A 56,189-nucleotide genomic window follows, 5' to 3' on the forward strand; every position below is an offset into this window, starting at 1 on the left:
GTCCGGTGACACGCCACCTCGCGCGGCGAGTCGTCGAGACCTGAGCAAGCCTGCCCGGTGATTCGTCACCTCGCGCGCTGTCGTTGGACGGAGCCTGCGCAATCCCGTGCGGTGAGACACCGCTCGCGTGGCGCAGGAGTCGAGTCATCCTTCTGGGTGGTTCGTCGCCTCACCCGATGTTCGGTGGGACAGCGCGCTCCATGACACGGGCGCGCTCGCGTCATGCCTCGCGGTCGCGGGTGGCTCGACATGCAACCGTGACACCACCAGGGCTGTCGACGTGCTCGTTTTCGGCACGCGCATGCGGTTCCCCTCCACGGCGCAACTGTTTCCGCGCGCGACGCGAATCCGACGGGTCCGCCCCTTTGATTCGTTGCCCGCACTCTTGCGTGGCGTATCCCCTCGAGGTCTCCCGATGCCTTTGTTCCTCCGCTCGTCCTGGGTGCTCTCCGTCACATGGGGTCTGCTTCTCTGCGCATCCCCAGGCTGCCGCGACAAGTCAGACCCCCCACCCGATGCCGGCTCGCCCGTGGATTCGGGCACCCCCGACGCCGGGTCGCCACCCTGGGATGGCACGTACACCGTGCTCGAGGAGCTCGGCGACGGCACGGGAGACCCGGGGGCGCTCGCGCCCTGCGACGTCGTCCCCCAGGTGGGTGAGAGCCCCGCCGGTGGATGCCTGGACCCGTCCGTCTTCGACCTGTCCGCCTGCGACACCTCGACGCTCGCGAACGTCCCGGCGGACGGCATCTTCCACACGCGACTGCGACGGGAGACCGCGCAGCCGGACGGCGGCCTGGTGGGCTCGTACTACACCGTGACGATGGACCTGGTCGGCGACGGCGGCCCCAGCAAGTTCTACTACGCGCCCGTCACCCATGAAGTGCGCGAGGCGAACCGTCTGCTCCTCGGCATCCACACCGTGGGCCGCGACGGAGGCAGCACCACCACCGTGCTGGCCGGCTGCGAGGCGCCGGACCACCGCTCCTTCACGGGCTGCTTCGCCCGGTGCACCAACGGCCGGGTGACCCAGCGGGCCACCGCGCACGCCGACCGCATGCTGTGGCGTGAGGGCGAGGAGGAGTCCTCCGGTGGCCTCTCGCTCGTGTCGGAGACGTACGTCGCGCAGGGCACCCCGCTGGACATCTACGTCGCGAAGAACCACGCCTACGTCGTCTCCGCCAACGCGTATCTGCGCCCCGGCAAGCCCGGCGGCATCACCGTCTTCGACGTGACGGACCGGAGCCACCCGGTGCTGAAGAAGGTCATCAGCCTGCCGGACGACCAGCTCTGGAACAGCGTGTGGGTGAAGGGGGACGCGCTGTACGTCGCGAGCCAGGACACCGGCATCGTGGTCTTCGACATCTCCGACCCCGCGGACCCGAAGCTCGTGCGCCGCGTGCCCTCCAACGCGCCCTACGCCGTGCACACCGTGCTGGTGGACGGAGACCGGCTCTACGGCATGGGCCTGTGGCCCTCCAGCAACACGCTGGTGTTCGACGTGTCCACGCCGCTCGAGCCCGTGCTGCTCCAGCGGCTCGCGTTCCCCCTGGCCGGGGCCTACGACGGCGCCCATGACGCCTTCGCCTATCAGGGCCGGCTCTACATCAGCCACTTCGAGGGCGGCCTCAAGGTGGTCGACGTCGCGAACCCGGACGCCATGCCGCTGCTCGGGACGTACACGTACCCGAACACCACCGCGCACCACAACGCGGTGGGCACCTTCGCCGGCCGCACCCTCGTCTTCGAGGGCGGAGAGAACCACGGCGCGCACCTGCGCGTGCTGGACGCGACCGACCCGGCGAACATCGTGAAGATTGGCGAGTTCCGGCTGCGCCCCACCACGTCCATCCACAACATGCTCCTGGTGGGCTCACGCCTGTATGTCGCGTGGTACCAGGAGGGCGTGCGGGTGCTGGACGTGTCCAACCCCACGCAGCCCCGGCAGATCGCCTACTACAACACGCACCGCGAGACGGACCCGGAGCGGACCGATGACGTCTTCGAGGGCGCCATCGGCATCCGCATTCCGGGGGACGGCTACGTGTACGTCGTCGACACGTCACGCGGCCTGCTCATCATGAACGAGCTGGCGGGCCCCTAACTACAGACGCCCAGGGGTTGTGAGCCCTCCACGCCGAGCAGCGGTATCTTGTGGGTGATGCCCGCCCACTGCGCGATGGTGATCCACCAGGTCTTCTTGAAGAAGAGCACGCGCACCTTCGCGTAGGCCTTGAGGGTGCCGGACAGCGCGTTGAGGTCCAGGTCCGTGCGCAGCTTCCAGTCGAGCGAGCACACGGGCCAGAACACCTCGCCGGAGGCAGGGAGCGTGGCGTTGATGAGCGCCAGGGTCCCCTCCACGCCGATGGCCACGACGATGACGTCCACCGACGCGGACGCGGTGACGTTGGACCAGCCCCCCGGCGTCGCCGACAGCCGCGCCACCGTGGGGCCCACCAGCCCGTGCACCGTCAGCTTCACGCCGCCGGACAGCGAGCCCTTCACCGTGACGGGCACCGGTCCAATCATGAACGTCTTCGACGCGGAGAAGAACGTGCGGCTCCAGTTGATGGGCGGCGGCGCGTACGTGGCGTACAGCGGCGTGGACCACACCTCCTGACCCACCACGTACAAGGCCGCGGTGCCGCTGTTGTCGCCCCCGTTCTGCCCCACCACCTGCGCGCGGCCGCGCACCAGGTCGTGCTCCGAGGAGAACACCTGGGCGAACAGCTTGCCCTCGGCCACGGCCACGACCTTCTTGTCCGCGTTGACCGTCGCCGTCTCCGCCGTCAGCACGGCGTTGAGGTGATAGCCCGCGCCGAACAGGCTGTTGCCGAAGCGCTCCGTGCGCACGTAGGACTTGTTGAACGTCTGCGACGGATTGGTCCACGGCATGATCTCCGTGGGCGGCGGCACCATCGGCGTGAAGGCCTCCGGAATCGTGGCCTGCTGGATGTCGATGTTGTGCGTGAAGTCCGTGGCGTCGTACTGGAGCTGGCCTCCCGTGCGGTTCGCCTCGTCCTGGAGGATGGCGTACTCCTGCGTGACGCTGTAGCTCGCGGCCGGCGAGAAGGGCGCCACCTGCGACTCCCAGGGCACCTTGTCATTCAACGTGTAGCCCGGCGCATACGTGACGAAGGGGTACTTCGAGGGCTGGACGACGTACGGCGTGGAGTCGACGTAGCTCTGCGCCGCGACGAGCCCTGGAACGACGACCAGCATCAGCGCGAGCGCGCGCGATACCGCCCTGTTCATGGGGACCTCCCGAGGGGTGGATGGAGAGGTCTATTTACTCCGAGTGAAGTCGGGGATGTGATTGAAAGCGGCGGCCTCACCCCGGAGTGAGGCGTTGTGTCTGCCTTCTCACGCTCGTCAGGGTTGAGGTGTGATGAGGGGGTACCCATTCACCGTGGAACGTTCGGACTCGCTCGCCCTCGGTGGGCGGGCGATGCACGGACGGGGCTGCTCGGCTACGGCGTAGCGCATGCCATGGGGAGTTGGCACGTCGTAGTGTCGATGGGCAACGACGGGACGTTGGCGCAGTCCCGCACCGGCGTGCCGACGTAGCATCCCGTGCAGCACCTGTAGGCGGTGCTGTACCCGTTGTATCCCGCAGGCACCGGAATCTGTGTCCCGTCGCAGTAGGACCAGTGCGCGACGTTGCATGTGTTGCAGCGCGCGTAGACGGTGTCTGTCAGGCGGCATTGGGTCAAGACTGGGTCAGTCACGCCTCGGCCGATCCATGCAAGAAAGTCCTCGCACCCTCCCATGCTCGCCTCAACCATCTTCCATCCGCACGACAGCTTCTGGTCTCGTGCCGCGCATCGGGCGCAGTCAGCAGCCGGGTCTCCTCCCCCAAACCCAGCGGTGGTGCACCGGCTGCAGAAACGGGCGCACGACCACACCTGGTCCGTCCCGTTGTCTCCTTCTTCGTGGTGCAGGCCCGTGCTCCAGTGCAGCAACTCATGGAAGAGCGTCCGTTCGAGCCCCTGTCCGGCGACGACGTAGGGCGCGAGGTTCATCCGATAGGGGCCAGAGCGCAGCTCATCCAGTCTCGAGGGCGGTCCAGGGTCGGTTGCGGCGCGAATGCCAGGGCACTGTCCTCCACACCCGATGAAAGTCTTGATGTCGGAGGCCAGCGCGGACTGCATCATTGTCCCGAGAGTGCTGTTGGTCGCCCCCAGGCATTTGGTTGAATCCGGTATCTGCTTGAGTGCCTCGATGAGCTTCGCCGTCTGCTCGCTGGTGCAGGCCCCGGGCGAAGTCCCGGTGACGATGTTGACGGCGGGCATCGAGGCCACCGACGTCGTCGACGTCATGTCCGCCGGGAAACCGGCCATGCTGTCGCAACGCGTGCCAGCGCTCCAGTGGGTTTCCCGCTCCTCTTCGGGGTGCGGCTGAATGGCTGGAGCCTCTCTGTCGGACTCCACCCGCCAGCCGCGCCCGCCTCCATCCAGCGACACCAGTCGTTCTCGGATGATTCTGATGTCTTGACGGGAGCCTAGCTGGGTCCGGCGCTGGTCGAACTCTCCGTCTCCATTCGTGTCCTCGAGCCACAGTTGCACCATCACGCCGCCGTCGAACGAGAGGTCATACAAGGAGTCGGTTCGAGAGTCCTCGTCGTAGTCGCCCCAGTGAGTGGTGAGGTCTCCCTCGCGTCGTATGGTGAGTACCGGACGGGTGCTTTCACCGTTGTAGTATTCGACGAATCGCGCACCCCCATCCTCCACCCGGGAGACGATGCGATTCGTCGTCCCGTCGCGATTGGGAATGGTGATGCTGCCTCCGAGTCGCTCCACTTCGCTGATGGCTTGAAGCTCCTTCGCCGCGGGTGACTCGTCCACCACGACGACGTGGTGTCCACGAGACGGTGTGCCTCCGTCCGGCCGTGCCTCGGGTCGGCTCCGCTCGGCGCCGTCCTGACAGCTCGCCAGTCCGAATGCCGCCATGGCCGCGACAGCTCCAGCCGTGATTCGCATGCCCCGAGCTCCTCGCGCCGTTGCCGGGTCTGGATACCGCGGCGAGGCAGGGTGTCCTCTTGCCCTCGGGGGCAGCGTCGTCTTCTCGGCAGATGTGTTCGCTGCCTCCACCGAGCGGGTGAACGCTCACCCCAAGGTGTCAGGGCTGGGGCGTCGTCGGGGTTTCCACGTAGGTGTTGGCCATGCGTCGCAAATCAGGGTTCTTCTCGTGCTGGCTCGCCCAGCGCAGCAGGGCCAGGGCGCCCGGGGTGGCGTGGCGGTGCTGGCCGAGCAGCTGGAGGATGTCGGAGCGCACGCCATCGGAGGGGTCCTCGCGCAGGGCCTGCCCCAGCACGGGGAGCAGCAGCGGCTCGAGCGGGCGGAAGCCGCAGGCGAAGACGGCGGCGCGGCGCACCTCGGAGGCGGTGTCGTTCACCAGCCGCTCCACGAGCAGCCGGTCCGCCTCCGGGCCGGGGATGTTGCGCAGCGCGACGAGCGCGGCCTCGCGCACCCGGGAGGCGTCGGAGCGCAGGGCCTCGGTGAGCGTGTCGAGCGCGCCCGGCGAGCGGGTGTTCCCCAGCGAGCGCAGGAGCAGGGCGCGCTGCTCGGCGTCGCGCGCGGCGCGGTAGTCGTTCTTCAGCTCCTGCACGAGCGCCTCCGCGTCGCGGCCCGCGGTGTCGCTCATCTGGAGCGCCGCGTTGCCCAGGGCCAGCGTGGCGGTGCCGCGCAGCTTGGGGTCATCGGTGCGCGACAGCTGCCGCAGCGTGTCCACGCCCTCGCGGATGGGGTTGTCCGCCATGCCCAGCGCGGAGACGGCGTCCATGCGCACGTCCGACGTGAGCGCGGTGTCCCCCGTGGCCTGGACGAGCGCGCGCAAGGACTCCGGCGTGCTCGCCGCGGAGAGCGCGCCCAGCATGGAGCTGGCGGCCAGCGGGGACAGGCCCTGGGTGCGCAGCAGCGCGGGGATTCGCGCGGCCTCCTCGGGGCGCAGCAGCAGGAGCGCGCGCAGCTGCTCCAGGGCGCGCGTGCGCGCGTCGTCGCGGGCCTTCTCGTCGGACGGCAGCGAGAGCAGGTCCGCGAGGATGTCCTCCAGGCGGCGCTTGCCCAGCACCTGCCGGTGGTGCGCGAGCGGGTCCGCCGCCTGGCCCTGGAAGCTCGCCAGCGCGGCGGCGCGCAGGCGTCCGGAGCGCGCGGCGAAGGCGCCCACGAGCGTCGGCTCCTGGCGGCGCTCCAGCAGCCGCAGCGTCAGCTCCATCGCGTTCGTCACCGTGGGCATCCCCTGGCCGGACTCCACCGTGAGCTGCTCGCGCGATTGGAGCGACTGGAGCCCCCCGTCCTCGCCCAGCTCGAAGGTGGCGCCCCCGCTGACGCTCATGCGCGGCGACGTCCCGAGCGGCTGCAGCCCCTGGGGCGTGGCCACGGCGGTGTACTCGCGCTTGCGCTTGTCGAAGCGGCGCTCGCCCTGGCGCTGGTACTCCGCCGAGTACTGGCCGGAGGTGTCCTGCTCCTCGGTCCGCCACGTCGGCGTGGGCGCGCCCTCCCGCACGAACTGGGACGTGGCCACCACCGAGCGGAGCAGCCCCATCGCCAGCTCGTCCACGCCCTGCTCGAAGTGGGTGAGCGTCACCGCGCCGCGCGCGTCCCGCGTCACGAAGAAGGGCTGCGACAGCGCCGCCTCCATCGCCTGCCGCGTCTCGGGCGACAGCGCCCCCTGTCCCTCCACGTCGAGCGTGAAGGCGGTGGGCCGCAGCTGGAGGCGCACGATGACCTCCGCGCCCTCCGCCGAGACCAGGCCCTCGTCCCACTCGCCCTTCAGGGTGATGCGCATGCCGGGCGGCGCGCCGCCCTGGGACGCGGGCTGTCCGGTGAAGGACATCGTCAGCCCCAACGTCAGCGCGTGACGGTGCAGCGTGCCCGGCGCCCAGCTCCGGGAGCCTCGTGGCGCGAGCGGCTCCGAGGGCGCCGCGCCGGGGCTCGGGAGGGTATGCGTCTTCGCGCGGACGTGGGCGACGGTGGGGTCGGAAGACGTCGTGTCGGTGGCATTCTTCCACCACACGCCACCCAGTCCCGCCAGGAGCAGGACGGCTGCCAACGCGACGACGTTCAGCCGCTTGCGGCGCATGAGTCCCCCGGGACGATTCCTTGACTTGGGTACGGCACCCAAACCACGCTTGTGATTGCTGGGTCGGGAACGGCCAGGTCCCGAGGATATAGCGAAACCCGTCGGTGGGGGGCTGACCCGATGAAGCCACATCGCTATCGTCAGCTCGCACTCCCCGTGTGCGAGCTTGAAGCGCCCTCGAGGTCGAGGTGGAGCGGGTGGTGGGGAGTCGTCGCCGTGTTGGGATTGATGGCCTGTGGTTCCCGGGAGCAGGCGCCGCCGCCCCTGGTGCTGGGCGCGAGCGTCCAGGCGATGCGGGGCTGTCCCGCGGCCCGCTCGGCGTCGGTCCAGGACTCCTGCATGGCGGGCTGTCACCTGGGCTGCGGTGACGGGGTCTGCCAGGACGAGACCGAGGCCACCTGTCCCGTCGACTGTTTCTGCGGAGACGGTGTCTGTACCGCGGAGGATGTGAACAGCTGCCCCGTGGACTGTGGCTGCCCCGGCTCCTGCGCGGGGGCATGTCATACGGCGACGCTCGTCTCGGCCCGGCACGCCTGCCCGCGTGAAGCGGTCCCCGGACGTCTGCTGCCGGGTGACCCGTTCGCGATTCCCGACCTCCGGCCCTAGGAGCCGACATGTTCCGGTACTTCTCTCTCGGGTGGGCCTGCTGCGCGCTGCTGGCGTGCTCGTCCTCGACCATCTCGCCCCGGGGCTTCCCGGACGTTCAGTGGCTGGGCTTCACCGAGGCGCGGGTGACGCACGCCGCGGGAGGCACCCAGGCGCGCGGGCTGCACACGGCCGACGTCGACGGGGACGGCGTGAAGGACCTGGTCCTGGTCGCCTCGCAGACCGAGCAGGTCTGCATCCTCGACGGAGCGGGGAAGGGCGCCTTCGCCGCGCCCCGCTGTCTGTCGGCGGGCACCACGCCCATGGACGTGGCGGTCAGCGACGTGAACGCGGACCGTCGCCCGGACCTGCTCATCGTCGGCCACTTCGCCAATGCGTTGACGGTGCGGCTGGGCGCGCAGGACGGCACCTTCCGCGAGGGCGTGCCCCACTCGCTGGGCAATCACTCGCAGCAGGTGCGCGTGGCGGACCTGGACGGTGACGGGCTGGTGGACGCGATGACGAAGAACGCGGGCTCGGGGGGGTACTTCAACATCACCTTCCTGAAGGGGAAGGGAGACGGCACGTTCGGCGCGGCGGTGCCCCACTCCGTCACGGGGCTGCCGAGAGACCTGGTGCTCGCGGACGTGAACGCGGATGGTCGGCCCGACGTGCTGGTGCTCAACACCAACAGCTTCACGGTGGACGTGCTGCTCGCGACGGAGCGCGGCGAGCTGTCCGCGGCGGCGCCCGTGCGCTTCGCCGGCTCCGCGGACGATGAGCCCTTCCGCCTCGTGTCCCTGGACGTGAACGGGGACGGCCTGCTGGACCTGGTCATCTCGCACAGCGTCTCGGACTCCGGCTACCTCTCCGTGCACCTGGGGGACGGAAGGGGCGGCTTCACCGAGGTGTCCTCCCTCCCCGCCGACGCGCCGGGCGAGCTGGTGGTCGCGGACTTCAACCAGGACGGCCGGGAGGACGTCGCCTTCGCGGGGCTCGAGGGGGGCGTCTACCTGCTGCTCGGCGAGGAGGCCGGGGGGCTGGGTGCGCCCACGCGCGTGGCCGCGGGCACGACGCCTTCCTCCCTGGTCGCGGAGGACCTGGACCAGGACGGCTTCCCGGACCTGGCCTGGACGACGCGCGACTCGGTGGAGGTGCTCCTGGGCTCCACCGTCCGTGTCCCGCGCCGTTGAGGCTCGCGCAGTGAATCCCTCGAGGAGGTTGGCATGAAGCAGCTCTGGGTCGTCATCTGTCTCGTCACCGCGGGCTTCGCCAGCCCCGCCTGGGCGCAGCTCAGTGGCCGATGCGGCGGGGACGACAACCTCACGCCGCAGCAGGTCGCCGGACGCAACGCCTGGGCGCGCAAGTGCAACTACATCTCCGCGGCGAAGGAGGCGATCCTCAACGCGGACAACGAGTATCAGGTCTTCGCCAACGGCTGTTTCCAGTACCCCTGCTCCACGAACAACTGTCAGTACTTCGTGCCCGTGTCGGCGAGCGCGCCGTGCGTGTCCGGGCTCATCAACCTCGGCTCGTGCGTGGCCCACCGTGAGCCTCAGGCTCCGCGCGAGGGGCTGCTCGCCTATCTGGAGACGCTCGAGGCGCCATGGCCGCCCGCGTGGCTCCGGTTCGCCGCCGCTCGCGACGCCTCGCGGGACGCGGCGGGCCCGACATGAGCGCGGCGAGGTTCGCGGTGGTGGCGCTGTGGCTCGCGGCCTGTGGCCCCGTCGCGCCGGTGGAGTCGGAGCTGGGCGAGGCGTCCCAGGCGCTGCCCTACTGCCCCTGTCCGATGGTGCCGCTCCAGGAGACCTCGGACGTCGACCCGATGTTGCCCCAGTGCAACCTGCTCTATTGCGAGGTCTGCGGGGACGGCTACTGCGCGGCCTCCGAGAGCCCGTGGAGCTGCCCCTACGACTGCGGCCCCGCGAGCGTGTGCGGAGACGGCGCCTGCAACGGCGGTGAGTCCGAGGTCAACTGCCCGTCGGACTGCTACTGCGGCGACGGCCAGTGCAAGGGCGAGACGGTGTACACCTGTCCCGTCGACTGCGGCTGTCCCAACCCCTGCGGTGACGGTGTCTGCGGCGCGGGAGAGTCCACCGCCACGTGCCCCGCGGACTGCGGCACGGCGTGTGGTGACGGCACGTGCAACGGCACGGAGAGCGTGTACACCTGCCTGGACGACTGCGGCTACTGCGGCGACAGCTACTGCGCCAGCACGGAGAGCTGGGGCTCGTGCCTGGATGACTGCGGCTTCTGCGGCGACGGACTCTGCTCTTCCAGGGAGTCGCCCTACACGTGCAGCCAGGACTGTGGCTTCGCCGGCTCCTGCCTGCTGCCCGAGTACCCCTGCAACATCCCCTGACGTGTCAGGGAGGCGGGGCTCCGGCCGTGCTGACCGGAGCCCCGTGACGACGGACGGTGTGGGGACTACAGCCCGCCGACGTCGACCTCGTCCCTCAAGGACAGCCGGTAGTCATCCTGCGCCCACTCGTTCTGGAAGCGCACGGAGCCGGTGAGGAAGCCCTCCGCGTTCATCACGTTCTCCAACTTCACCTGGCTCTCCGGCCGGACGTTCCACACCTGGCCCTTGAAGCTGAAGACGGTGACGCGCGTCAGGTGCAGCGGCTTGCCGTCGGCGCCCATCAGCGTGTCGCCGGCCTGCAGCGTGCGCGCCTTCACCATCGTCCCGTCGCCGAGCACCATCGGGTGCTCCGCGGTGACCTCCAGCCGGCGGCCTTCCTGGGTCTCCAGGGCGAAGATGTCCTCCTGCGTGTCACCCGCCACGTAGCTGCGGATGGTCTGCTCGCCGTAGCGCAGGAGCCCCGGCTCGGAGGTGGGGCTCAGCGCCGTGACGGTGGTGACGCCGGACGCGTACGCCTCCGGAATCGGCAGCATGCGGCCGTCGAAGGCCACCTTCTGCGTGGGCGTGGTGCAGCCCGCCACGCAGGTGCCCAGCTTGTTCAGGCCGGTGATGCACGCGGAGGCCTCGTCCGCGGGCACGTGGAAGGTGCACGTGGAGCCCGCGGGCACCGCCGGGTACGCGAAGCAGCCGTTGGTGAAGACCTGGTACTCGTTCTCCGTGTTCAGGTACGCCTCGCGCGAGGCGGTGATGAGGCCACACTTGCGCGCCCAGGCGTTGCGGCCCCGGGCGAGGTCGATGGTGACGAGCTGGTCGTCCTGGAAGCAGCGCGTGGACAGCTGCGCCAGGGCCGTGCTCGACAGACAGATTGAGAAGACTGCGGCTGCGATGAAGACGTTCTTCATGGGTTCTCCTTCAGGTGGTGGGGTGGGACTTCCGCTCGGTGCCGCGTGTCAGGGCACGCCCGCGGCGCTCCAGGCGTCGCGCACCGAGTTCACGACCGAGGCGTCGTACCGGTCCGTCGCGGCCTGCACGGTGTAGGCCTTGGCCTGGGACATGGTCGTCGTCGACGTGAAGTAGGTCGTCGCGGCGAAGTAGAAGGTCTGCGCCGCGCGGTTCATGCCGACGCCGCCCACGTTGACGGCCGACTTGCCGCGCGGGTGCGTGCCGCCCGTGACGAGCAGCTTGAAGACCAGGTTGGGGATGCCCGAGTTCCAGTGCACGCCACCGTTGTCGGCGGTGCCCGTGTAGCGCTCGGGGTAGTAGTCACGCGACGAGTTGTCGCGCGTGGGGTTGTCCATGTAGCGCAGCGCGTCCCCGGAGATGTTCGGCGTCCAGATGTCCTCGCCAATCTTCCAGACGTCCGCGTCCAGCGCCCCGCCGCGCGCCCAGCTCTCGCAGATGGCCGCCGCGATGTCCGACAGGCTCTCGTTCAGCGCGCCGGACTCGTTGCGGTACACGAGCCCCGACTCGTACTGCGTCACCGCGTGGGTGATTTCGTGCGACACCACGTCCAGGTCCAACCCGAGCTGGCCCGAGTTCACGTTGTCGCCATCCCCGAACACAATCTGGATGCCGTCCCAGTACGCGTTCACGTACGCGGAGCCGTAGTGGACGGTGCTGGTGATGGTGGCGCCCCGGTCGTCGAACGAGTCGCGACCGAAGATGGTCTCGTAGCAGGCGTACGTGGTGCCGATGTGGTCGTAGTTCCGGTCGATGTGGGCGTCGCCCGTGGCCCCGCCACCCTCCTGGCGCCGCAGGGTGCCGGGCGTGGTCCACTGGTTGTTGGCCGAGTGCACGCGCCGGTTGAGCCCCCCGTGGATGAGCGGGTGCACGTCCAGCACGCGGCCCGACGACGCGTCCACGTAGACGCGGTCCTTCGCGGGCGCGTCCTCGCGGGTGCCCACGCGCAGCACTTCATAGGCGGCCGACAGCGGACCCTCGGCGCCCAGGAAGTAGACGAAGCGCGGCTCGCCCTCGACCTTCAGCGTGTCCAGGCCCTCCAGCGCCGCGTCGGTGACGGCGTGCAGCGGCAGCCGCGCGAGCGTCGACGGCTCCCCCGCGCCCCGCGCCGAGCCGTTGGCCGCGTACACGAGGCCCTTGTCGTCCACGTGCACCACCAGCTCGCCGCCCTTCACGGGGACGCCGTGGCGGATCTGGTCGTAGCGCACGTGGGTGTAGCCCAGCTCGTCCGTGCGGCTGTTGCGCACCGTGAGCTCCTCGGCGCGCAGGCCGAACACCGGGGCCAGGGTGCGCAGCACGGGCGCGAGCGCGTCCGCCGCCTTCAGCGAGACGAGCGAGCGGTCCACGGTGCCGAGCGAGCCGCGGATGAAGCTCGGGGTGCCGTCCCGGCCCGCGTCGACGACCTCCACGCGGCCCAGCGCCGCCAGCGCGGCCTGTCGAGTCTCCGGGGTGTTGTCCCGGGTCGGGTCCACGGGGGCCTCGCCGCAAGCGGCGCCCCACATGGCACAGCACGCCCCAATCAATCCCAGTTTCCAAGTCCGAGTCACGACGCGCTCCTTGTCTTGCGGGTAGGTGCTGCTCTGCATGGCTCCAGCGCGTGCGGGCCTCCCACGCCTGCGCTCGCGCGGCAGGGGCGGAAAGGGACGGACGTGTCGTGTCGTCGTCGGAGGCCGACGGCGCTGGCACTGCGGGACCCATGGGGATGGGTCCAGTCCGATGGCGGACTAGAGGTGCGCGGTCATCCGCTGGACCTCGGCGGGGCTGGCCCCCGACTCCGCGAGCCCGGCCATGAGCGCCTCCCTCAGGAGGCTCTTGAGCCGGGGATTGTCGAGCCGTGTGTACGTGTCCACGGCGAGCTGCCGGTCCACCTGCGCCAGGCGGAAGAGCAAATCGTACTTCTCACCCACCAGCCCCTTCTTCACCGAATCTGACAGGCCGCTGTCGATGGGCGACAGCGCCAGCGACGTCATCGCGTCGCGGGCGGCGGGCTCGTTCGGCGCCAGCTCGAAGAGCAGGTCAATCATCGCCATGCGCTCGAGCACCGGCTCCGGCTTGTCCTCCATGAACCGCGCGTCGGCGGGGAGCTGCTGCAGGGCGGTGGGGTCCGCCAGCTCGCTGCGCAGGCCGTCGATGCGGGAGGCCCCGTCGCGCGCGAGCTCCTCCACGAAGACCTCCTTGCGGAAGAACGCGTTGAAGCGCCCGGCCCGGTACTGACGCGCGGACTGGCGCGCGGCCTCGCGCCGTGTCTTCTGCTCCGCGTCGTCCGTGGGCGCAGCCGCCTCCGGGCTCGTGGCCCGGGCCGTGGGCGCGGTGGGGCGCGGCGACAGCGTGCGCGTGGCCTGGGGCGCGGTATGCGACGCGGGAGCGCGGGGCTCGGTCGGCGCGGGCTCGTGCGCGGAGGGCGAGCGCGGATGGACGAGCGCATACAGGCCCGTGCCCCCGAGCACGACGAGCGCGAGGCCCGGTCCCATCCATCGCCAGCGTCGGGGAGCTGGGGGCCGGGGATTGTCGGCGGGAAGTCCGTTCATGGCTCCACTCCTTGAAGGAATCAGAACAGCCAGCGCGGGGGGGCCGGCTCGGCGTCGAGTCCGAGGAAGCGGCGGTTCACCACGCGGTTCTCGGGGTCCACCGTCACCTGCACCACCGGCTCCGGGAAGGGCACCGTCACGCTCAGCGTGTCCGACTGCGGCGACAGCCCGTAGTTCAGCGTCACCCGCCTGCGCTCGGTGGCGCCCTCGACGAGGACGTCCACGGAGACGGGGTAGCGCGTGCCGGATACGGAGCGCTGGACGGCGGTGAGGGTCAGCTCGCCTTCCTCCAGCGCATGGCTCACCTCGAAGAAGGGCCAGTCCGGGTCTCCGCCGCCGTACACCCACGCGTCGAAGTACGGCCCCAGGTCCTCGCCGGACGCCTGCTCCAGCGCGGCGCGCAGGTCCGCGACGCTCCGGTCCCCGGGGACGGACAGGAAGTTCTTGATGGCCTGCAGGACGATGTTCTCGCCCAGCAGCGGCTCCAGCTGGAGGAACAGGAGCATGGGCCCGGTGCCGTAGACGTCCGACGCGAAGGAGAGGAAGACGGGGGCCGGGTCGTCCTCGGGCTGCGGGTAGTACGCGGCGGTGCGCGCCAGCCGGTCCCAGTACGCGCGCGTCTGCTCGGCCTCGCCCGCGGGGCGGCCCAGGCGCTCGTAGCGGTACGTGAGGTACTCGGCGATGGCCTCCTTCCACACGAAGTCGAACGGGCTCGACAGCGTGGTGCGGTTGCCCGCCCACTGGTGCACCACCTCGTGCATCAGCGTGTGCATCGTCATGTTCGCGTAGTCGCGCCGGAGGTCCGGCAGGTCCTCGCGCAGGATGAGGTTGGCGGGGTGCTCCACGCCCAGCCACTCGGTGGGCGCGCCCGCCACGCGCAGCTCGGTGCCGTACGGCAGCGGGCCCAGCTCGCCGATGACCCAGTTGAGGTACGCCTTGACGTCCGCGGCCACCAGCGACGAGGCGAGCTTGCCGCCGGCCACCTCGTGGAAGACGACCTTGAACTTGCTGGACTGCTCGGTGAACGTGCTCGAGCGCCACGCGGGATTGGAGGCCACCGCGAAGGACGAGTACGTGGGAGCCTGGGTGAGCCCGGTCAGCGTGCACTTCGTGGTGGTGCTGTCGGGGCGCGTCAGCTGTCCCGGGCACAGCACCCGCTCGCCCGTCGCGTGCTTCACGGTGAAGACGTACTGCGTGAGCTGGTCCGTGCGGTCGTCGCATGGGCCGAAGCGGTCGCACGACTCCACCCAGCTCAAGAGATACGAGAAGGTGTTGCCGGCCCTGTCCGTGCGGCGCGAGAAGCCCACCTGGGTGAAGTCGTACGTCTCCAGGGGCACCGTGTAGCGCGCCTCCAGCTTCACCTGGCCCGCGAACTGGCCGCGGCCGCAGACGCGGATGCCCTGCTCGGTGGACTCCGAGCGGGTCGGCTCGGCGTCGTTCCAGCGCAGTCCCGTGAGCCCCTGGGGCGCGTTCACCACGAAGCAGTCACCGCCCGGCGGCGCGACGTCCAGGTACAGCGTGGACTTCGCCTCGCCCGTCTGCGTGGCGAAGTCGTACTCGTAGCGGGTCACCCGCGCGGAGAAGTCACCCTCGGGCCACAGGGGCACGAACGGGTGTGACTGCGCGTCGAGCGCGTCGAGGGCGCCCTCCGGCTCCACCGTGGGGCCACAGCCGAGCGCTCCGAGCGCCCACAGCCCCCAGACCACCCGTGTGAGAACACCTGCCAGCGGCTGCGCGGACCATCCTGGGATGCTTCGCATGGCGTCCTTGTCGTGAGGTGACGAGCACGATGAAGCGCGAGAGCCCCGACCCGAGCCCCCCTGGGGGGCCCTCGCGCAGGTCCAGACAGGGTGTGCGCGGGACTACAGGCCGTCGACGCTGGCCTCGTCACGCACCGACAGCCGGTAGTGGTCGTCCGCCCACTCGTTCTGGAAGCGCACCGAGCCCGTCAGCAGGCCCTCCACGTCCAGCACGTTCTCGATCTTCTCCTTGCTGAGCGGCTGCACGTTCCAGGTGGTCCCCTCGTAGCGGAAGACGGAGACGTCCTGGAGCTCCACCTTCTCGCCGCGCACGCCGAGCAGCACGTCGCCCGCCTGGAGCGTCTTGGCCTTCACCATCTCACCGGTGGCGAGCACCATGGGGTGCTCGGACGTCACCTCGACGCGGCGGCCGTCCACCGTCTGCAGCGCGAACACGTCCTCCACCGTCTCGCCGGCGACGAAGGCGCGGATGGCCTGCTCGCCCGTGGTGGGCGCCACCAGCGAAGCGTCCTTCGTGAGCGCCGTCACCGTGCGCACGCCGGACGCATACGCATCCGCGATGGGCCAGTACTCACCACCGAAGGACACCTTCTCCCTGGCCGTGTAGCAGCCCGTCACGCACGTGCCCAGCTTCACCAGTCCGGCGATGCACGGCGCGTTCTCGTCCGCGGGGATGAAGAAGGAGCACGTGGCCGTCGGGCCCGTGGCGGCGAAGGAGTAACAGCCGCTCGCGTACACCTGGTACTCGCCCTCCGCGTTCAGGAAGTCCCGCTTGGCCTGGGTGATGTAGCCGCACCGGAAGGACCAGTTGTTGCGACCCTGCGACAGCGTGTACGTGGTGAGCTGGTCGTCGGTGAAGCAGCGCGTGGACAGCTGCGCCGACGCCGTCGTGGAAAGCACCGCGCACGCGAGGACAACCAGATACGACAGTCGCTTCATGGCTCGCTCCTGGAGGCTGGGGCTGCTGGGTTTCGCTGCCCCGGGATATATCGAGGGTTCACTCGCAGTAAAGTGGATTCCCGCCGAACATGGGATTCCTGGCGACGAATGTTGGCTGTTATTGATTTGCAGTGTCTGCTGATAATTCCATCCGCGCGTCGCGGTGCGGGGTGGAGTGTTCGCGGCTGAAAGCCCTGAATCCACGGGGGCTTGTGTGGACTCCTGGTCGGATACGGGCGGGGCCTGCGGACGTGCGGGCGTCTCAGGGATTGCCGCAGGTATGCCTTGCGCGGGTCAGGTGCGGGTGGGGCCCGGTGGGGGGCTCCATGACTGCCATTGGGTTGCACTGGCAGTGTGGATTGCGTGTGGCGGTGGGGCGGAGTGTCATCCTCTGACGCGAAGTGGCTGGACGGGGGCGGACGGACGCGCGAGTCCTTATGACGAGGCTCCACCCTGGCGAAGGCGACCTCGGGCGCCTTGGAGGAAGGCATGCGCGTACACCCGGTCCGGCTGGTGCTGGCATGGGTCCTGGTCTGGGGGACGGTGGCCTGGGGCGCCGCTCCGGGCACGGGGCCCGGGGACTGCGAGGGCAACACGCGCTTCCTGGTGGGCGCGGGCCTGGGGGACATCACCGGCCCCGCCGCGGAGGTGGGGATGATGGGCTACGGGCAGCTCTCGCAGCAGACCGCGGGGCTGCACCAGCGGCTGCGCTCGCGGGCCTTCGTCATCGTCTCGCCGTGCAACGGGCGACGGGTGGCCATCGTCAGCGCGGACCTGGGGATGATGTTCCAGGCGGTGAAGACGCAGGTGGTGGAGCGGCTGCGCGCCCGCTTCGGCGCCGTGTATTCGAATGACAACGTGCTGCTCGGCGCCACGCACACGCACTCGGGGCCGGGCGGCTTCTCGCACCACACCTTGTACAACCTGACGACGTTCGGCTTCGTGCCGCAGAACTTCGAGGCCATCGTCTCCGGCATCGTCACGTCGATTGCCCGGGCCCACTCGCGGCTGGGCGAGGGGACGCTGCGGCTGGAAGCGGGGGAGCTCGTGGGGGCCAGCCGCAACCGCTCACCGGAGGCCTACCGGCTCAACCCGCCCGCCGAGCGCGCCCGGTACGCCCACGACGTGGACACGCGGATGACGCTGCTGCGGCTGACGCGCGCGCAAGGCGGCGACGTGGGGCTCATCAACTGGTTCGCCGTGCACGCGACGTCCATGGGCAACGACAACCACCTCATCAGCGGGGACAACAAGGGACTGGCCTCGTACTGGTTCGAGAAGGCGCATGACAAGGGGGACACGTTCGTCGCGGCCTTCGCGCAGGCGAACGCGGGGGACGTCACGCCCAACATCCTGGGCGGCACGAATGGCGGTGGGGCCGACGACTTCGAGGACACGGAGCTGTCCGCGCGCAAGCAGCACGACTTCGCCGCGCGGCTGTGGGCCCGGGCCACGACGCCGCTCGTGGGGGGCGTGGACTTCCGGCACACCTTCGTGAAGATGGACGCGGTGGACGTGGCGCCCGAGTACGCGGATGGGAGGCCGCGCCGCACGTGTCCCGCGGCGATTGGGCTGTCGATGCTGGCGGGCGCGGAGGACGGGCCCGGCTATGGCGTGGAGGGCGCGTCGTGCGCCGTCATCCATGACTTGTGGAGCCAGTTCACCTGCGCGCTCACCACCACGCCGTGTCAGGGCGAGAAGCCCATCGTGCTGGAGATGGGCGCCATGCTGCCGCACCCGTGGAGCCCGGACGTGTTGCCGCTGCAGTTGGTGACGGTGGGGCCGCTCGCGCTGGTGGCGGTGCCGTTCGAGGTGACGACGATGGCGGGGCGGCGGCTGCGTCGGACGGTGCTGGAGCGGCTCTCGCCCCGGGGCATCACGGAGGTGGTCATCGTGGGGCTGGCCAACGACTACGCGGGCTATGTCGCCACGCGCGAGGAGTACGCGCGCCAGTCCTACGAGGGGGCGTCGACGCACTTCGGGCCGTGGACGCTCGCGGCGCTGCAGCAGGGGTTCGATTCGCTCGCGGTGGGGATGCGCGAGGGGCATCCGGTTGCTCCGGGGCCCCTGCCCACGGACCTGCGCTTCATCCAGGCGAGCCTCCAGCCCGGCGTGGTGTACGACGACAAGCTGCTCTGGGTGTCGTTCGGCGACGTCATCACGGACGCGAAGGCGTCGTACGCGCGCGGGGACTCGGTGAAGGTCACGTTCTGGGGCGCGCATCCGAAGAACGACCTGCGCCTGGAGGGGACGTATCTGCGCGTGCAGCGCAAGGGCTCCATCGGCGCGTGGGTGGACGTGGCGGATGATGGTGACTGGGAGACGCGCTACCGCTGGGAGCGCGAGAGCTGTGTGCCCACGCTGGGGTGCTCGCACGTCACGGTGGAGTGGCACATCCCGCGCGACGCCGCGCCGGGCACGTACCGCATCCTCCACGAGGGCGAGTGGAAGTCCGGCTGGGATGCGCGCGTGCGCCCGTACTACGGCGCCTCGCGGGTGTTCACGGTGAAGTGACGGCGTCCTCTGGGGCGTGGGGCCGGGAGAGCAGCTCGCGCAGCCGGGGAGGCGTGGGTTGGAGCTGCACGCCGATGCCCGCCGTGGAGCCCCAGGTGCGGGCGTGCGCGGTGTCGACGTGACGCACCACCTCGCCCTCGCAGGTGAAGTCCTCGCCGTCCAGGCGCAGCGTCAATGACAGCCGTGTGAAGAGGGGAGGGAAGGGCTCCTCGCAGCCGAGGAACAGGCCGCCCTTGCAGACCTCGACGCGGTGGGCCTCGAGGCCCTGGGGATGCTGGATGCGCACGTCACAGGGGGCGGGAGTCCGCGTGATGGGGCGATGGGGGCTTGTGCGCGAGGTGGCGTGACGACGCGCGGCGGGTGGGCATGGCAGTGCATCGGAGTGTTCCGACAGGCAGCGCTCGCAGTGCATGGTCACCTCGCTCGGGGGCTCCCGCGGGGGCGGAAGGGGCGACACCTGGCTGTATACCGGGTGCGGGAGCCGGTGTGACGAGGCCTCCGGGGCAGCACGAGTGGGATGACGGCTAGCGCACAGAGGGGCTCTCGGGGCCTGGCCCGCATGGGCGGGGGCGTGTCGGCTGCGGGACGTCTGTCTCGCTCGCCCAGCGCATTGAGGCAGCGGGGTGAAGCGCGGAGGCTCGCGGCGGTGATGGGACGTGCCCCGTCATCCACTGCCACCCGACGGGCAGTGCGCTTGTTGGAGAAAGGCCCATCCATGAGCATCCATGGTCTCGAAGGGAAGAATGTCCTCATCGCGGGGGGCGCCAAGAACCTGGGCGGGTTGATGGCTCGCGACCTGGCGCGACATGGGGCCAAGGCGGTGGTGATTCACTACCACGACGCGAGCGCGAGGAGCGCCGCCGAGCAGACGCTGCGTGCCATCGAGGCCGCGGGGGCCAAGGGGGTGGCTCTCCAGGGAGAGCTGACGAGCGCCCGGGGGATGGAGCAGCTCTTCGCGGAGGCGAGGGCCGCGGTGGGCAGGCCGGACATCGCCATCAATACCGTGGGAAAGGTGCTCAAGAAGCCCATCGTCGAGACCACGGAGGCGGAGTTCGACGAGATGAGCGCGGTGAATGCCAAGACGGCCTTCTTCTTCCTCAAGGAGGCGGGGCGGCACCTGAACGACAACGGCAAGGTCTGCACGCTCGTCACGTCCCTGTTGGGGGCATACACGCCCTTCTACGCGACCTATGCGGGCATGAAGGCCCCCGTCGAGCACTTCACCCGGGCGGCCTCGAAGGAGTTCGGCGAGCGGGGCATCTCCGTGACGGCGGTCGGCCCGGGCCCCATGGACACGCCCTTCTTCTACCCGGCGGAGGGAGAGGACGCGGTCACCTACCACAAGACGGCGGCGGCGCTGTCGAGGTTCTCCAAGACGGGCCTCACCGACATCGAGGACATCGTTCCGTTCATCCGGTTCCTCGTCACCGAGGGCTGGTGGATGACGGGCCAGACGATTCTCGTCAACGGTGGATACACCACGAAGTAGTCGCCGGGAGTGGGATGCGAGTCGCTCACCTTCGATGGAGGCGAGCGACTCGGGCCCGACGGGGGATGCCGTCAGGCGCTCTCCGGGGATGACCGCGACACGGGCTGTCGCTCCAGCAGTCGCTGGTAGGCGAGCACCAGGACGAACTGGTGCAGGCTCACCGACGCCATGACCATCAAGGTGGCGACGAGGTTGGCGGCGAAGGAGAAGGGCGCCGGCAGGTGCTCCGTCGCGTCGGTGAGGAGGGAGCCCACGGTGTCCGAGAGGGGCATGAGGATGAGCACTGGGAGCAGTGCGCTGAGAAGCCTCCTGCGATGGCCTCGGACGAGTTGATAGGAGAACCGGAGCGCGGCGAGTGGACCTTTGCCGTCCACCGCGACGGCGGCGGGGGCCAGGCTCGTGCAGAGCGCCATGTAGACGCCTGGCAGCACGAGGAGGAACGAGCCCCCCAGGACGACGAGGAACGTCAACACGTACGTCAGGAGCAGGAGGGGGATGCGCCCGAGGACGACCCATGGGGAGCTGACGTCCGGGGCTGGCAGCCCGGCCTCCTCGCGCAGCCGCCGGGTCACCGCGCGCATGAGGAGGATGCTCAGGCCGAGCTCCGCCGCGACCAGGGACGTGATGCCGGGCAAGGTGCTCTGGGTGAGGTGGAGGAGGGCCCCGGAGCCCATGAGGCAGAGCCACTGGAGGATGAAGAGCCCCGCCAGGAGCACCCGGTGCTGGAGCAGGAGCGAGCAGGCATCTCGCAGGAGCCGCGTGGGGGCCATGGCCGTCGGGTCCTCCCGAATTCGACGTACGCACGGCGCGCAGCGGGCGGCCTCCGGGTGGGCGCGACAGCCGGCGCAGCCGAAGCTGCCACACCGGTCGCAGACGAAGACGGAGTCCTCCAGGGGATGCACGGCACACGTGGGCGCGATTTCGGAGGCGGCGGACGACATGGGACGGCTCGGGGCAAGAGGTAGCCCGGGCCGCTCGCGCGCCCTCGGGCGCCGCCACCCTATGAACCGGGGTCCCTGCGCACCGGTCCTCCTCCGGAGGCTCGCCCCTAGGGGCCGCTCCGCCCATCCGCGAGCGGACAGGGCCCGCGTGGGCCCTGTCACCCCGTGGAAAGACTCCCGTCGGTGCGGGCGGCGCTCAGCCCTTCGCCTTGAAGGGCGCCGCGTCGATGCGCACGCCGATGTACGAGGGGAAGCGCGGCACGCCGTCGTTGGACAGCTCCTGGTAGCGGAACGTGATGAGCGTGCCGAGGGCCGGCGGCGAGGCGCGCTCCGCGTCGGAGAAGCCCGTGCCCACGCTGAAGCGCTTGCCGTTGCGCAGCTCCACCTCGAGCGCGCCCAGCCGCCCCTTGTGCCGGCCCGCGCCCGCGACATGGCCAATCACCACGGCCTCGTCATCCTTGAAGCTCTTCACCTTCAGCAGCGTGTGCGAGCGGCCCACCTCGTAGCGCGAGCCCGGCTGACGCAGCATCAGCCCCTCGCCGCCCAGGCCCTCCACCCGCTCCAGCTCCGCGCGCAGGTGCGCCGTGCCCTGGCAGCGCTCGTGCGGATGCCACCGCGCGTACCCGGGCTTCGTGTCATCCACCCACTTGCGACAGTGCTCCAGCCGCTGCTCGAAGGCCGCGTCCACGCTCGGGGCGTCGAACACCACGAAGAGCAGCTCCTTCCAGTCCTGGCTCTTGTCCTGCCGGCGCACCACGCTCACCGTGCGCTGGAAGCGCTTGCGGCCACCGAACAGCTCTCCGTCCAGCGGGAAGTCCGGCAGGCCCGCGGTGAACCAGTCCGGCGCGAAGAACTCGTTGCCCAGGCGCGACCAGAAGCGCTTGCCATCCCAGTACGCGCGCACGCCGTCGAGCTTCTCGCTCATCCACCAGTCCGTGAGGTCCACGTCGTTCTCCCACGGATGGGCGAGCAGGAGCGGTGGAGCCTTCTCGGTGGCGTCCTCGCCGGACTCGGACTCCTTCGCCGTCTTGACGCGGGTGGCCTTGGGGAGGGCCTCGGCGCCGCCGACGCGGGCGGCTTCGGCGTCCTCACCGCGCAGCTTGCGCAGGTGCTTGCAGGTGCGCCGCTCGATGCCGATGGACTGGTTGCGCCACGCGGGACAGGAACACGAGTAGACACCTCCGGTGTTCTTGAGGATGTAGGGCTTGGCGCCCGAGCCCTTCATCTCCGCCTGCTCACCGTCCGCGAGGTCCGCCACTGATATCCCCTCCGTGCCGCGTGTCCTCGCGGCGACCGTGAGGAGAATCGTACCCCTGGGGTCTGACGTTTCCCAAGCACGGTGGCGGTGTGGCGCCGTGTTCCGCGCGCTGGACCCGCGACGTTGGACGGGTATCCGGAGTTCGACGGGGCGCCACGGGGGCAGGCGGGCGGCCCGGTGTCGCGCGTGAGGGGCCCGCGGGACGTGGAGAGGTGGTCATTCGACGCGCGAGGCAGTGGCGGACGGGCGGCAGGCGTCGCACCATGTCCGGAGGTCCACGTTTCATCGAGGAGGCGTCACGGGATGGTGGTCATCGTCATGGGCGTCTCGGGCGCCGGCAAGTCGACGGTGGGGCGCGCGCTGGCCCAGAGCCTGGGCTGGCGCTTCCTCGACACGGACGACCTGCACTCGGCCGCCAACGTGGCGAAGATGGCGGCGGGCATCCCGCTGACGGACGAGGACCGCTGGCCCTGGTTGGTGGACGTGCGCGGTGAGCTGGAGCGCTCCCTGGCGCGCGGTGAGGACGTGGTGCTGGCCTCGTCCGCGCTCAAGCGCACCTATCGCGAGAAGCTGGAGGTGGACCCGGCGCGGACGCGGTGGGTGTTCCTGCACGCGCCGCGCGAGGTGCTGGCGCACAGGCTCGCGCAGCGGCACGGGCACTTCATGCCGCCGGAGCTGTTGGCCAGCCAGCTGGCGACGCTGGAGGTGCCCGAGCAGGCGCTGCCAGTGGACGTCTCGGTGCCGCCGGAGGAAGTCGTCGCGCGCATCCGTGAGGGCCTGAAGCTCTGACGTCAGCGCCCCGCGCGGGCGAGGAAGTCGGACGTGCCCTCCAGCTTCGCGTAGGCCATGCCGAGCGCGGCGAGGAACGCGGCGTGGACCTGGGGCGCGGGCACGCTCACGCCGTTGAGCTCCAGGGCGCGGGCGGCGCAGGCGTCGTGGAGCACGGTGACGGAGTAGCCGAGGTCCGCGGCGGCGCGCACGGTGGTGTCCACGCACATGAGGGTCATCATGCCGGTCACCACGAGGTGTTTGATGCCGAGCGCGCCCAGCTGCTTCTGGAGGTCCGTCTCGCGGAAGCTGTTGGGGTAGTGCTTGAGGATGACGCGCTCGTCGGGGCGGGGCGCGACGAGGGGGTGGGTCTCCGAGCCCGGGGTGTTGGGGAGGAAGAAGGTGGCGCCGGGCTGCACGGAGATGTGGCGGACGTGGATGACGGGCAGGCGGTGCTGGCGGAAGTGGTCGAGGGCCGCGCGGGCCTGGGTGGCGGCGGCGTCGGCGCGGTCCAGCTCGGCGCGGCCGCCGGGGAAGTAGTCGTTCTGGATGTCGATGAGCAGCAGGGCGGTGGTGGGGTCCAAGGGGTCCTCCATGGGGTGGGGCTTCATGGGATGGAATAACCAGACGGGATGCACGCGACGAGTGCCTGGATTGACAAAATCCGGGCGGAAAACGACAAGCGGCCATGGCGTCGTCTCCCACACGAATCGCGGTGTTGTCGCTGGAGGGGTGTGTGGCCTCCAGCGTGATGGGGCCGCTGGACGTGTTCGCGATGGCGAACCTGTTGAGCCGGGACGTGGGGATGTCGGAGCCGTTCGTGGCGGAGCTGGTGTCGCCGGGTGGGCGGCCCGCGAGGAGCTTCCACGGGCTGGAGTTGATGGCGGCGCGGGTGCCGGAGCCGGCGGAGCGCTTCGACGTGGTGTTGGTTCCGGCGATGGTGGGTGGATTGGAGGAGGTGTTGGGGGAGCGGGTGCTGACGCGGTGGTTGAAGGCGCAGCATGCGAGAGGGGCGAAGCTGGCGGCGGTGTGCGCGGGTGCGTTCGTGTTGGCGGAGACGGGGTTGTTGGAGGGGCGCGAGGCGACGACGCACTGGGGGTTGGCGCAGCGCTTCGCGGCGAGCTATCCGGGGGTGAGGCTCAAGCCGGAGCTGTTGTTGGTGGACCAGGACGACGTGCTCACGGCGGGAGGAATCACCGCGTATCTGGACCTGTGTCTGCATCTGGTGGCGAAGCAGGCGTCACCGGAGCTGGCGGCGTTGTGCGCGAAGATGTTGTTGGTGGAGCCGGGGCGCAGGTTGCAGGGGCCGTACGCGGTGCACTCGGCGCCGAGGGACCACGGGGACGCGACGGTGCTGCGCGCGCAGGAGTGGCTGGAGGCGCACTACCAGGGCCCGGTGACGCTGGCGGAGGCGGCGGAGGCCGCGAGCCTGGGCGCGAGGACGCTGCTGAGGCGCTTCCAGAAGGCGACGGGGGACACGCCGCTGGACTACGTCCAACGCCTGCGCGTCGAGGCGGCCCGGCGGATGCTGGAGACGAGCCCGCGCACCGTGGAGGACATCTCGCAGGCCGTGGGCTACGCGGACACCACGTCGTTCCGGCGACGGTTCAAGGCGCGCACGGGGCTGACCCCGGATGCGTACAGAAGACGGTTCGCGCTGCGGTGAGCCGCGTCTGGGGTAAGGTAGACCCCGTCTGGTCGGGGCTGTCCAGGTCCGGCCCGAGATGCGGGCTCCCAACACCGATGCAAGGCCACGTCAGTCTGGCGGTGGCCAATGGTGGTCTGGTGCGACCCGGCTCGTCATTGAACCTCGTCTTCAGCGCACGCGGCTGGCTTGGTGCAGGGGGGCGCTTGACCGAGTTCGCGAGGGCACATGAAATCGAGCCATGCGCTTAGCAATCGCCGTCTGCATCTGCCTTCCACTCGCTATGGGGTGTGCATCTCCTGAGAGGGAAAGACGGGCGCAGCGACTTGCGGCGATTCGCGCCCTGAATACTCAGGGTGCCGCATGGCGGAGTGCTGAAGGGTTCCAGGCGACAAGATGGGGGATGACGCGCTCAGAGGTTGTCGCTGTGCTGGGGCCGAGAGCAGCTGTCGAAGACGGCAAGGTGGTCGCCGATATCGTGGTGGCTGGTTATGAGGCCAAGGTGTACTGCTCGTTCGCGGGCGGACGCCTCTCAGATGTCTCTTTGTGGCTCCCATCACTCGCTTCGGCACGAAGCTCGTATGCCGACATCAAGGGGCTCCTCTCGAGCAAGTATGGAAGGCCAGCTCGGGAGAGGACGACGGATACCGTCATCGATGACCTTGAGACCCTTCATGTCCTGCGGCAAATCGGCGACTCGCTCAATCAGTCCGCACGACTGGCTTCGGGAGTCCGCTCCGCTCAGGACAGCACTGCTGCTGCCATCCACAGTGAAGGGACATCCATGCGTGTCGCGATGGAGAGGGACCGACTGCTGAAGTCGCCGTTCGAAGCCAGGGCTGCGTGGGCTACTGGCGAAACGGTGGTGACGCTCGCATTGACGCAAGAGCGCGGCGTAGGGGCTGATGTGCTCGTGAGGTACCGCAGTTCCATTCTCTGGAAGGAAGCGGCGGCACAGAGGCGGGTGGAGCAGGCCCGCAGGGCAGCGGACTTCTGACCGAGAAGCAGTCGGTTTCTTTGCTGGAGCCTGCCAGTTCACCCTTCGTTGTCGTCCACCCACTGGAGCACTGGAATGAGCAATCATGAGTGGAGCGAGGCTGACGATATCGTCGCCTTCTATCTCTATCGATTCGGTACAGCCCTGCTTCCGTGTGACATGGCTGCCATCGCGGAGCAACGAGGAATCAAGCTGGGAAGCATGAAGATGCGGATCAGCAACTTCAAGGCGTACGCGGGCGCAGGTCGTCTGGGGAATATCGCGCGACAATCCGCGCAGGTCTTCGAGCGGTACAAAGACACTCCTGAGCCTCAGCTCCGGGACAAGGCATTCCCTGAGTGGAGTGAATCGACGAAGACTGGAGTCGGATTGAAGTAGTCGAACAGCGTGGGACTGGGACTACCGTGCGCAGCCATGTTGCAGTTCGTACAGACGCTCGAAAGAGGGCCCCCATTGGATGAGGACACGGTCCGCGCCTTCGAGGCGTCGCACGGCTTCCAACTCCCAGGCGAGTACCGAGACTTCCTGCTCGCCACGAATGGGGGCGCCCAGTGCGGGACCTCTTCAGTGTCGAAGGTCTTCCTGGGGGGCGTTGGTTCGTGTCCACCTGTTCTTCGGTCTCAACGACTCCATCGAGTCGTGCAATCTGGACTGGAACCTTCGCGTGTTCGAGGAGCGCATTCCGACGAAGCTCCTTCCCATCGGGACGACAGAGGGTGCCGACAAGATCTGTCTAGCCGCCGGAGGCGATGCTCCGGGCGGCGTCTTCTTCTGGGATGCTTCCGCGCAGGCCGATGGGAAGCAGCTCTTCTTCATCGCCGAAGACTTCGGTGCCTTTGTCGCGTCCCTTCAGGCGGACGACCTATCTCCCACGATTGCCATCTCGTGACGGGGGCGCCGCCCGCGGAGAGCGCGAGCGCCGTTTCCCACGGGCCTCTCCGGCGGACAGAGTCTCGGGGATGCGCGCGGCGAGCAGGTCGATGGCCGCGCGGACCTTCGAGGGCAGGTGCTTGTTCTGCGGCCACACGGCGAAGACTTCATTCCCGTGTCGTCCCTCTTCCTGAAGCAACAGCGTCAGCTCTCCCTTGCTCAATCGCGGCGCGACCAGCCAGCAGGGCAGCCACGCGAGCCCAGCGCCCCTCACCGCCTCGTCGGTGATGGCTTCCAGGTCATCGAAGCGCAGTCGCCCTCGCATCGACACCAGCCGCTCACCTCCCCGTGGGTCCGGGAACCGCCAGGGCTTGGTTGTCCCCTGTCGTCCGTAGAGCACGGCCTCATGCTTCCCCAAATCCTCGAGGGACTTGGGTCGACCACGTCGCGCCAGATACGCGGGTGACGCGCAGACCACCATGTTCTGCACGCCCAGTCGCCGCGCCGTCAGTCCCGCATGGTCCGACAAGGGCGCGACCCGAATCGCCAGGTCGAACCCCTCCTCGATGAGGTCCACCACCCGGTCGCTCACGGACAGCTCCACCTCGAGCCCCGGATGCTGTCGCGCCAGCTCCCCCAGCAGCGGCGCCACGCAGTGACGACCGAACAGCACCGAGGCCGTCACCCGCAGCCGCCCCGTGGGCGCGCGATGCCCCGAGTCCAGCTCCGCCTCCGCCGCCTCCAGCTCCGCCAGCGCCCGCACGCACCGCTCGTAGAAGACCTGCCCGTCCTCGGTGAGCCCCTGCTTGCGCGTGGTGCGCAGGAACAGCCGCGCCCCCAACCGCTCCTCCAGCCGCGCGATGCTCTTGCCCACCGCCGACCGCGACAACCCCAGCCGCTTCGCCGCGAGCGCGAAGCTCCCCGCCTCCGCGGCCTGCACGAAGGTCAGCACTCCACTCAGCCGGTCCGTCACGACACGCCTCCCATTGGCGAATTCCTGTCTCCAGTGAAGCCTCCAAAGCTCTCCACTGGGGACCTTCCCTCCCCCGTATATCCCCCAGGCCCTCGAATGGCATGACCCTGGAGACAGCAACGATGGATGGCGTGATGAAGCGGTGGGAGCTGCGCAAGCCGGGCCGCGTGAACCTGCAACTGGCGAGCGTGCCCATTCCCCAGCCCGGCGCGGGCGAGGCCCTGGTGCGCGTGTCCGCAGTGTCCCTCAACTACCGCGAGAAGCTCTTCCTGGACGCAGGCGGATACTCCGACGTCCCGTGGCCCTTCGTGCCCACCTCCGACATGGCGGGGGAGGTGGTGGCCACCGGCGCGGGTGTCTCGCGGGTCCGGGTGGGCGAGCGCGTGCTCGCGGCCTTCAACACGGACTGGGTGGACGGCCCACCTCCTCGCGCACCGCGAGCCCTGGGAGGGAGCGTCCCCGGCGTGTTGTCCGAGTATGTCGTGATGCCCGAGGGCTGGCTCGTCACCGCGCCCAGGACGCTCGATGATGCCCAGGCCAGCACGCTGCCCTGCGCGGGGCTCACCGCGTGGACGGCCCTGGTGGAGCAAGGTGCGCTCAGGCCCGGACAGACGGTGGTGACGCAAGGCACCGGGGGCGTGTCGCTGTTCGCCGTGCAGCTCGCCTCCGCGCTCGGCGCGCGCGTCATCGTCACCTCGGGAGACGACGAGAAGCTGGCTCGCGCGAAGACGCTGGGCGCGGCCCATGGCATCCATCGTCGCCGCACCCCCGACTGGGAGAAGGAGGTGCTGGAGCTGACGAGCGGACGTGGCGCGGACCAGGTGCTGGAGCTGGTGGGCGGCGACAACCTGGGGCGCTCCGCCAGCGCCCTCGCGTCAGGCGGACGCATCTCGCTCATCGGCGTGCTGGAGGGCTTCGACATGCGCTTCCCCGCGCTCCCGCTGCTCCGGAGCCACGGCATCATCCAGGGCGTGCTCGTGGGACACCGCCGGGGACTCGAGGACCTGGTCCGCGCGGTGGACACGCTGCGCGTGGCGCCCGTCATCGACGCGACGTACCCGCTGCGCGACTTCCCCCAGGCCCTGGCGCACCTGGACCGGGGGCCGTTCGGCAAGCTGGTCATCCGCGTCCGCGAGTGAGCCGGAGGCCAGGGCCCGGGAGGGCCTCATGCCGATGAATCGTTGCTCACGATGCAGTTCGTCGGCCTCACCCCTTTCCCTTCACGCGCTGGACGCAGGTAGGGTTCGGGGACTCTGCCGGCCGGGGCGAGAGGTTGGCCGCATGAGAGGTGGTGGGTTCGTGAGACTCGCCGGATTCGTCATTCATGGAAACAATCAGGACACGCTGCCCCGGTGCCTGGAGAGCCTGCTGGCGGTCTGTGATGACGTCGTGGCCGTGGACTCCATGTCCACGGACGGTTCCTCGGACATCTCCCGGCGCATGGGGGTGAGGTCCGTGTCGATGGCCTGGGAGGGATATGGCGCCGCCCGGGCCGCGGCCGTCGCCTCGCTGAGGCCCTCCGATTACGTCTTCTTCCTGGACTCGGACGAGCACCTGGACGCAGACGCCGTGCGAGCCATCGTCGGCTGGAGAGAGAGCCACCCGCGCGAGGCCGTCTACCGTCTGCCCTTGCGCGACTGGGCCGAGGTCGACGGTCATCGCTTCCTATACCGCACGCACTGGCGCTCGCGCCTCCTGCGCAGGGAGGTGGCCGCCTGGCGTCCGGAGATGATTGTCCATGAAGCGCTGCCTCGCCGACGTGCACAGCGGCTCCAGGCGTTCATCGAGCACCGGTTCGCCACGTCCGTCTCCCTGCGCTCCGCCAAGGAGCACCGCTACGCGCTGCTCTGGGCGGTGATGGCGTTCGTGGAAGGGCGCACGTCCAAGCCCGCGTCGCTCCAGCGCCCCGCGCACCTCCTGCGAGATGGCCTGCTGCATGGAGCGCTGTGGCGCGGCGGATGGAGGGCGCTGAAGCTCGCCTGGGTGGTGGCCGGATACCACGTGGCGAAGTACCGCTACCTGTGCGAGCTGAAGCAGGGCCGCCATCCCGAGCTGGTCCAGGCCTTCAAGGAGCGACGCTTCGGCGAGCTGTTCCAGCGGGTTCACGCCCTGCGGCTGACCCCATGACACCCGAGGTGGCGCGCGCCTACCGGAACGCGGGCCAGGTGAACGAGCCGGTCCCGGCCCAGCGCTCCGCCAGGCGCTCCTCGAGCGCATCCAGGGTGCGCGACAGGGCGGGAATCGGGTCCACGTCCTCCCGCAGCGCCCGGGCGCGAGCGAGGTGACGCAAGAGGGCGGCGCGCTCGGAGAACCCGGGCGCCCACTCCCTGTCCCGCTCCAGCGCGCGAGGCGACATCCACTGGAACATGTTCACCGTGCGCGCGGTGGCGAGCAGCGCGCGGGCGCGCAGCCATGTCGCGTCGATGCGCGCCGCCTCGCACGAGGGCGCCAGGGTGATGCGGTACGTGACGTCCGCGCGCGTGATGAGCTCCTCGGGCAGCGGCACCACCAGCAGCCACATCAGCGCGTCGTACAGCGCGTGGCGCATGCCGCAGTACTCGAAGTCGAGCAGCCGCGGGCCGCTGGCCGTGAACAACGTGTTGCCCGGGGCCATGTCCCCATGCGTGAGCGCGAGGAACGGACCGGGCTCGGCCAGCTCGCGCGCCACGTGCTCCAGGTCCTCCTGCGTCCCCGGCTCCAGCTCCGCGTCGACCGCGTCCGTCCACCGTCGCAGCCGGTCCACGTGCTCCAGCAGATAGCGCGCGTTCTCGATGCGCACGCGCCCGGGCCGAGGGCTCAGCGCATGGCGGAGCATGTCGAAGTCCCCATGCAGGCCCCAGGTCCGCGCGTGGAGCTGCCCGGTGAGGCGGGCCACGGCGAGCAGCCCGCCGATGGCCGCCTCCGGGTCGTCCCCCTGGAGCAGGTCCTCCAGGGTGGGGCCGAGGCCCAGGTCCTGGAGCACGAGCAGCCGCGAGTCGACGCTGCCCGCGATGAGGCCCGGGGCGATGGTGAGGTTGTGCCGGCCGAGCAGCTCCAGCCCCGCCCACTCATCCAGCCCGAGCACCAGGTCCTGATGGAAGTGCTTGAGCACGACGCTGGTGACGTCTCCGCCGCGCACGCGGGCGCGCACGACGTGGCAGCGCGACTGGGTCCGCAGGACCTGGGGCTCGGTCAGCAGCACGGGGCGTCCCCAGGCCGCGGAGAGCGAGCGCGCGCCATCGGCGAGCAGCCGCGCCAGGTCCAGGGCGCTCAGGGGAGTCGCTCCACGGTGGCGCCGGCTCTCTCCAGCAGCTCGCGGTACCACGCGAAGGCCCGCGCGGTGCGGTCTCCCAGGGCCTTGGCGCCCCAGAGCACGGTGAGCGTGCGGCGGGTGTCCGCGTTGGTCTTGGTGCGCTGCGCGTCCTTCACGGCGTTGGCGCACGGGCCCTCGGCGTCGAAGAGGCACAAGAGGCCCGCGAGGTCGATGGTCTGGCCGGAGGCATTGAAGACGTACTGGGCGCCCTCGGGCGCGATGCCGACGCGGAACGGCTGGGTGGCGCGGTCCAGGTCCACGACGCTGATGGGCAGCCCGCTGTGCAGCGACACCGCGTTGCACGCATCCACGGCCGTGTTGATGCTGCCGAGCGAGCCATCCCCCGCGGCGCGCACCAGGTACTCGGAGGCGGGCTTGCCCCGGCCCGTGGGCTTGTAGCCGCCGTGGCGGAGCATGTCGCGCACGGCGCCGCGCACGGTGTCGTCGCTGGAGAGCGGCGCGGCCGCGTCCGACCTCAGCAGCGCCACCAGCCACTGCGGCGAGGGCGACGCGCCCAGCGACGCGGGGAAGGTGGTGGTGAAGCTCAGCGTGTCCAGGGACGGATGCGGGTCGACGGTCAGCACGGCGGGCCACTCTACGCCACCCGGCGCGCCCGTGCTGGGCTGGGAGCGCGCCAGGGCTTGTTGGCAAGGACCTCGGCGAGCGTCATGCCCGCGGTCGGGCGTGTTCGTGACGCCAGTCCCGGGGCGTCATGCCGTAGGCCTTCTTGAACGCGCGGCCGAAGTGCGTCAGGTCCACGAAGCCCCAGCTGAAGGCGATGTCCGCGATGCCGCGCGCGTCCATGTCGGGGTCCTCGAGCGCCTGGCGGCAGCGCTCCAGGCGGCGCGAGAGGACCTGGCGCATGAAGCTCTCGCCGCCTTCCGCGAACAGTCCATGCAGGTAGCGCGTGGACATGCGGAAGTGGGCGGCGGCCGTCGCCGGGCTCAGCGAGGGCTCCGCGAGGTGACGCTCGACATAGAGGCGGAGGGCATGTCGCCGGGCCTCTCGCACGCTCGCGGCGTCGGTCTGGAGGGTCCGGCCCTGGGTGTTGAAGGCCAGGGCGAGCAGCTCGAGCAGGTTGTCCGAGACGGAGCCCGCGACGGGCTCGGCGAGCTGGTTCACCGCGAAGGCGCGCAGGTAGGCGGAGACCAGGGCCCCGACGCCCTCCTGGGTGTGGAGCACGCTGCCCACCAGGTCATCCGGACGTGAGAGCCGTGGCCGCAGCGTGGAGTAGGGCGCCACGATGACGATGCGGCGGTAGTCCGCGTCGAACGAGAGCTCTCCCGGTCGGGTCCCATCGAAGAGCTCCACGTCACCGGGGTGGGAGTACCGCTCCTCGCGTCCCTGGCGCAGCCGGCAGACGCCCTCCACCTGCATGCAGAGGTAGTAGCACTCGCGCGGGGCCCGGGCGATCTCCGGCTCCCCCCGATAGACGCTCTGGGCCGAGGAGTGCAGGTACGTCACGCCCAGCGGTCCTGCGTCGTGATGGTCGAGCCGCCCGAAGAAGGGACTGGAGGAGGACTTGTGCTCCGTCCTCAGTCCCAGGAGCACCTTGCTCGCCAATTCCTGCCAGTACTCATGCCGCTGCTGCTCGGAGACCCCGTCCGTCGAGAAGACTGTGCGCAAGTGCCGCCCCCAGATGTCGTGGCACGCATCCTCCCACCCACCTCCGACACTCCCAGCGCCCACGGCCGAATCCCCGTGCACCCTCGGCCGAGCCCCCCTGCCGCCCATTCCCTATACCTGCCTCCGACCGACACCGATGCTCGGTTCCTCTCAAGGAGAGTCTTCATGAAGCAGTTCCTCGCAGCGTTTGTGCTTTCGTTGGCCGTCGCGACCCCCGCCATGGCGCAGCATGATGGGCCGTTCGCCGACACGGACGCGCTGGTGAGCTATTGGTCGGCGCAGGACACCCAGAGCTCGCTGACGCAGATCTACGTCAATGGCAAGCGCGTGTACCAGCGCTCCGGCTTCGGGCCGGCCTTCGTCAAGGAGTACTTCGATTGCCACGACGGCTCCGGCATCAAGTCCTTCTGCAACAACATCTTCGACGGCTACTTGACCGTGGAGGGCACGTACGGGACGTACAGCCCCGGGCTCGCCGTCTACCTCGACGGCGTGCTGTATCGCTCGGGCAGTCCCTTCTCTCGCGTGGACATCAAGACCTGCTACGGCGACGCGAGCTATTACGGCCCGGTGAGCTACTACATCGTCGAGAGCGTGATCGACGGCTTCGGCCCGCCGTATCCGGGCAACGACTGCTTCTGACCCATCGTCCCGAGCCGCGCCCGTCCTGTGCCGGAGGGGCGCGGCTGTCGGGCCGCTCAGTCGGGTTCGGACAGTCCGAAGTAGTGGGACAGGTAGTCGCCGAAGCTCTTGTACTTGAGCCAGAACTCGAAGCGGTTGTGGCAGCCGAGGACGGGGTACTCGCCGCGACGGTTCGCTTTGTGGAAGAGCAGCAGGTGCTCCTGGCTCCCCGAGGGCAAGAGCTCCAGGGCGAGCGCGTTCACCATGGTGGGGTCGGGCAGCAGGTCCACCCAGGCCTGGACCAGCTGCTCCTCCGTGAAGGACTCCGCCGCCGGCGCGTGCTTGGTCATGGCCCGGGACCAACCGGTGAGGATGTCCCGCAGCGGTCGGACCTCCAACTCGGGTGGGGTGCCTTTCGCCAGGCGAAACCAGCTCGCATCGAAGGCGAGCCACTCGCGGAGGCTGGGTGGGAGTGGACGCGCGTCCGGGAGGGTGAGCGCGTTGATGGACTGAGCGTCGAGGGGACGCGGGGCCTGGTGCTGGTGGAACCAGCCCTTGCCGCGTCCGCCGTGTTGCACCAGGTGTTCGATGACCTGCTTCGTCGCGCTCAGGTTCATGACGGCCTCGCTCTACTTCGGAACGCACGACGAGGGGAGAGGGTCTCGCGTGAGTTGCTCCTCGCGCGGCGTGAGCGTGGAATTGTGTGCTCACACTCCATTGGCCCGCACAGGGCGAAGCGGATGAATCTCGCGTGCTAGGTTCGGCGCCTTCCGAGCTTGAGCGCGCGCGTGTGTGTGGCCGAGGCGTGGCGCAGAGGAGTCAATCGATGGCAGACGCGAACCAGCGGACGATGCGGGCGGCGCGCTTCGATACGGCGACGAAGACGCTGACGGTGACGAACGTCCCCGTTCCCCAGCCGGGGCCCGGCGAGGTGCGGGTCCAGGTGAAGGCGTGCGGCATCTGTCTGTCGGACGCGCATCTGCTGGACGGCTCGTTGCAGTCGCCGCTGCCGGTGGTGACGCCGGGGCACGAGTCCTCGGGAGTCATCGACGCGGTGGGGGTGGGGGTGCCGCGCTGGACGGCGGGGCAGCGCGTGGCCATGGCGGGCGGCAAGCCGTGTGGACGGTGCGCGAGGTGCTCCAACGGGCAGCCGGCGGAGTGTCTGGATTTCCACATCATGGGCTTCCACTACGACGGCGCGTGGGCGGAGTACGTGGTGGTGCCTTACTTCGTGCTGTCTGCGATTCCGGACCATCTGCCGTTCGAGCAGGCGGCGATTCTCGCGGACGCGGTGGCGACGCCGTACGCGGGGCTGGTGGAGACCGCGCAGCTGCGTCCCGCGCAGTCGGTGGGCCTGTGGGGCATCGGTGGGCTGGGAGTCCACGCGGTGCAGATTGCGCGGATGATGGGGGCGACGCCGATTCTCGCGTTCGACACGAACGAGGCGGCGCGGAAGCGGGCGCTGGAGTTCGGCGCGGACGTGGCGTTGGACCCGCGCGCGCCGGACGTGCGCAAACAGGTTCTCCAGCACACGAACGGCATGGGGCTGGATGTGGCGGTGGACCTGGTGGGCGCGAACGCGGTGCTCGCGCAGGCGTCGATGAGCCTCGGGCGGCACGGGCGCGCGGTGATGGTGGGCCTGTCGCCGGAGCCCATCCAGCTGGGCGCGGGGGTGAACTTCGGCGTGCGCTCGCAGGCGCTGCTCGGCCACCTGGGCTACGAGAAGAAGCACCTGGACCAGCTGGTGGCGCTGGTGGGCGGCAAGCGCCTGGACGTGTCGCGCTCGGTGACGGCGACGCTGCCGCTCGAGGACGTGGCCAAGGGCGTGGAGCGGCTGGTGAGCAAGGAGGGCAACCCCATCCGGCTCGTCATCACGCCGTGAGCCAGGTCATGTGAGGACCGGGCACGCGAGTGCTCGGGTCCCATCGCGTGTCACGGGGTGCTCACCGCGTGCTGGCGGACGCGGCGAGGAGGCGGGCCACGTCTCCGAGCGTCGTGACTCCGGGGAAGCGCGCCGTGCCGGGCGCGGGGCCCGGCCTCAGCCACGCCGCGATGATGACCCCCAACAGCGCCGACATCCCACCGACGAACAGGGGCATGGAGCCCAGGCGGTAGCCCGCGGCGGTGCTCACGAGCGCCAGGACGAAGAGCCCGAGGCTCGCCTTGCGAAAGGGCGTGGACGGGATTTCGACGCGAGGCAGCGCCCGGGGTGAAAGCAGTCCCACGACGTCCTGGAACGTCGCCAGCTGTTGCCAGCTCTGGAAGGACAGGGGTGTGGACGGGCGCGCTCTTGCGACGGGGAGCCCCGCGCCCAGCAGCGCGGTCCGCAAGGTGATGAAGGCACCCGCCGTCAGGCAGGACGTCCCCGCCACGCGCAGGGGCTCGAGGACGGGCAGCCGCAGCCGCGGCGCGAGGAACTCACACAGATGTCCCATCGTCGGCGCGCGATGCGCGCGCAGGGCGGCGTCGAGCGCATGCGGTGGAACCTCGACGTACAGCCACGACTGGAGCCAGGCCGCGAGCGGCTTCCATCCGAGCCAGAAGTCCCGGAACCCGGCATCCAGGGCGGCCTCCCAATGGGACAGTGGCGTCTCGAAGTCGAGGGGCGGGTCCTCCTCCACGCTCGCATCCAGCGCGGCGTCGTGCGCGAGCTTCGCGCGCAGCAACGCCAGTACATCCTCCGGGGTCGCGGAGCGTGTCCGCCAACGTCGCGTGTCGCGCATCGACTCCCTCCCAATCAGGCCCGAGGTTAGTGGACCCGGCCTTCCGCCGCGAACCCAGGATGCGAGCCTGCGAATCCGCTCACGGCGGAACGCGGCCCCCGCCCCATGTAGGTCTCCCTCCCGGCCCGGGGGCGTGCGCCACCCTGGCTGGCCGCCCTCGGGCATGGGAAGCGATTGCCGGAGGTTCGGAACAGTCCTCCTCTGGCGTCCCCCATGGCATAAGGGCGCCGCGCCCGCTTTCTCCGGGCACCCCCTACGCACATGATTCGTCTCGACAACATCAGCAAGCAGCACGGCCAGCAGATTCTCTTCATCGAGGCCTCGGCCGCTCTCCACAAGGGGGAGAAGGTCGGCCTCGTCGGCCCCAACGGCGCCGGCAAGTCCACGCTGTTCCGGATGATCACCGACCAGGAACACCCCGACGAGGGCCAGGTGGCCGTCGACCGCGGCGTCACCATCGGCTACTTCAGCCAGGACGTCGGTGAGATGTCCGGCCGCAGCGCCGTCTCCGAGGTCATGGATGGCGCCGGCCCCGTGAGCACCGTGTCCGCCGAGCTCAAGCAGCTCGAGGCCGACCTCGCCGACCCCGACAAGGCCGACGAGATGGAGAAGCTCGTCGAGCGCTACGGCCTGGTCCAGGGACGCTTCGAGGAGCTGGGCGGCTACGCCCTCGAGGGCCGCGCGCGCGAGATTCTCGCGGGCCTGGGCTTCAGCGAGGAGATGATGGACGGCGACGTCGGCGCCCTGTCCGGTGGTTGGAAGATGCGCGTGGCGCTCGCCCGCATCCTCCTCATGCGCCCGGACGCGATGCTCCTCGACGAGCCGAGCAACCACCTGGACCTGGAGAGCCTCATCTGGCTCGAGGGCTTCCTCAAGGGCTACGAGGGCGGGCTCCTGATGACCTCGCACGACCGCGAGTTCATGAACCGCATCGTCACCAAGATGGTGGAGATCGACGGCGGCACGCTGACCACCTACTCGGGCAACTACGACTTCTACGAGCAGCAGCGCGCCCAGAACGAGAAGCAGCAGCAGGCCCAGTACGAGCGCCAGCAGGCCATGCTCGCCAAGGAGCTGAAGTTCATCGAGCGCTTCAAGGCCCGCGCCTCCCACGCCGCCCAGGTGCAGAGCCGCGTGAAGAAGCTGGAGAAGATTGAAAAGGTGGAGCCCCCCAAGCGCCGCCAGACGGTCCTCTTCGAGTTCCAGCCCGCCCCGCGCTCCGGTGACGACGTGGTGAGCCTCAAGGCCGTGCACAAGGCCTACGGCAAGAAGCGCATCTACGACGGCATGGACTTCCTCGTGCGCCGCGGCGAGCGCTGGTGCGTCATGGGCATCAACGGCGCGGGCAAGTCCACGCTGCTCAAGCTCGTGGTCGGCTCCACCACGCCGGACCAGGGCACCGTGGCCATGGGCGGCAGCGTGAAGCTCGGCTACTTCGCCCAGCACGCCATGGACCTGCTCGACGGCGAGCGCACCGTGTTCCAGTCGCTGGAGGACGCGTTCCCCCGCGCCGGTCAGGGCTCGCTGCGCGCGCTGGCCGGCTGCTTCGGCTTCTCCGGCGACGAGGTGGAGAAGAAGTGCCGCGTGCTCTCCGGTGGAGAGAAGGCGCGTCTGGTCATGGCGAAGATGCTCTTCGACCCGCCCAACTTCCTGGTGCTCGACGAGCCCACCAACCACCTGGACATGGCGACGAAGGAGATGCTGATCACGGCGCTCTCCCGCTACGAGGGCACCATGCTCTTCGTCTCGCACGACCGGCACTTCCTCGGCGCGCTGTCCAACCGCGTGCTGGAGCTGACGCCCGAGGGCATCCACCAGTACGGCGGCGGCTACACCGAGTACGTCGCGCGCACCGGCCACGAGGCCCCCGGCCTGCGCACCTGAGGCACCCGTGAGACGGCGGGCCGGCTACTCGAACAGCCGGCTCGCCAGTCGCGCCAGCTTGCGCGCCTTGCCCGTGTACGGCGGGAAGAACAGGTGCGCCAGCGACGTGCGCCCCTGCCGCAGCACCGCGCGCTCGTGGCTGAAGGCCTTGAAGCCCGCCTCGCCGTGGTACGCGCCCAGCCCGCTGTGGCCCACGCCCCCGAAGGGCAGGTGCGGGTTCACGTTGTGCAACACCACCGTGTTGACGCACGTGCCGCCCGCGCTCGTCTCCTGGATGAGCCGCTCCACCGCCGCGTCGTCCTGGCTGAACACGTAGAGCGCCAGCGGCTTGCCGCCCGCGCGCACGTGCGCCACCACCTCGTCGAGCGACTCGTACCGGAGCACCGGCAACACCGGCCCGAAGATCTCCTCCTCCATCAGCGGCGCGTCCGGCGTCACGTCCGCCACCACCGTCGGCGCGATGAAGCGCGTCTGCGCGTCCACGCTCCCGCCCACCACCACCCGCGCGCCCTGCGCCACCGTGCGGTCCAGCAGCCCGCGCACCCGCGCGAAGGCGCCGTCATCCACCATCCGGCAGAAGTCCGCGCTCGCCCGGCGCGCCTCCTCGGTGCGCCCGTAGAAGCGCTCCACCGCCGCCTTCAGCGCGGCCAGGAACGCCTCCTCCTGGGTCGCATGCACCCAGACATGGTCCGGCGCGATGCACGTCTGGCCGCCGTTGAGGAACTTGCCCCACGCCACCCGCTCCGCAGCCGCCTCCAGGTCCGCGGACGTGTCGAGGATGGCCGGTGACTTGCCGCCCAGCTCCAACGTCACGCCCGCCAGGTGCCGCGCCGCCGCCTCCATCACCCGCCGCCCCACCCGGGGCCCTCCGGTGAAGAAGAAGTGGTCGAACGGCAGCCGCAAGAGCGCCTCGCCCACCTCCGTGCCGCCCTCCACCACGTGGACCTCGTCCTCGGGGAACGTGTCGCGCACGAGCTGCGCCAGGAAGCGCGAGGTGTTCGGCGTCTTCTCGCTGGGCTTGCAGAGCACGGTGTTGCCCGCCGCCACCGCGTCCACCAGCGGCGCCACCAGCAGGTTGAACGGGTAGTTCCACGGCGCCATCACCAGCACCACGCCGCGCGGCTCGTAGCGCACGTGGCTGGAGGTGCCGGTGAGCACGAGCGGCGTCGTCACCTTGCGCGGCTTCATCCACCCCTTGAGGTGCTTGCGCACGTGCTCCAATTCCATGAGCACGGGCAGCACCTCCGTCGACTCCACCTCCGCGGCCGGCTTGCGGAAGTCCGCGTGGAGCGCCTGGGCCAGCGCCTCGCGCCGCTCCAGGATGAGGGCCTTGAGCTTCTCCAGGCGGGCGAGCCGCTCACCGGGGCCGCGCCTGCCCACCTCCCAGCGGCGGGCCCGCAGGCGCTCGAACGCCTCCCGCAGGCCCTGGGGCACCAGCTCCTCCTCCTGTTTCACCACGCGCATCCCGGCTCCTCGAGGCTGGCTGCCCTATTCCAACAACCGCGTCGCGCGGGAGGCCCAGTCCTGGGCCTTTCCGCGGTACGGCGGGAAGAACACCGACGCGAGCGACTTCATCCATTGAACCGACACGGCCCGCTCATGGCTGAAGGTCCGGAAGCCGTAGACGCCGTGGTAGTGCCCCAGGCCACTCATGCCCACCCCGCCGAAGGGCAGGTTCGGGTTCGCCACGTGGATGAGGACGTTGTTCACCACCGCGCCGCCGGACGTCGTGTTGCGGAACACGTCCTCGATGGCCCGCTTGTCCTGGCTGAAGACGTAGAGCGCCAGCGGCTTCTCCCCCCGCTGGATGTGCGCATACACCTCGTCCCGCGAGCGGAACGTCATCACCGGCATCACCGGTCCGAAGATTTCGCCCTCCATGATGGGCATGTCCGGCGTCACGCCCGTCAGCACGGTGGGCGAGATGTAGCGCGAGGGCCCGTCCGCCACCCCGCCCATCTCCACCTTCGCGCCCGCCGCCACGGTGCGGTCCACCAGGTCCTTCACCCGCCGCCACGCCGCCGGCTCCACCAGCCGGGCGAAGTCGGGGCTCGCCTGCCGGGCCTCCTCCGTCTCACCGTAGAAGCGCGTGATGACCGCCTTCACCGCGTCCACGAACTGCTGCTTCTTCGACTCGTGCACGAAGATGTAGTCGGGGGCCACGCACGTCTGGCCGCTGTTGAGGAACTTGCCCCAGGTCAGCCGCTCCGCCGCGGCCTGCACGTCCGCGGACTCGTCGATGATGGCGGGCGACTTGCCGCCCAGCTCCAGCGTCACGCTGGCCAGGTGCTGCGCCGCGGCCTCCATCACCTTGCGGCCGATGCGCGGGTTGCCCGTGAAGAAGAAGTGGTCGAACGGCAGCCGCAAGAGCGCCTCCGCCGTCTCCGCGCCGCCCTCGAACAGCGCCACCTCGTTCTCCGGGAACACGTCGCGCACCAGCCGCGCCAGGAAGCGCGCGGTGTGCGGCGTCTTCTCGCTGGGCTTGCACAGCACGGCGTTGCCCGCGGCGATGGCGGCGATGAGCGGCGCCATCAAGAGCTGGAAGGGATAGTTCCAGGGCGAGAGCACCAGCACCACGCCGCGCGCCTCGTAGCGCACGTGCGCCGACGAGCCCGCGAGCAGCATGGGCGTGCCCACGCGCGTGGGCTTCATCCACGACGACAGGTGCTTCACCGTGTGGTTCAGCTCCTCCAGCGTGGGGTGGATCTCCGTCAGCTCCACTTCCAGCGCGGGCTTGCGGAAGTCCTGGTGGATGGCCTCGGCCAGCTCGTCGCGGCGGGCGATGATGGCCTCGCGCAGTCGCTTGAGCTTCGCGACGCGCTCGGCCGCGGTGGTGCGCGACAGGGCCCAGCGGTTGGCGCGCAGCGAGTCGAACGCGGCCTGCAGGCGCGCGACGTCGGCCTGGGGTTTGGACTCGGTGGAAACGGGGACGAGCTCCAGCATGGTTGGCTCCTCGATGAAATCAGGTGGGTGCTTCAGCGGGCCTCGAGCCCGCGCAAGAGGGTGGTGAGCGCCGTCGTCAGCTCGGCGGTGAAGTCGATGCGCAGGGGGGCCATGTGCGGCAGGGCGAGCACCTCGCGCGCCACGGGCGCCACGTCCGCCATCTGCCGCAGGCCCGTCACCAGCGCGTGCAGGTGCACGAGCACGCGGGCGCCCTCACCTGGGTGCAGGAAGGACAGCCGCGACTCGAGGAGCGCGCCCGTGCGCGCCATCGCCTCCAACAGCCGCTCCTTGAACCGGCGCGCCTGCTCCACGGAGACGTTCTGCTCCAGCACCGTCTGCAGCATCGCGAGCAGCCGCGTCAGCGACAGCTCCGGCTCCAGCGACTCGGCCACCGCGCGCGCCAGCCATGGCCCCGTCCACGCCCCCTCGACCGTGCCCAGCCTCGCCTCCAGCCGGGCGAACCACGCGAAGAGCAGGTCCTCCAGGAGCGCGAGGAACAGCGCCTCCTTGGTCGGGAAGTAGAGGAACACCGTCCCCTTGGCCAGATGGGCCCGCTCGGCCACGTCCGCCATCTTCACCTCGGAGTACGAGGTCGCCTGATAGAGTGCGAGCGCCTCGTCCAGCAGCACCCGCCTGCGCGCCTCCTTGTCCTCGTCCTTGCGCGCGCGCTTGGGTGCCACCCGCCCCGCCTGCTCCCCGGAATCGCTGACCATGCCCTCAGTGGTAGGTGACCTCAGGTCATTCGTCAAGTGACCAAAGGTCATTTCCGCTGGCCGGCACCTGGAGTGTGGTGGGTGGGTGTGAGATGATGTCCGCCATGCGTCCCATCCAGACGGAGCTGCTGTCCGGAAGCGAGCTGTACCGGGAGGTGGTGCTGGAGAAGCTGCTCCACGCCCGCGAGTCGGTGTGGCTGGCCACGGCGAACGTGAAGGCGATGTACGTGGAGTCGAAGGGGAAGTTCGTGCCGCTGGTGGACGTGCTGGACGGGCTGGCGGCCCGGGGCGTGTCCCTGCGGCTGCTGCACGCGGAGCTGCCGAGCCGCCCGTTCCGCGCGGCGTTCGATGCCCGGGCGCGGCTGGTGAAGGGTGGCTTGAATCTGAAGGTCTGCCCCCGCGTGCACTTCAAGGCAGTGGTGGTGGATGGGGCGTGGACCTATCTGGGTAGCGCGAATCTGACGGGGGCGGGCCTGGGGGCCAAGGGCGACGCGGTGCGTAACTTCGAGCTGGGCTTCGTCACGGAGGACTTCGACGTCATCGACCGGGTGACGGCGCTCTACGAGGCGGTGTGGAGCGGGGCCGAGTGCAGGGGATGCAAGCTGCGGCACGTGTGCCCGGACCCGATAATCCCCGCACCCGGGGGGCGGGAGGAGATGAGAAGCTCCCGCGGCGCTCCTCGGCTCGGCAAGTCCCGTCGGTTGAGGCGCGCCACCTCGGAGTCGTCACGACGATGATGAAGCTCTACTTCGCGCGGAACACCCGGGCCACCCGGCCCCGGTGGTTGCTGGAGGAGCTGGGCGTTCCCTACGAGCTGGTGCCGGTGGACGTGCTCCAGCGCGAGCACAAGAGCCCCGAGTACCTGCGCATCCACCCCATGGGCTCCATGCCCGCGCTGGAGGATGACGGGCAGCCCATCTTCGAGTCGGCGGCCATCCTGCTGCACGTCGCGGACAAGTACCTGGAGCAGGGCTTCGCCCCGCCGCTCGGCTCGCCCGAGCGCGCCGAGTACTACCAGTGGATGTTCTTCTGCATGTCCACCATGGAGCCGCCCTTGTCCGCGTACTCCGCGCACAGCCGCTTCCTGCCGGAGGAGCAGCAGGTGGTGGGCGAGGCGGAGCGCGGGCGTCGTCGCTTCACGGACATCGCGCGCATGCTGGAGTCGCGGCTGCAGGGGCGCACGTTCCTGGTGGGCGAGCGCTTCACCGCGGCGGACGTGGTGATGACGTCCATCCTGGAGTGGGGCGGGAGCATGGGGCTGCTGGAGGACTTCCCCGGCTTGCGCGCCTATGTGGAGCGGCACCTGGCGCGTCCCGCGGCGCGGCGAGCCCTGGAGTAGGCGGCCCCGTGCATCAACCCGTCGTACCCAGTCCCTCGCCCTCGGAGCTCGCGGCCCACGTCGGGTTGAAGCGCCGGGGCTTCATCGTCTCGGCGTGCGTGCTGCTGCTGTCGCTCGGCACGCACCCGCTGCTCTTCGGCGGCTTCATCCCGGCGGTCATCGTGGTCCACATCGCGTGGGCGGCGGTGCTCGTGGGCACGGCCGCGGCCATGGGCTCGCGGTGGGTGACGGTGCATCGCGCCAGCGTCGTCACGGGCGTGGCCAGCATGGTGGCGCTGGTGCTGGACATCCACTTCACCGGAGGGCTGTCGAGCACGCTGTACCCGCTGCTCTTCGCGATGCCGCTCATCATCGCCGTCTTCGCGCCGGGGGACGTGGTGACGGTGTGGGCCTCCGTCGTGCTGACGCTGGTGGGCATGCTGGTGGCGTCGTGGCACTCGGACGTCTCCGAGCAGCGGCTCGTCGGGCAGGTGACGCTCTTCTTCTTCCTGGCCTGGGTGGCCGTCTTCAGCTGCAAGCAGTTCCGCCGGATGCGCGACACCGAGCGCGACGCCGTGAACGCGCGGCTGGCGGCGCTGGAGCAGCTGGCGCGCAGCGAGCACCTGCGCGCGGACGCGGTGCGCAGCCAGGCGGAGATGGAGCGGCTGGCCCTGGTGGGGCGCCTGGCCGCGGGCGTGGCGCACGAGGTGAACAACCCGCTGGCGTACGTGAAGTCCAACCTGGGCTACCTGGAGGAGGTGTCGGGCGAGGGCGCGCAGGACCTGGAGGACCTGCGCCGGGTGCTGTGGGAGACGCGGCAGGGCGTGCTGCGCATCGAGCAGATCGTCACGGACCTGCGCCGCTTCTCGCGCGACGCGTCGGACGCGGAGGAGGCGGGCAGCGTGGCGGAGGCGCTCGACGAGGCGGAGCGGCTCGCGTCGGTGCGGCTGCGCAGCCTGGGGCAGGTGGTGCGCGAGGTGGAGCCGCACCTGGTGCGCGTGCGGCTGGGCCAGCGTCAGCTGGTGCAGGTGGTGCTGAACCTGCTGCTCAACGCGGCGGACGCGCTGGACGGGGCGCGGCCCTCGCGCGCCGCGCGCATCGTGCTCAGGGCCTCGCGGGTGGAGGGGGGCGTGCGTCTGGAGGTGGAGGACAACGGACCGGGCGTTCCGGAGGCTGTCCTTCCGCACCTGTTCGAGCCGTTCTTCACCACCAAGGCCCCGGGCAAGGGCACCGGCCTGGGCCTGGCGCTGTGTCGCGAGTACCTGGCCCGCGTCGGCGGCACGCTGACCGTGGCCAACTGCCCCGATGGCGGCGCGTGCTTCACGCTGCACCTGCCCGCCGTCCCCGAGAAGGAGCCCCCGGCCTGAGGACGCGGGCGGCTACGACTTCGCGGGCTCGGTGCCGGTGGGCGCGATGGGCTCCTCGGCGGCCTTGTCCGGCTCAGACTCCGACGAGGACTTGCCCAACTGCCGCTCGCGCCACGCGCTGGGGGACTCGCCCACGAGCTTGCGGAACAGGCTGCTGAAGTGCTGCAGCGACGCGCAGCCCACCTCCACCGCGACGGCGGTGAGCTTCATGTCCGTTTCCAAGAGGAGCCCCTGGGCCATGCGCACCTGCACGGCGTTGAGCTCCGCCTGGAAGGACGTGCCGGCCTCCTTGAGGCGGCGCTGCAGCGTGCGCTCGGACATGCCCATCTCCCGGGCGACGTCCGACAGGTTGATGTCCGGCAGCTTGCCCTTCATCGCCTGGTGCAGCTCGCGCAACAGCGGCGACTGGCCGGTGGCCTCGGCCACCAGGTCATTCAGCTTGGAGAGCAGCGGCGCGGCGCGCGCCTCGGGCTGTCCCAGCCACGCCAGCGCGGCGGCCGGCTCGGTGAAGACCTTGCTGGGGTACGCGCCCGTCAACAGCGTGTAGAAGCCGCCCACCACCGCGCCGGCCACGCCCTCCGGACGCACCAGCGCCTGGCGCTGCACCGACGTGCCGAAGGACTTCTCGCGCGCCTGCATGTACTTCACGAGCACCGCGAAGGCCGCGGGGTCCGCCGCCTCCAGCCGGCGCGCGTCCACCAGCGAGGCATGGGGCGCCGCGGGGGCCAGCTCCACGTCGAGCACGTGCACCAGCCTGCGCACGTGCGCCTCCGCGGGGCGTCCCCACAGGATGAAGCCGCACAGGTCCGCCGAGGCGTACCAGTGCAGGAACCCTTCCCCGACTAGGTAACGGCCGTGGGGGTCCCGGAAGTAATCGTCGACGCCGTCTGCCGATCGCACGGCTCGGCAGAATAGCGCTTCGCCACCTGGAGCACCCAGCGGGGATTGATGGGCGACAGTTCCGTCACCAGCTCCGGCCTCACCAGGGCCACGCCCTCCAGCTCCCGGGTGGTGGCCGGCAGGTCCCGCCAGGGCACCTGGGGCTTCACGTGGTGGGCCTGGTGATAACCCGCATTGAAAAAGAACAGGTTGTACAGACGGGACGTGGACGTGGTGCCCAACGCACCGCGCTGCGTGGAGTCCGTCTCGAAGTGGGCGGCCAGGTTGAGCCAGTGGATGCAGAACTGGCCCACCAGCAGCACGCCGAACCACGCCAGGCCCAGGGCGGGCCGCCAGAGGATGACCGCCAGCAGGGCCCCATCCACGACGAGGAAGTCCAGCGCCAGCTCCAGGCGCTGGTTGCGCTTCCTGGCCCAGCGCCAGACGTTGGCCACGGCCTCGAAGGGCCAGAACCAGGGCGTCAGCGCCGAGCGCAGGCAATAACGCACCACGCCTTCGCCGGGCTTGCGCTGGCCCCAGTCACCCGGGCCGTCGTTGTACCGGTGATGGTTGAAGTGGTGGATGTAGTAGCCGCGATAGGGAAACCCACACGCCATGCCCAGCGTCCGGGACACCAGCCAGTGCAGCACGCGCGGCTTCGCGATGCTCACGTGCATGTGGTTGTGCAGGACGGCGTAGTTCCAGAACATCACCGCCCAGCCCACGGCGCACATGCCCACGCGGCCCCAGGCGCCCAGGTGGTCCCAGCTCCAGAGGAAGGAAGGCAACCACGCCCACCACAGCGCGTGTACCGCGAGCTGCGGCAGGTCGAGAGCGGGGGCGGGGAGGGGGCGAGTCATGGGGCACGAAGCTAGGCCCGCCCCTGTCTCGCCGCTTCATTCCATGCGCCAAGCGATTGCGAAAACGCGCAACCTCGAGCGTCCTTCGCTGGCATCGCCTTCAACCCGGGTCCACCCCGCCCCGGTGCTGATTCCGCCCGCGCTCGCCGTCTTCCACGTGACGGGAATGGGCGAGCACGAGCGGCGCCGCCGCGCTCACGACTCCAGCGCGTTGGCGACCTGTCCCAGCAAGCGCAGCCGGGGCGCGTCCAGCTTGCGCACCGTGCGCAAGAGCCGGCGGACCTCGGGACGCTCGCGGTACTCCGGCGGGTCCTCGGCGAGCGTGGGCGCGCCTTCGACGCCGGCCGTCATGCCCAGCAGCACATCCGAGGAGCAGTTGAGGACCAGACACAGCTTCCTCAGCGTGCGGACGCTGGGGAGCATGTGACCGCGCTCCAGCCGCCCGTACACCTCGGTGGCGATGCCCACGCGCTCGGCCACATCGGCCTGGGTGAGCTCCAGCCGCTGCCGCGCCGCGCGAACTGCATTTCCAATGATGGTGGCCAATCGTTGTTCCATGGCGTGCGGAAACCTGTCGAAAAGAGGGCTTCGCCCCCCGCGCTCGGGCGGAGAGGTTCCGGGGAGAAGTGACTGCGGGTTCGGTGCCTCGTGGAACACAGACTACGGGTGGGGTCTGACATTCAGGTGCTTCCGGAATGGCGTGCGAAAGCGCTTGAAAAAAGCGCCGCCGGCACGCCCCGCGGGAGGCCCCGGGAAGGCCCCTCCGGCGAGGCTCCGGACGTGGTTTCCGGCGCGCTCCGGGCGTGCCTCGCGAAGGTGGGTGGTGTCGCGCGGTCGACACCGCTGGGGCCCGAAAACTCGGCGCGGGGGCGATTCGCACGCGGCGCGTGGGGCGTTCGCGTCGCGCGGACGCGGACCGTCCTCGCGCACGTCGCCGTGAGCGTGGGTGAAGCTCACCGCGGGCGTCTTGCTTCGCGTTCGTCCGGTGCTGGACGTCACCGGCCGGACGGCCGCACTCGCGGTGCTGGGGCGCGGGGGTGGCGTCCGGGCCGTCGGCGTGCGGCGGAAAGCCGGGGCTCACGTCCGAGGCCGAAAATTCGGCCCGCGCGGCGTTGTCAATGGACGGGTGGGGACTTCACGGAAAAGCCCTGGTGTTTCCGTGGTTTACGAAGGCGGGACGTCTGACGTAGGGTGGGCCCCCCCGGTGGGTCGGGGGTGCACCGCGTGCCTCGCGGGGAGGGCCGTTGAGGTCGTGAGCGACGAGCGTCCGGACGCGCTGCTCAAGAGCGCACTCGAGAAAATTGTCTACTTCGAGGCCCGTGCGGAGCAGTTGCTCAGCGAGCTGGGCTCGACGCGTGAGGAGATGGAGCACCTCAAGCGCGAGCTCGCGGAGACGCATCAGCGCGAGCTGAAGCTGCGGCGCGAGGTGGCGGAGCTGGAGGTGCGCGTCGGGCGCGCCCAGGCCGAGCGCGAGGAGTCAGTGCGGCTGACGCAGGCGCTGCGCGGCGAGCGCGACCAGCTGATGGACCGGCTGCTGACGGCGAGCCGGCTGCGCGCCTCCACGCAGGAGCGCGACGACGAGGACGATGACCTGGGGTTCGACCTGGCGTCGTTCATCTCGCAGCTTCGCAGCGAGGCGCTGCTGAAGAACGAGACGGGCAAGGGCGCGGCGGCGACGGTGATGTCGATGAAGGTGCCCGTGCGAGCGCCCGCGGTCCCGCTGGCCGAGCCGGTGGCGAAGGCCCAGCCTCCCGCAGCGGCCTCGAGCGCGCCGCCCGCGTTGCTGGAGCCGCTGCTGGAGGGACTGTCGCCGGTGGCGCGCGAGGCGCAGCGCTTCCTGCAGGCGGGGCGGCTGGGCGTGAGCGCGGCGCAGCTGGCGGAGCTGTCCGGGCAGGGGGGGCTGGGGGCTCCGACGGACGAGACGCTGTTCGGGTTCTCGGTGCGGGAGCTCTCGGCGCAGGACCCCGCGGCGCGCATCCGCGCGGCGGAGCGGCTCAAGGCGCTGTCGCAGCCCGCGGCGGCTCCGGCGCTGGCGAGCGCGCTGCACGCGGAGACGGACGCGGCGGCGCAGGTGGCGCTGCTCCAGGCGTTCGCGGCGCTGTGCCGGGAGGAGGGCGCGCAGGTGGTGTCGCCGCTGTTGTCCTCGCCGGTGCCGGAGGTGCGCATCGCGGCGCTCAAGGCGCTGTTGACGCTGGCGCCCCGGGACGCGGCGCCGCACCTGGCGCAGGCGATGAAGGACCCGGACCGCTCGGTGCGTCGGCGCGCGTCGCTGCTGGCGCTGGGGCTGGAGGGTGAGACAGCGCGCCGGCTCGGTGAAGAGGCCATCCACGACGCGGACGCGGAGGTCCGTTCGCTGGCGGCGCTGGCGCTGGGCGCGGGGAGTGGCGAGAACGCGCGGGCCTTGTTGCTGGAGGCGCTCGGGGACCGCGAGCCTCGCGTGCGCAAGGCGGCGGCGCAGAGCCTGTCGCGCATCCTGGGACAGGATGTGTCCGGCGTCGTCGCGCTGGACGATACGCACCGGCGCCGTGAGATTCGTCGACTGGCGACGTTGCCGGTCAAGCCCGTGCGCGCGCGGCTCGAGGAGCCGGCGCGAGTGGTGCCCGCGGTGGCGGTCGCGGCGACCCCCGTCGCTTCGCAGGGCGCCCCCGTGGGAGCGCAGTTCTCGACTCAGAGCGCCTCCGTCGGTATTCCGCAGGGAGCGCAGTTGGCGATTCAGCGCGCCCCTGTTGGTGCTCCGCAGGGAGCGCAGTTCGCGGTCGCGACCCAGGCAGCCTCTGTCGGCGCTCCGCAGGGAGCGCAGTTCGCGGTCGCGACCCAGGGCGCTCATCGTAGCGCGGGCGCCGTGGTTGGCGCCGCTCAGGGGATGCAGTTCGTGGTCGCCGCGCAGGGCGCCGGCGCGGCGCAGGTGGCGGGTTCGGTCCAGGGTGGAGTTCCTGTCGCGCTGGCCTCGGCGCAAGCCCGTCAGGGTGCGATGGCGCCCCCCTCGATGGGGGCTCGTCCCGTCGCGCCGCCCACGCACGTGGCGCAGGCCCCGCAGGCCCGTTCCTCGGTGCTTTCGTCGACGCACGTGGCGCAGGCCCCGCAGGCCCGTTCCTCGGTGCCTTCGTCGACGCAGGGAGTTCAGGCCCCCCAGGCCCGCGCCCCGGTTCCGTCCCAGCCCGCGCAGCCCGTGGCCGCCCCGCCGAATGCTGGCGCCCCGCAGCGCGCCGCGCCTCCGCCTTCCCGTCCCGCCGCCCCGGCGCCCCGGCTCTCGCCCGTCCAGGCGGCCCTCGTGGCCATGGGCGCCCCGGCGCCGCAGCCCGCGACGCGCTCCGAGGAGCCCCGGCCCGTCGTCGCGCGCCCGAGCGCCTCGCCCGTGGAGACGCTCTGTGCCCCCATGCTCCACGAGGTCCGCGTGGCGGTCCGTGGTCGCTCGCTCGCCGAGCTGACGGCCGCCCTGGGGGTGCCCGTCGAGCTCGCTCAGGAAGCAATCACCCTGCTCTCAGCCCGGGGGGCCGTGGTCCGAAGGGGACACAAATACTTCGCCGCTTGAGGCAAGGTAGCCGCCCCGTACGTCTTTCGAAGGGTCGTTCATGGAAGCGCCGACATACAGCTCGAAGCAGGTGGCCGAGATGCTCGGCGTGTCTCCGAAAGCGATTCCGGAGGACGCGAGGAAGGACGTGTACACCCCGGACGACGTCTGGGACCTGCGCACGACGCTCGGCCGCTTCCCGGCCAAGGTGGGCCACCGCCGCCAGCTCTTCCTGAACTTCAAGGGCGGCACCGGCAAGACGTCCCTGTCCACGTCCTACGCGTGGCGCGTGGCGGAGCTGGGCTACTCGGTGCTCCTCATCGACCTGGACAGCCAGGGCCACGCCACCAAGTGCCTGGGCTACGAGGGCGAGGAGTTCGAGAAGACGCTGCTCGACGTGCTGGTGCGCAAGACGCCCCTGGCCAAGGTCATCCAGAAGTCCCCGCTGCCCAACCTGGACTTCGTCCCGTCCAACCTCAGCATGTCCACCATGGACCTCTCGCTGATGCCCATGGCCGGCCGCGAGTTCAAGCTGCGCAACGCCCTCAAGGACGTGGAGGCCCAGTACGACGTCATCGTCTTCGACGCGCCGCCGTCCTTCGGCCTGCTCAACCTCAACGCGCTGATGGCCGCCAACGACCTGTTCGTCCCCGTGCTGGCGGACTTCCTGTCGTTCCACGGCCTGAAGCTGCTGTTCGAGACCGTGCAGAGCCTGGAGGAGGACCTCAACCACGTGCTGGACCACGTGTTCATCGTGGTGAACTCCTTCAACGCCACCTTCAAGCTGGCGAAGGAGGCGCTGGAGGCGCTCCAGACGCACTACCCGGAGTTCCTGCTGCCGACCATCATCCGGCAGTGCACCAAGTTCGCCCAGGCCTCGAGCGAGGGGCGCCCCGTCTTCGTCGCGGACCCCACGTCGAAGGGGGCCAACGACATCCAGGCCATGATTGACAACGTCCTGCCGCGCCTCGTCGCCGCGGCCGCCGCCGCCCCGAAGAAGGGCACCCAGCAGGCTGGCTGAGATTCGCCATGAAGAAAGCCTTCGAACAGAACGTGTCTCGCGCCAAGCCGCGCCTCCGCCTGGGGGCGTTCACCGGCGCCGTCGAGCAGACCGAGCCCACCGAGCCTCCCGAGCAGGCCGCCGACGTCGCTCCCCCCGAGCCGACGAGCGCCGACCTGTCCGCGGAGGTCCGCGCCCGCATCGAGCGCGCCCGCGCTCCTCGCCCCACCGCCGCCGAGGCGATGGAGGTGGCGCTGTCGCAGCCCGAGGGGCCGCGCGCGCGGGAGCCGGTGTTCACCCAGCAGGTCGCCGAGCCGGTGACGTATGCGTCGCCGGAGCCGGAGGCCGCCGTCTACGACGACGGGGTGGGTGAGGCGCCCGTCACCTTCGCTGCTCCGCCCACCATGGCGTTCCACCTGGACGGCCTCGAGGCCGAGCCGTCGTCGGAGGCGCACCCCATGACGCAGGGCTCTCCCCACGCTTCGCTCCCCCACGTCACCGCCACCGTCGCGGAGCCCGTGGCCCGCGTCGAGGCGCCGCCGCAGGAGGTGGAGGTACAGACGCCCGCGCCGCCGCGCGAGGAGGCGATGGACTCGGACGCGCGCCGCGAGCGGCTCAAGGCCCGGCTCAAGGCGGTGCGAGAGAATCCGCGTCCGGAGCCCCTGCCGGCCACCGTCGCGGAGGCGGGTCAGCGCGCGGTCGAGCGCATCACCCACCTGCAGGCGGAGCTGGTGAAGGTGAAGGCGGCGAACCTGTCCCTCACGCAGGAGCTGGAGGTCGCGCGCCGTCAGGCGGAGAAGGCCACCGAGGAGGCTCGGCTGCGCATGGACGAGGCGCGCCGGCTGTCGGCGGAGATGGAGGGCCGCGTGAAGCTGCTCGCGGACCTGGAGCGGGAGCTCGCGGCGCTGGAGGGTGAGCGCGACGAGGCGCTGCTGTCCCTCCAGGAGAACCGTCAGGCGCTCCAGGCCTCCGCGAAGGAGCACGAGAAGCTCGAGGAGGAGGTCTCCCGGGGCAAGCAGGCCCTGGTGGACAGCCTCGCCGAGGAGGAGCGGCTCGCCACCGAGCTCGAGTCCGCGAAGGACGAGTCGATGTCGCTGCGCCGCGCGGTGGAGGCGCTGCAGGGAGAGCGGGACGTGCTCGCCCAGCAGGTGGCCTCGCTCACCGCCGAGCGCGCCGAGCTGCTCGAGGCGCGCAAGGCGCTCGAGGCCGTGCACCGCGCGCTGAGCCAGGCCGCGTCGCGCTGAACGCGTCGTGGCCATGGGCGCCCCGAACGGGGGGCGCCCGAGCCCGCGCCTACTTCCCGTCCTTCGCCACGTTGCTCCGCCCCGCGCCCTTCTTCACCGCGGCGACCAGCTCCGGCTGGAGCGGCGGGCTGCGCAACCCCTCCAGCGACAGCTCCGCGAACTCACCCTCGCGCGGCCTCAGGCTCGCGAGGAAGGTCTTCAGCCGCTCCTCGCGGTCCGCCTTCTTCGGGTGCCGCGAGCCCAGGCGGGAGCCGTCCTTCGTCTTGCCGAGGACCGCGATGTACTCCTTCGGGTCGTAGCCGGCCGAAATCATCAGCCGCGCGGCGAGCTGGTCCGCCGCGTACTCCTGCTCCTTGTCGTTGCCGCTCTCCGCCAGGCCGATGACCTTCTCCGTCAGGTCACCGAGCAGCGCCGTGTCGCTGTCCAGGTCCAGGTTGCCGCCGCTGCCCCCCGCGGCGATGAGCTGACCGGAGCCCGGCACGTTGGCCTCCATCGTCACCGCCACCTTGCACAGGCTCACCTTCGCGGCGTTGTACTGCTGGATGGAGTGCTTGAGCACCACGTGCGCGATTTCATGCGCGAGCACGCCCGCCAGCTGGCTCTCGTTGTCCAGCTCCGACAACAGCTTCCGGGTGACGAAGACGTAGGCCCCCGGCGTGGACACCGCGTTGAAGTTCTGGTCGTCGTTGAGCACGCCGAACGTCCAGTCCAGCGTGGGCCTCGGCGACTGCGCGCCCAGGTTCTTGCCCACCGTGTTGAGGTACTCGTGCACCGCGTGGACGCTGGTGTCCTTCGCGCCGCCGGTGGTGCCCATCAGCCCGCCGCCACCCTCCACCCAGTGGACCGCCATGGCGCTGCCGATGGCGTACTCCTCCTTCACCGTGGGCTCCACATCCAGCTTCGCGCACTCGTCGCGCTGCTTCTGCGAGGCCACCGAGTTGTTGACCGTCTTGCCGGCCACGTCCGCCACCTGCGCGAGCGTGACGCCCTTGCACGACACCGTCAGCAGCCCCAGGCCCAGCAGCGCCGCCGTCCTCCCGAGCGCCTTCATCACGAGCCTCCCTTCGGCTTGCTCTTCGCCCCGCCCGAGCGGGCCGTCGTCTCCGCGCCCACCACCGGGTGCAGCCCCGCCGCCGCGGCGTGCTTGGCGATGTCCTGGGTGGACACGTCCTTGGCCGCCTTCTCCAGGCTCTGCAGCTGCGCCACCGCCTGCTTGTGCCCGCCGCCCTTCTTGTTGCCATACGCGACGGCGCCGGGGCTGAGCGCCTTCACCGCCGCGCCGCTGGACACGAAGCCCTCCGGGTTCACCTTGCGCTTGCCCTGGTCCCCGACGACGAGCTCCAGGTTGGGCGCGGTGGTGGACAGGTTGGACTGGAACACGAAGCCGCGCTTGCCCGTGGACGTCTTCACCTTGTGCCACTGCTTGTTCTTCGCGTCCGCGCCCTCCCACTTCACCTGCTCACCCGGCTGGAGGATGACCACCGCGTTCGCCGTGGGCGAGGGGCTCTCCATCACCCGCGTGTTCTTCGCCTTCACGTACAGCGAGCCCCCCACCGCCACCGCCGAGGACAGGCCCGGCAGCCCCATCATCAGCAACGCGGCCACCCACGCCGCTCTCGTTCTCATCCCCATGACTTCAGACTCCTTTCACTTGTCCAGGCTCGCCACGCCATCGAAGCCCGGCGGCGGCGACTCGGCATACTTCCGACAACGCTCCAGCAGCGCTTTCGTCGGCCCGTCGTCCACGTCCTCGGCCGCGAGCCGCTCCAGCGCCGACGCGGCCTCCTCGAAGCGCCCCTCCCGGTAGAGCGCCAGCGCCGCGTGGTAGCGCTCCACCGTCGCCCGCTTGCGCGCGTCCAGCCCACCCTTGAGCGCGAGCAGCTCGTACACGGTGACGGCCTCCGTCTTGCCCGCCACCCGCACCCGGTCCAGCTCGCGCACCTCGATGTGCTCGCGCGCCAGCTCGTACGTGCGCGGGCCAATCATGATGACCGAGCCGTACGCCTTGTTCGCGCCCTCCAGCCGCGCCGCCAGGTTCATCCCGTCGCCGATGGCCGTGTAGCTGAAGAGCTGCTCGCTGCCGAAGTTGCCCACGAAGTTCACCGCGGAGTTCACCCCGATGCGCGTGTAGACGTCCGGCAGCCCCTTGGCGCGGAACTCCTCGCGCATCGCGTCCACCTCCGCCTTGGCCGCAAGCGCCCCCCGGCACGCGCGCACCGCGTGGTCGTCCTGGCGCATGGGCGCGCCGAACAGGCACACCACCGCGTCACCGATGTACTTGTCCAGGCACGCGCCCTCCTTGAGCAGCACGCCGCTCACCCGCGTCAGGTACGTGTTGAGGATGCGCACCAGGCTGCGAGGGTCCTCCTTGAAGCGCTCGCTGAAGGTGGAGAAGCCGCGGATGTCGCTGAAGAACGCGCTGATTTCGACGTTCTCCCCGTCGAGCTTCGGCAGCTTGCGCTCGGAAATCATCTGCTCCACGAGCTTGGGCTCCATGAAGCGACTGAACGCCGCGCGCACGAACTCCGTCTCGCGGTTGGCCACCAGGTGGTTGAAGGCCACCGCCGCGACGCCCGCGAGCAGCCCCGCCATCGAGGGCAGCGCCGTCAAGAGATGCCAGCCCTTCGACAACACCAGCCCCGCGACCAGGTACATGCCCACCGGCAGCACCACCGGCCACGCAATCTCCAGCGGCGTCCAGCGCGTCGTCATCAGCAGCACCACCGACACCAGCGCCACCACCAGCGTGAGCCCCAGGTCCACCGCGAGCGGCGTGCGCGTGATGAAGCGGCCATCCCCCAGGAGCGTGTCCAGCACCGACGCCTGCTTCATCACGCCGGGCACCTCCGCGAGGAACGAGGTGGCCTTGATGTCGCCCAGCCCCAGCGCCGTGCCGCCGATGACCACCACCTTGCCGCGGAACACCTCCCGCGGCAGCCCCGAGGGCTGCCCGTTCTCCCGTCGCACCCAGCCGTCCAGCACGTCCAGCAGCGGCACCGTGTGGAAGCGCTCGTGCAGCGGGCCCCCGCCGTAATCCATCGCCGCGCCGCCATCCGCGTCCACGCGGTACTGGCGTCCCCCCACCCTCAGCAGCCCGTCGGAGAGCTCCACCTTCTCCGCGCTGAAGAGTCCCGCGGCCACGCGCACCGGCAGCGTCGGGTACGTGTTGACGCCGTCCGAGTACGCGAAGCGCGTGCGGCGCATGAACCCATCCGGGTCCGTCTCCGTGTCCACCAGTCCGAAGCCATCCACCGCGCCCACCAGCACCGGAATCGGCGGCACCGGATGGCGCACGGCGCGCGTCCCGTCCGTGTCTCCAGGGACGTGGTGCTCACCCGCCGCCTCGCGTCCCTCCAGCAGCGGCGGCGCGTGGCCCTGGACCTTCACGGGGAAGGCGAGCGCCCGTGCCATCTCCTCGGGCGTGACGGCGGGCAGCACGCTGTCATCCGGCGTGTCGGTGAAGGCCTCGCCGTCTTCCTCCGGGAAGGTCTCCTCGCCCACCGGGGGCGCGGCCTCCGGAGTCGCCACGGGGACGGGAGGCGGGGCGAGCGGGGACGGCGGCGCCGCGTCGAAGTCCGTGCGGGGCAAGGGCTGCGCGTTGACGTTGGTGGAGACGCCGAGGAAGAACGGGATGCGCGTGTCGCGCAGCACCTGGGCGAAGGCCAGGTCCGTGGACGCGTCCGAGGAGCGCTCGTCCATCACCGCGTCGAAGACGATGGCGCGCGCGCCCTCCGCCTCCAGCTGTTCCACCACGCGGGCCCAGAGGTTGCGGCTGTAGGGCCACGTGCCGAAGTTGAGCGTGTAGCGCTCGTTGGCGCGGATGCCGTCCAGCGTGCCCTGGTCGATGACCACCACCGACACGGTGGGTGACAGGCCTCGTCCATCCGTGAAGGCCGTCAGCGCCTGGTCGTACGCGCCGCGCTCCAGGTCGTCCAGCCAGCCGCCCCACCACGCCAGGGCGGACAGCACCGTGGACAGCGCCGCGATGCCCAGCATCAACCGCCAGTGGTCACGCCAACGCTGACGGATGATTCTCCCGGTCTCGCCTGCCACGGCCCCCTCTTGCCATGTGTGGGGTGTATCGCGCGTCACACTAGCCCAAGCCTTCGCGTCCTCGCGGCAGACGAGCGTGAAAACAAAAAATCCCAGGTGAGCCTCGATACCCGGCTCGAGCGTGCTCCTCCGTCCGCCCTCCAGACGGAGGACATCCCGTCCTATTCTCGGGCGTCTCACGGGCCCGCCCACGCAGGGGCCGCGAATCGCACACCCGGCGTGTCCCGCTCCCCGCGGGCGGCGGTGTGGGCAGCGACAGGGCAGCCGAGCCTCCGTCAGTCCCATGCGGTGGCGGGGTGACTTGCTGGCGGGGTTTGCCGGAGTCCCGGTGCGACCGGACCTTACCTCCCAACACGGCGGGCGCGACGCCTTCCGTCCTCCTCTTCTCCGCACGCGCAAAAGGAGTCCGACGTGGCCCTGGACATCTTCCAACAGAAGGGCGTCCCCCTCGACAAGCAGGTCTTCACCTGGAAGGACCTGGTGCGC

51 protein-coding genes and 1 pseudogene (1 of these 52 running past the window's edge) are annotated in these 56,189 nt (G+C 70.3%); 25 read left to right on the forward strand and 27 right to left on the reverse strand.

Going from position 1 to position 56,189, the window contains the following annotated elements:
• The first annotated feature begins 583 nt into the window (after positions 1–583).
• Positions 584–2,104 (forward strand): LVIVD repeat-containing protein, encoded by a 1,521-nt coding sequence (locus K8640_RS23805; protein ID WP_370640386.1) that lies wholly within the window; start codon positions 584–586, stop codon positions 2,102–2,104.
• Here K8640_RS23805 and K8640_RS23810 read toward each other — a convergent pair.
• The 3 genes from K8640_RS23810 to K8640_RS23820 form a co-directional block, all read right to left on the reverse strand.
• Positions 2,101–3,255: a hypothetical protein gene (locus K8640_RS23810; RefSeq protein WP_223749144.1), complete on the reverse strand. Its 1,155-nt coding sequence runs from the start codon at positions 3,253–3,255 to the stop codon at positions 2,101–2,103. The genes K8640_RS23805 and K8640_RS23810 overlap by 4 nt on opposite strands.
• Before the next feature lie 215 nt (positions 3,256–3,470).
• Positions 3,471–4,979 carry a hypothetical protein gene (locus tag K8640_RS23815; protein ID WP_223749145.1) on the reverse strand — a complete coding sequence of 503 codons (1,509 nt, stop codon included), beginning with the start codon at positions 4,977–4,979 and terminating at the stop codon, positions 3,471–3,473.
• A 139-nt stretch (positions 4,980–5,118) separates the two neighbouring features.
• Entirely contained in the window at positions 5,119–7,080 is a 1,962-nt protein-coding gene (locus K8640_RS23820; RefSeq protein ID WP_223749146.1) for a HEAT repeat domain-containing protein, read from the reverse strand.
• A gap of 216 nt (positions 7,081–7,296) precedes the next feature.
• Here K8640_RS23820 and K8640_RS23825 point away from each other — a divergent pair, with 216 nt between their 5' ends.
• The 4 genes from K8640_RS23825 to K8640_RS23840 are packed head-to-tail and all read left to right on the forward strand — an operon-like array spanning position 7,297 to position 10,027.
• A complete protein-coding gene (locus tag K8640_RS23825; protein ID WP_223749147.1) occupies positions 7,297–7,686 on the forward strand; it encodes a hypothetical protein in 390 nt (129 codons plus the stop codon).
• A gap of 8 nt (positions 7,687–7,694) precedes the next feature.
• A complete protein-coding gene (locus K8640_RS23830) occupies positions 7,695–8,858 on the forward strand; it encodes a VCBS repeat-containing protein (protein WP_223749148.1) in 1,164 nt (387 codons plus the stop codon).
• 33 nt (positions 8,859–8,891) lie between these two features.
• Positions 8,892–9,341, forward strand: a complete 450-nt coding sequence (locus tag K8640_RS23835) for a hypothetical protein (RefSeq protein WP_223749149.1) — start codon at positions 8,892–8,894, stop codon at positions 9,339–9,341.
• The gene (locus K8640_RS23840; protein WP_223749150.1) at positions 9,338–10,027 is read left to right on the forward strand and encodes a hypothetical protein; all 690 of its coding nucleotides are present in this window, start codon (positions 9,338–9,340) and stop codon (positions 10,025–10,027) included. Before K8640_RS23835 ends, K8640_RS23840 begins: the two co-directional genes overlap by 4 nt.
• Positions 10,028–10,092: 65 nt before the next feature.
• Here the strand turns inward: K8640_RS23840 and K8640_RS23845 are convergent, their stop codons facing one another.
• The 5 genes from K8640_RS23845 to K8640_RS23865 form a co-directional block, all read right to left on the reverse strand.
• A complete protein-coding gene (locus K8640_RS23845) occupies positions 10,093–10,929 on the reverse strand; it encodes a hypothetical protein (RefSeq protein ID WP_223749151.1) in 837 nt (278 codons plus the stop codon).
• Between the two features lie 48 nt (positions 10,930–10,977).
• Complete coding sequence (locus K8640_RS23850) at positions 10,978–12,459, reverse strand: M4 family metallopeptidase (RefSeq protein ID WP_223749152.1); 1,482 nt, start codon at positions 12,457–12,459, stop codon at positions 10,978–10,980.
• 252 nt (positions 12,460–12,711) lie between these two features.
• Positions 12,712–13,515, reverse strand: a complete 804-nt coding sequence (locus tag K8640_RS23855; protein WP_223749153.1) for a hypothetical protein — start codon at positions 13,513–13,515, stop codon at positions 12,712–12,714.
• Between the two features lie 20 nt (positions 13,516–13,535).
• Positions 13,536–15,275, reverse strand: coding sequence for a M1 family aminopeptidase (locus tag K8640_RS23860; RefSeq protein WP_223749154.1), 1,740 nt, complete (start codon positions 15,273–15,275; stop codon positions 13,536–13,538).
• A gap of 102 nt (positions 15,276–15,377) precedes the next feature.
• A complete protein-coding gene (locus K8640_RS23865; protein WP_223749155.1) occupies positions 15,378–16,214 on the reverse strand; it encodes a Hint domain-containing protein in 837 nt (278 codons plus the stop codon).
• Positions 16,215–16,703: 489 nt separating this feature from the next.
• On the opposite strand from K8640_RS23865, the gene K8640_RS23870 reads away from it, so the two are divergent.
• A complete protein-coding gene (locus tag K8640_RS23870) occupies positions 16,704–18,728 on the forward strand; it encodes a neutral/alkaline ceramidase (protein WP_223749156.1) in 2,025 nt (674 codons plus the stop codon).
• Here K8640_RS23870 and K8640_RS23875 read toward each other — a convergent pair.
• Positions 18,715–19,014, reverse strand: a complete 300-nt coding sequence (locus K8640_RS23875; protein WP_223749157.1) for a PilZ domain-containing protein — start codon at positions 19,012–19,014, stop codon at positions 18,715–18,717. The genes K8640_RS23870 and K8640_RS23875 overlap by 14 nt on opposite strands.
• Positions 19,015–19,443: 429 nt before the next feature.
• Between K8640_RS23875 and K8640_RS23880 the strand changes: the two genes are divergently transcribed.
• The gene (locus K8640_RS23880; protein WP_223749158.1) at positions 19,444–20,217 is read left to right on the forward strand and encodes an SDR family oxidoreductase; all 774 of its coding nucleotides are present in this window, start codon (positions 19,444–19,446) and stop codon (positions 20,215–20,217) included.
• A gap of 71 nt (positions 20,218–20,288) precedes the next feature.
• On the opposite strand, the gene K8640_RS23885 is transcribed toward K8640_RS23880, so the two are convergent.
• Together K8640_RS23885 and K8640_RS23890 are read right to left on the reverse strand one after the other, a co-directional pair.
• Positions 20,289–21,158 carry a hypothetical protein gene (locus K8640_RS23885; RefSeq protein ID WP_223749159.1) on the reverse strand — a complete coding sequence of 290 codons (870 nt, stop codon included), beginning with the start codon at positions 21,156–21,158 and terminating at the stop codon, positions 20,289–20,291.
• Positions 21,159–21,354: 196 nt separating this feature from the next.
• Complete coding sequence (locus K8640_RS23890; protein WP_223749160.1) at positions 21,355–22,416, reverse strand: DNA ligase; 1,062 nt, start codon at positions 22,414–22,416, stop codon at positions 21,355–21,357.
• A 303-nt stretch (positions 22,417–22,719) separates the two neighbouring features.
• Here K8640_RS23890 and K8640_RS23895 point away from each other — a divergent pair, with 303 nt between their 5' ends.
• Complete coding sequence (locus tag K8640_RS23895) at positions 22,720–23,205, forward strand: gluconokinase (RefSeq protein ID WP_223749161.1); 486 nt, start codon at positions 22,720–22,722, stop codon at positions 23,203–23,205.
• A 2-nt stretch (positions 23,206–23,207) separates the two neighbouring features.
• On the opposite strand, the gene K8640_RS23900 is transcribed toward K8640_RS23895, so the two are convergent.
• The gene (locus K8640_RS23900; RefSeq protein WP_223749162.1) at positions 23,208–23,795 is read right to left on the reverse strand and encodes a cysteine hydrolase family protein; all 588 of its coding nucleotides are present in this window, start codon (positions 23,793–23,795) and stop codon (positions 23,208–23,210) included.
• Between the two features lie 77 nt (positions 23,796–23,872).
• On the opposite strand from K8640_RS23900, the gene K8640_RS23905 reads away from it, so the two are divergent.
• The 5 genes and pseudogenes from K8640_RS23905 (at position 23,873) to K8640_RS43205 (ending at position 26,715) form a co-directional block, all read left to right on the forward strand.
• The gene (locus K8640_RS23905; RefSeq protein ID WP_223749163.1) at positions 23,873–24,850 is read left to right on the forward strand and encodes a GlxA family transcriptional regulator; all 978 of its coding nucleotides are present in this window, start codon (positions 23,873–23,875) and stop codon (positions 24,848–24,850) included.
• Positions 24,851–25,232: 382 nt separating this feature from the next.
• Positions 25,233–25,826, forward strand: a complete 594-nt coding sequence (locus tag K8640_RS23910) for a hypothetical protein (RefSeq protein ID WP_223749164.1) — start codon at positions 25,233–25,235, stop codon at positions 25,824–25,826.
• Positions 25,827–25,901: 75 nt separating this feature from the next.
• Positions 25,902–26,204 carry a hypothetical protein gene (locus tag K8640_RS23915; protein WP_223749165.1) on the forward strand — a complete coding sequence of 101 codons (303 nt, stop codon included), beginning with the start codon at positions 25,902–25,904 and terminating at the stop codon, positions 26,202–26,204.
• Positions 26,205–26,240: 36 nt separating this feature from the next.
• Positions 26,241–26,336: pseudogene (locus K8640_RS23920) on the forward strand (hypothetical protein); the annotation flags it as partial.
• A 154-nt stretch (positions 26,337–26,490) separates the two neighbouring features.
• A complete protein-coding gene (locus K8640_RS43205; RefSeq protein WP_267698274.1) occupies positions 26,491–26,715 on the forward strand; it encodes an SMI1/KNR4 family protein in 225 nt (74 codons plus the stop codon).
• On the opposite strand, the gene K8640_RS23930 is transcribed toward K8640_RS43205, so the two are convergent.
• Positions 26,689–27,669 (reverse strand): LysR family transcriptional regulator, encoded by a 981-nt coding sequence (locus tag K8640_RS23930; RefSeq protein ID WP_223749167.1) that lies wholly within the window; start codon positions 27,667–27,669, stop codon positions 26,689–26,691. The two genes, K8640_RS43205 and K8640_RS23930, sit on opposite strands and share 27 nt — an antisense overlap.
• Positions 27,670–27,791: 122 nt before the next feature.
• On the opposite strand from K8640_RS23930, the gene K8640_RS23935 reads away from it, so the two are divergent.
• Together K8640_RS23935 and K8640_RS23940 are read left to right on the forward strand one after the other, a co-directional pair.
• Positions 27,792–28,808 (forward strand): NAD(P)-dependent alcohol dehydrogenase, encoded by a 1,017-nt coding sequence (locus K8640_RS23935; protein WP_223749168.1) that lies wholly within the window; start codon positions 27,792–27,794, stop codon positions 28,806–28,808.
• Positions 28,809–28,968: 160 nt separating this feature from the next.
• Positions 28,969–29,796, forward strand: a complete 828-nt coding sequence (locus K8640_RS23940) for a glycosyltransferase (protein ID WP_223749169.1) — start codon at positions 28,969–28,971, stop codon at positions 29,794–29,796.
• A 19-nt stretch (positions 29,797–29,815) separates the two neighbouring features.
• Here the strand turns inward: K8640_RS23940 and K8640_RS23945 are convergent, their stop codons facing one another.
• The 3 genes from K8640_RS23945 to K8640_RS23955 all read right to left on the reverse strand — a co-directional run bounded on the left by K8640_RS23945 (position 29,816) and on the right by K8640_RS23955 (position 32,587).
• The gene (locus K8640_RS23945; RefSeq protein ID WP_223749170.1) at positions 29,816–30,850 is read right to left on the reverse strand and encodes a phosphotransferase; all 1,035 of its coding nucleotides are present in this window, start codon (positions 30,848–30,850) and stop codon (positions 29,816–29,818) included.
• Positions 30,851–30,918: 68 nt separating this feature from the next.
• Positions 30,919–31,545: a phenylalanine--tRNA ligase beta subunit-related protein gene (locus K8640_RS23950; protein ID WP_223749171.1), complete on the reverse strand. Its 627-nt coding sequence runs from the start codon at positions 31,543–31,545 to the stop codon at positions 30,919–30,921.
• 82 nt (positions 31,546–31,627) lie between these two features.
• Positions 31,628–32,587 (reverse strand): helix-turn-helix domain-containing protein, encoded by a 960-nt coding sequence (locus K8640_RS23955; protein ID WP_223749172.1) that lies wholly within the window; start codon positions 32,585–32,587, stop codon positions 31,628–31,630.
• 165 nt (positions 32,588–32,752) lie between these two features.
• On the opposite strand from K8640_RS23955, the gene K8640_RS23960 reads away from it, so the two are divergent.
• Complete coding sequence (locus K8640_RS23960) at positions 32,753–33,229, forward strand: hypothetical protein (RefSeq protein WP_141328899.1); 477 nt, start codon at positions 32,753–32,755, stop codon at positions 33,227–33,229.
• 56 nt (positions 33,230–33,285) lie between these two features.
• Here K8640_RS23960 and K8640_RS23965 read toward each other — a convergent pair whose 3' ends face one another.
• Positions 33,286–33,825, reverse strand: a complete 540-nt coding sequence (locus K8640_RS23965) for a hypothetical protein (RefSeq protein WP_223749173.1) — start codon at positions 33,823–33,825, stop codon at positions 33,286–33,288.
• 209 nt (positions 33,826–34,034) lie between these two features.
• On the opposite strand from K8640_RS23965, the gene K8640_RS23970 reads away from it, so the two are divergent.
• Positions 34,035–35,090, forward strand: a complete 1,056-nt coding sequence (locus tag K8640_RS23970; RefSeq protein ID WP_223749174.1) for a zinc-binding dehydrogenase — start codon at positions 34,035–34,037, stop codon at positions 35,088–35,090.
• A gap of 61 nt (positions 35,091–35,151) precedes the next feature.
• Here K8640_RS23970 and K8640_RS23975 read toward each other — a convergent pair whose 3' ends face one another.
• A complete protein-coding gene (locus tag K8640_RS23975; RefSeq protein WP_223749175.1) occupies positions 35,152–35,931 on the reverse strand; it encodes a hypothetical protein in 780 nt (259 codons plus the stop codon).
• Positions 35,932–36,192: 261 nt separating this feature from the next.
• Here K8640_RS23975 and K8640_RS23980 point away from each other — a divergent pair, with 261 nt between their 5' ends.
• Positions 36,193–37,815 (forward strand): ABC-F family ATP-binding cassette domain-containing protein, encoded by a 1,623-nt coding sequence (locus tag K8640_RS23980; protein ID WP_223749176.1) that lies wholly within the window; start codon positions 36,193–36,195, stop codon positions 37,813–37,815.
• 24 nt (positions 37,816–37,839) lie between these two features.
• On the opposite strand, the gene K8640_RS23985 is transcribed toward K8640_RS23980, so the two are convergent.
• The 3 genes from K8640_RS23985 to K8640_RS23995 are packed head-to-tail and all read right to left on the reverse strand — an operon-like array spanning position 37,840 to position 41,471.
• Complete coding sequence (locus K8640_RS23985) at positions 37,840–39,279, reverse strand: aldehyde dehydrogenase family protein (protein WP_223749177.1); 1,440 nt, start codon at positions 39,277–39,279, stop codon at positions 37,840–37,842.
• Positions 39,280–39,303: 24 nt separating this feature from the next.
• Positions 39,304–40,758, reverse strand: a complete 1,455-nt coding sequence (locus tag K8640_RS23990; RefSeq protein ID WP_223749178.1) for an aldehyde dehydrogenase family protein — start codon at positions 40,756–40,758, stop codon at positions 39,304–39,306.
• A 32-nt stretch (positions 40,759–40,790) separates the two neighbouring features.
• Positions 40,791–41,471 (reverse strand): TetR family transcriptional regulator, encoded by a 681-nt coding sequence (locus K8640_RS23995; RefSeq protein ID WP_223749179.1) that lies wholly within the window; start codon positions 41,469–41,471, stop codon positions 40,791–40,793.
• A gap of 104 nt (positions 41,472–41,575) precedes the next feature.
• Between K8640_RS23995 and K8640_RS24000 the strand changes: the two genes are divergently transcribed.
• Genes K8640_RS24000 through K8640_RS24010 form a run of 3 tightly spaced genes read left to right on the forward strand, consistent with a single transcriptional unit; the run spans position 41,576 to position 44,156 of the window.
• Positions 41,576–42,208: a phospholipase D-like domain-containing protein gene (locus tag K8640_RS24000; RefSeq protein ID WP_223749180.1), complete on the forward strand. Its 633-nt coding sequence runs from the start codon at positions 41,576–41,578 to the stop codon at positions 42,206–42,208.
• Entirely contained in the window at positions 42,205–42,810 is a 606-nt protein-coding gene (locus K8640_RS24005; RefSeq protein WP_141328883.1) for a glutathione S-transferase family protein, read from the forward strand. The genes K8640_RS24000 and K8640_RS24005 overlap by 4 nt, the downstream gene beginning before the upstream one ends.
• Positions 42,811–42,818: 8 nt before the next feature.
• On the forward strand, positions 42,819–44,156 hold the full coding sequence (locus K8640_RS24010) for an ATP-binding protein (RefSeq protein WP_223749181.1): 1,338 nt from the start codon (positions 42,819–42,821) through the stop codon (positions 44,154–44,156).
• A 12-nt stretch (positions 44,157–44,168) separates the two neighbouring features.
• Here K8640_RS24010 and K8640_RS24015 read toward each other — a convergent pair whose 3' ends face one another.
• The 3 genes from K8640_RS24015 to K8640_RS24025 form a co-directional block, all read right to left on the reverse strand.
• Complete coding sequence (locus K8640_RS24015; RefSeq protein ID WP_223749182.1) at positions 44,169–44,918, reverse strand: helix-turn-helix transcriptional regulator; 750 nt, start codon at positions 44,916–44,918, stop codon at positions 44,169–44,171.
• A gap of 80 nt (positions 44,919–44,998) precedes the next feature.
• A complete protein-coding gene (locus K8640_RS24020) occupies positions 44,999–45,895 on the reverse strand; it encodes a fatty acid desaturase (RefSeq protein WP_223749183.1) in 897 nt (298 codons plus the stop codon).
• A 195-nt stretch (positions 45,896–46,090) separates the two neighbouring features.
• Positions 46,091–46,453, reverse strand: a complete 363-nt coding sequence (locus K8640_RS24025; protein WP_046710788.1) for a helix-turn-helix transcriptional regulator — start codon at positions 46,451–46,453, stop codon at positions 46,091–46,093.
• Between the two features lie 694 nt (positions 46,454–47,147).
• Here K8640_RS24025 and K8640_RS24030 point away from each other — a divergent pair.
• Genes K8640_RS24030 through K8640_RS24040 form a run of 3 tightly spaced genes read left to right on the forward strand, consistent with a single transcriptional unit; the run spans position 47,148 to position 51,650 of the window.
• A complete protein-coding gene (locus K8640_RS24030) occupies positions 47,148–49,427 on the forward strand; it encodes a HEAT repeat domain-containing protein (RefSeq protein ID WP_223749184.1) in 2,280 nt (759 codons plus the stop codon).
• 40 nt (positions 49,428–49,467) lie between these two features.
• Positions 49,468–50,427 carry a ParA family protein gene (locus K8640_RS24035; protein ID WP_223749185.1) on the forward strand — a complete coding sequence of 320 codons (960 nt, stop codon included), beginning with the start codon at positions 49,468–49,470 and terminating at the stop codon, positions 50,425–50,427.
• 8 nt (positions 50,428–50,435) lie between these two features.
• A complete protein-coding gene (locus K8640_RS24040; protein ID WP_223749186.1) occupies positions 50,436–51,650 on the forward strand; it encodes an extensin-like protein in 1,215 nt (404 codons plus the stop codon).
• A gap of 49 nt (positions 51,651–51,699) precedes the next feature.
• On the opposite strand, the gene K8640_RS24045 is transcribed toward K8640_RS24040, so the two are convergent.
• From K8640_RS24045 to K8640_RS24055, 3 genes are read right to left on the reverse strand one after another with little or no spacing between them, the layout of a single operon-like run.
• Entirely contained in the window at positions 51,700–52,701 is a 1,002-nt protein-coding gene (locus K8640_RS24045; RefSeq protein WP_223749187.1) for a M48 family metalloprotease, read from the reverse strand.
• On the reverse strand, positions 52,701–53,276 hold the full coding sequence (locus K8640_RS24050; RefSeq protein WP_324289130.1) for an SH3 domain-containing protein: 576 nt from the start codon (positions 53,274–53,276) through the stop codon (positions 52,701–52,703). Before K8640_RS24050 ends, K8640_RS24045 begins: the two co-directional genes overlap by 1 nt.
• Before the next feature lie 21 nt (positions 53,277–53,297).
• Positions 53,298–55,703, reverse strand: a complete 2,406-nt coding sequence (locus K8640_RS24055; protein WP_223749188.1) for an adenylate/guanylate cyclase domain-containing protein — start codon at positions 55,701–55,703, stop codon at positions 53,298–53,300.
• Between the two features lie 411 nt (positions 55,704–56,114).
• On the opposite strand from K8640_RS24055, the gene K8640_RS24060 reads away from it, so the two are divergent.
• Positions 56,115–56,189, forward strand: partial view of a hypothetical protein gene (locus tag K8640_RS24060; protein WP_223749189.1) — the start only. Its footprint extends 1,131 nt past the window's final position; the window shows 75 of its 1,206 coding nt (coding positions 1–75); the start codon lies at positions 56,115–56,117; its stop codon lies off the right edge, out of view.

This window comes from Myxococcus sp. XM-1-1-1, assembly GCF_020037095.1.
GTDB classification, from domain to species: domain Bacteria; phylum Myxococcota; class Myxococcia; order Myxococcales; family Myxococcaceae; genus Myxococcus; species Myxococcus fulvus.

Bases quoted from the DNA above. Each gene is read 5' to 3' on its own strand.
- K8640_RS23810 (WP_223749144.1), bottom strand. From the start codon at position 3,255: ATGAACAGGGCGGTATCGCGCGCGCTCGCGCTGATGCTGGTCGTCGTT.
- K8640_RS23815 (WP_223749145.1), bottom strand. From the start codon at position 4,979: ATGCGAATCACGGCTGGAGCTGTCGCGGCCATGGCGGCATTCGGACTG.
- K8640_RS23820 (WP_223749146.1), bottom strand. From the start codon at position 7,080: ATGCGCCGCAAGCGGCTGAACGTCGTCGCGTTGGCAGCCGTCCTGCTC.
- K8640_RS23830 (WP_223749148.1), top strand. From the start codon at position 7,695: ATGTTCCGGTACTTCTCTCTCGGGTGGGCCTGCTGCGCGCTGCTGGCG.
- K8640_RS23835 (WP_223749149.1), top strand. From the start codon at position 8,892: ATGAAGCAGCTCTGGGTCGTCATCTGTCTCGTCACCGCGGGCTTCGCC.
- K8640_RS23840 (WP_223749150.1), top strand. From the start codon at position 9,338: ATGAGCGCGGCGAGGTTCGCGGTGGTGGCGCTGTGGCTCGCGGCCTGT.
- K8640_RS23845 (WP_223749151.1), bottom strand. From the start codon at position 10,929: ATGAAGAACGTCTTCATCGCAGCCGCAGTCTTCTCAATCTGTCTGTCG.
- K8640_RS23855 (WP_223749153.1), bottom strand. From the start codon at position 13,515: ATGAACGGACTTCCCGCCGACAATCCCCGGCCCCCAGCTCCCCGACGC.
- K8640_RS23860 (WP_223749154.1), bottom strand. From the start codon at position 15,275: ATGCGAAGCATCCCAGGATGGTCCGCGCAGCCGCTGGCAGGTGTTCTC.
- K8640_RS23865 (WP_223749155.1), bottom strand. From the start codon at position 16,214: ATGAAGCGACTGTCGTATCTGGTTGTCCTCGCGTGCGCGGTGCTTTCC.
- K8640_RS23870 (WP_223749156.1), top strand. From the start codon at position 16,704: ATGCGCGTACACCCGGTCCGGCTGGTGCTGGCATGGGTCCTGGTCTGG.
- K8640_RS23880 (WP_223749158.1), top strand. From the start codon at position 19,444: ATGAGCATCCATGGTCTCGAAGGGAAGAATGTCCTCATCGCGGGGGGC.
- K8640_RS23885 (WP_223749159.1), bottom strand. From the start codon at position 21,158: ATGTCGTCCGCCGCCTCCGAAATCGCGCCCACGTGTGCCGTGCATCCC.
- K8640_RS23895 (WP_223749161.1), top strand. From the start codon at position 22,720: ATGGTGGTCATCGTCATGGGCGTCTCGGGCGCCGGCAAGTCGACGGTG.
- K8640_RS23900 (WP_223749162.1), bottom strand. From the start codon at position 23,795: ATGAAGCCCCACCCCATGGAGGACCCCTTGGACCCCACCACCGCCCTG.
- K8640_RS23905 (WP_223749163.1), top strand. From the start codon at position 23,873: ATGGCGTCGTCTCCCACACGAATCGCGGTGTTGTCGCTGGAGGGGTGT.
- K8640_RS23910 (WP_223749164.1), top strand. From the start codon at position 25,233: ATGACGCGCTCAGAGGTTGTCGCTGTGCTGGGGCCGAGAGCAGCTGTC.
- K8640_RS23915 (WP_223749165.1), top strand. From the start codon at position 25,902: ATGAGCAATCATGAGTGGAGCGAGGCTGACGATATCGTCGCCTTCTAT.
- K8640_RS23935 (WP_223749168.1), top strand. From the start codon at position 27,792: ATGGATGGCGTGATGAAGCGGTGGGAGCTGCGCAAGCCGGGCCGCGTG.
- K8640_RS23960 (WP_141328899.1), top strand. From the start codon at position 32,753: ATGAAGCAGTTCCTCGCAGCGTTTGTGCTTTCGTTGGCCGTCGCGACC.
- K8640_RS23965 (WP_223749173.1), bottom strand. From the start codon at position 33,825: ATGAACCTGAGCGCGACGAAGCAGGTCATCGAACACCTGGTGCAACAC.
- K8640_RS23970 (WP_223749174.1), top strand. From the start codon at position 34,035: ATGGCAGACGCGAACCAGCGGACGATGCGGGCGGCGCGCTTCGATACG.
- K8640_RS23975 (WP_223749175.1), bottom strand. From the start codon at position 35,931: ATGCGCGACACGCGACGTTGGCGGACACGCTCCGCGACCCCGGAGGAT.
- K8640_RS23980 (WP_223749176.1), top strand. From the start codon at position 36,193: ATGATTCGTCTCGACAACATCAGCAAGCAGCACGGCCAGCAGATTCTC.
- K8640_RS23985 (WP_223749177.1), bottom strand. From the start codon at position 39,279: ATGCGCGTGGTGAAACAGGAGGAGGAGCTGGTGCCCCAGGGCCTGCGG.
- K8640_RS23990 (WP_223749178.1), bottom strand. From the start codon at position 40,758: ATGCTGGAGCTCGTCCCCGTTTCCACCGAGTCCAAACCCCAGGCCGAC.
- K8640_RS23995 (WP_223749179.1), bottom strand. From the start codon at position 41,471: ATGGTCAGCGATTCCGGGGAGCAGGCGGGGCGGGTGGCACCCAAGCGC.
- K8640_RS24000 (WP_223749180.1), top strand. From the start codon at position 41,576: ATGCGTCCCATCCAGACGGAGCTGCTGTCCGGAAGCGAGCTGTACCGG.
- K8640_RS24005 (WP_141328883.1), top strand. From the start codon at position 42,205: ATGATGAAGCTCTACTTCGCGCGGAACACCCGGGCCACCCGGCCCCGG.
- K8640_RS24020 (WP_223749183.1), bottom strand. From the start codon at position 45,895: ATGACTCGCCCCCTCCCCGCCCCCGCTCTCGACCTGCCGCAGCTCGCG.
- K8640_RS24025 (WP_046710788.1), bottom strand. From the start codon at position 46,453: ATGGAACAACGATTGGCCACCATCATTGGAAATGCAGTTCGCGCGGCG.
- K8640_RS24035 (WP_223749185.1), top strand. From the start codon at position 49,468: ATGGAAGCGCCGACATACAGCTCGAAGCAGGTGGCCGAGATGCTCGGC.
- K8640_RS24040 (WP_223749186.1), top strand. From the start codon at position 50,436: ATGAAGAAAGCCTTCGAACAGAACGTGTCTCGCGCCAAGCCGCGCCTC.
- K8640_RS24045 (WP_223749187.1), bottom strand. From the start codon at position 52,701: ATGAAGGCGCTCGGGAGGACGGCGGCGCTGCTGGGCCTGGGGCTGCTG.
- K8640_RS24050 (WP_324289130.1), bottom strand. From the start codon at position 53,276: ATGAGAACGAGAGCGGCGTGGGTGGCCGCGTTGCTGATGATGGGGCTG.